The organism is Bradyrhizobium rifense, assembly GCF_008123425.1.
Classification (GTDB): domain Bacteria; phylum Pseudomonadota; class Alphaproteobacteria; order Rhizobiales; family Xanthobacteraceae; genus Bradyrhizobium; species Bradyrhizobium rifense.
This window is the reverse complement of record NZ_VSSS01000051.1, coordinates 226,798-281,185: the sequence shown is the minus strand read 5'-3', so window position 1 is coordinate 281,185 and position 54,388 is coordinate 226,798. Positions and strand designations below refer to the sequence as shown.

The 54,388-nt window shown below is 63.9% G+C and carries 58 protein-coding genes, 1 tRNA gene and 1 pseudogene (1 of these 60 cut by a window edge); 34 read left to right on the top strand and 26 right to left on the bottom strand.

What is annotated here, in order from left to right; translation table 11 throughout:
- Positions 1–246 precede the first annotated feature (246 nt).
- Positions 247–1,047: a CarD family transcriptional regulator gene (locus tag FXB40_RS32125; RefSeq protein WP_187437292.1), complete on the top strand. Its 801-nt coding sequence runs from the start codon at positions 247–249 to the stop codon at positions 1,045–1,047.
- 85 nt (positions 1,048–1,132) lie between these two features.
- On the opposite strand, the gene FXB40_RS32120 is transcribed toward FXB40_RS32125, so the two are convergent.
- Both FXB40_RS32120 and FXB40_RS49470 read right to left on the bottom strand, forming a co-directional pair.
- Positions 1,133–2,524 carry an adenylate/guanylate cyclase domain-containing protein gene (locus tag FXB40_RS32120; RefSeq protein ID WP_246208086.1) on the bottom strand — a complete coding sequence of 464 codons (1,392 nt, stop codon included), beginning with the start codon at positions 2,522–2,524 and terminating at the stop codon, positions 1,133–1,135.
- A 120-nt stretch (positions 2,525–2,644) separates the two neighbouring features.
- Positions 2,645–2,775 (bottom strand): annotated as a pseudogene (locus tag FXB40_RS49470) (two-component system response regulator); the annotation flags it as partial.
- Positions 2,776–2,898: 123 nt separating this feature from the next.
- Between FXB40_RS49470 and FXB40_RS32110 the strand changes: the two are divergent.
- Positions 2,899–3,504, top strand: coding sequence for a hypothetical protein (locus FXB40_RS32110; RefSeq protein ID WP_187437290.1), 606 nt, complete (start codon positions 2,899–2,901; stop codon positions 3,502–3,504).
- Here the strand turns inward: FXB40_RS32110 and FXB40_RS32105 are convergent.
- Entirely contained in the window at positions 3,453–4,175 is a 723-nt protein-coding gene (locus tag FXB40_RS32105) for a hypothetical protein (protein WP_246208079.1), read from the bottom strand. The genes FXB40_RS32110 and FXB40_RS32105 overlap by 52 nt on opposite strands.
- A 125-nt stretch (positions 4,176–4,300) precedes the next feature.
- Between FXB40_RS32105 and FXB40_RS32100 the strand changes: the two genes are divergently transcribed.
- Together FXB40_RS32100 and FXB40_RS32095 are read left to right on the top strand one after the other, a co-directional pair.
- A complete protein-coding gene (locus FXB40_RS32100) occupies positions 4,301–5,191 on the top strand; it encodes a LysR substrate-binding domain-containing protein (RefSeq protein ID WP_246208077.1) in 891 nt (296 codons plus the stop codon).
- Positions 5,192–5,337: 146 nt separating this feature from the next.
- On the top strand, positions 5,338–5,586 hold the full coding sequence (locus FXB40_RS32095; RefSeq protein WP_148776103.1) for a hypothetical protein: 249 nt from the start codon (positions 5,338–5,340) through the stop codon (positions 5,584–5,586).
- A 128-nt stretch (positions 5,587–5,714) separates the two neighbouring features.
- Here FXB40_RS32095 and FXB40_RS32090 read toward each other — a convergent pair whose 3' ends face one another.
- The 7 genes from FXB40_RS32090 to cyoA are packed head-to-tail and all read right to left on the bottom strand — an operon-like array spanning position 5,715 to position 12,616.
- Positions 5,715–6,248, bottom strand: a complete 534-nt coding sequence (locus FXB40_RS32090; protein ID WP_148776102.1) for a response regulator transcription factor — start codon at positions 6,246–6,248, stop codon at positions 5,715–5,717.
- Positions 6,238–7,623 carry an ATP-binding protein gene (locus tag FXB40_RS32085; protein ID WP_187437289.1) on the bottom strand — a complete coding sequence of 462 codons (1,386 nt, stop codon included), beginning with the start codon at positions 7,621–7,623 and terminating at the stop codon, positions 6,238–6,240. Before FXB40_RS32085 ends, FXB40_RS32090 begins: the two co-directional genes overlap by 11 nt.
- Positions 7,595–8,443, bottom strand: coding sequence for an SURF1 family protein (locus tag FXB40_RS32080; RefSeq protein ID WP_148776100.1), 849 nt, complete (start codon positions 8,441–8,443; stop codon positions 7,595–7,597). The genes FXB40_RS32085 and FXB40_RS32080 overlap by 29 nt, the downstream gene beginning before the upstream one ends.
- Entirely contained in the window at positions 8,440–8,820 is a 381-nt protein-coding gene (gene cyoD / locus FXB40_RS32075; RefSeq protein WP_148776099.1) for a cytochrome o ubiquinol oxidase subunit IV, read from the bottom strand. The genes FXB40_RS32080 and cyoD overlap by 4 nt, the downstream gene beginning before the upstream one ends.
- Positions 8,817–9,446 (bottom strand): cytochrome o ubiquinol oxidase subunit III, encoded by a 630-nt coding sequence (gene cyoC / locus FXB40_RS32070; protein WP_148776098.1) that lies wholly within the window; start codon positions 9,444–9,446, stop codon positions 8,817–8,819. The genes cyoD and cyoC overlap by 4 nt, the downstream gene beginning before the upstream one ends.
- Complete coding sequence (cyoB, locus tag FXB40_RS32065; RefSeq protein ID WP_148776097.1) at positions 9,447–11,444, bottom strand: cytochrome o ubiquinol oxidase subunit I; 1,998 nt, start codon at positions 11,442–11,444, stop codon at positions 9,447–9,449.
- Between the two features lie 8 nt (positions 11,445–11,452).
- Positions 11,453–12,616 carry a ubiquinol oxidase subunit II gene (gene cyoA / locus FXB40_RS32060; protein WP_148776096.1) on the bottom strand — a complete coding sequence of 388 codons (1,164 nt, stop codon included), beginning with the start codon at positions 12,614–12,616 and terminating at the stop codon, positions 11,453–11,455.
- 181 nt (positions 12,617–12,797) lie between these two features.
- Here cyoA and FXB40_RS32055 point away from each other — a divergent pair, with 181 nt between their 5' ends.
- Both FXB40_RS32055 and FXB40_RS32050 read left to right on the top strand, forming a co-directional pair.
- Entirely contained in the window at positions 12,798–14,135 is a 1,338-nt protein-coding gene (locus FXB40_RS32055; RefSeq protein ID WP_148776095.1) for an MFS transporter, read from the top strand.
- A 55-nt stretch (positions 14,136–14,190) separates the two neighbouring features.
- Entirely contained in the window at positions 14,191–14,592 is a 402-nt protein-coding gene (locus FXB40_RS32050) for a c-type cytochrome (RefSeq protein WP_148776094.1), read from the top strand.
- 10 nt (positions 14,593–14,602) lie between these two features.
- On the opposite strand, the gene FXB40_RS32045 is transcribed toward FXB40_RS32050, so the two are convergent.
- Positions 14,603–15,994 carry a M48 family metalloprotease gene (locus tag FXB40_RS32045; RefSeq protein ID WP_148776093.1) on the bottom strand — a complete coding sequence of 464 codons (1,392 nt, stop codon included), beginning with the start codon at positions 15,992–15,994 and terminating at the stop codon, positions 14,603–14,605.
- Positions 15,995–16,127: 133 nt separating this feature from the next.
- Positions 16,128–16,928: a thermonuclease family protein gene (locus tag FXB40_RS32040; protein ID WP_148776092.1), complete on the bottom strand. Its 801-nt coding sequence runs from the start codon at positions 16,926–16,928 to the stop codon at positions 16,128–16,130.
- Between the two features lie 300 nt (positions 16,929–17,228).
- On the opposite strand from FXB40_RS32040, the gene FXB40_RS32035 reads away from it, so the two are divergent.
- The 3 genes from FXB40_RS32035 (at position 17,229) to FXB40_RS32025 (ending at position 20,107) form a co-directional block, all read left to right on the top strand.
- Positions 17,229–18,434: an ABC transporter substrate-binding protein gene (locus tag FXB40_RS32035; RefSeq protein ID WP_148776091.1), complete on the top strand. Its 1,206-nt coding sequence runs from the start codon at positions 17,229–17,231 to the stop codon at positions 18,432–18,434.
- Between the two features lie 135 nt (positions 18,435–18,569).
- Complete coding sequence (locus FXB40_RS32030) at positions 18,570–19,358, top strand: enoyl-CoA hydratase (protein ID WP_148776090.1); 789 nt, start codon at positions 18,570–18,572, stop codon at positions 19,356–19,358.
- A 2-nt stretch (positions 19,359–19,360) separates the two neighbouring features.
- Positions 19,361–20,107, top strand: a complete 747-nt coding sequence (locus FXB40_RS32025; RefSeq protein ID WP_187437288.1) for a VOC family protein — start codon at positions 19,361–19,363, stop codon at positions 20,105–20,107.
- Positions 20,108–20,235: 128 nt separating this feature from the next.
- On the opposite strand, the gene FXB40_RS32020 is transcribed toward FXB40_RS32025, so the two are convergent.
- From FXB40_RS32020 to FXB40_RS32010, 3 genes are read right to left on the bottom strand one after another with little or no spacing between them, the layout of a single operon-like run.
- Positions 20,236–21,048 (bottom strand): enoyl-CoA hydratase/isomerase family protein, encoded by an 813-nt coding sequence (locus FXB40_RS32020; protein ID WP_148776088.1) that lies wholly within the window; start codon positions 21,046–21,048, stop codon positions 20,236–20,238.
- A 15-nt stretch (positions 21,049–21,063) separates the two neighbouring features.
- On the bottom strand, positions 21,064–22,224 hold the full coding sequence (locus FXB40_RS32015) for an acyl-CoA dehydrogenase family protein (protein WP_148776087.1): 1,161 nt from the start codon (positions 22,222–22,224) through the stop codon (positions 21,064–21,066).
- A gap of 16 nt (positions 22,225–22,240) precedes the next feature.
- Entirely contained in the window at positions 22,241–23,305 is a 1,065-nt protein-coding gene (locus FXB40_RS32010; protein ID WP_148776086.1) for an acyl-CoA dehydrogenase family protein, read from the bottom strand.
- Between the two features lie 248 nt (positions 23,306–23,553).
- Here FXB40_RS32010 and FXB40_RS32005 point away from each other — a divergent pair, with 248 nt between their 5' ends.
- Positions 23,554–24,339, top strand: a complete 786-nt coding sequence (locus FXB40_RS32005; protein WP_148776085.1) for an SDR family NAD(P)-dependent oxidoreductase — start codon at positions 23,554–23,556, stop codon at positions 24,337–24,339.
- A 129-nt stretch (positions 24,340–24,468) separates the two neighbouring features.
- Here FXB40_RS32005 and FXB40_RS32000 read toward each other — a convergent pair whose 3' ends face one another.
- Positions 24,469–24,741 (bottom strand): GlsB/YeaQ/YmgE family stress response membrane protein, encoded by a 273-nt coding sequence (locus FXB40_RS32000; RefSeq protein WP_187437287.1) that lies wholly within the window; start codon positions 24,739–24,741, stop codon positions 24,469–24,471.
- Positions 24,742–24,769: 28 nt separating this feature from the next.
- Positions 24,770–25,369, bottom strand: a complete 600-nt coding sequence (locus FXB40_RS31995) for a YidB family protein (protein ID WP_148776084.1) — start codon at positions 25,367–25,369, stop codon at positions 24,770–24,772.
- A 143-nt stretch (positions 25,370–25,512) separates the two neighbouring features.
- Here FXB40_RS31995 and FXB40_RS31990 point away from each other — a divergent pair, with 143 nt between their 5' ends.
- Positions 25,513–26,520 (top strand): 2-dehydropantoate 2-reductase, encoded by a 1,008-nt coding sequence (locus tag FXB40_RS31990; protein WP_148776083.1) that lies wholly within the window; start codon positions 25,513–25,515, stop codon positions 26,518–26,520.
- Between the two features lie 17 nt (positions 26,521–26,537).
- The gene (locus FXB40_RS31985; RefSeq protein WP_148776082.1) at positions 26,538–26,753 is read left to right on the top strand and encodes a hypothetical protein; all 216 of its coding nucleotides are present in this window, start codon (positions 26,538–26,540) and stop codon (positions 26,751–26,753) included.
- A 12-nt stretch (positions 26,754–26,765) separates the two neighbouring features.
- Here the strand turns inward: FXB40_RS31985 and FXB40_RS48250 are convergent, their stop codons facing one another.
- Positions 26,766–27,374 carry a hypothetical protein gene (locus FXB40_RS48250; RefSeq protein WP_187437286.1) on the bottom strand — a complete coding sequence of 203 codons (609 nt, stop codon included), beginning with the start codon at positions 27,372–27,374 and terminating at the stop codon, positions 26,766–26,768.
- Positions 27,375–27,583: 209 nt separating this feature from the next.
- Here FXB40_RS48250 and FXB40_RS31975 point away from each other — a divergent pair, with 209 nt between their 5' ends.
- From FXB40_RS31975 to FXB40_RS31945, 7 genes are all read left to right on the top strand, one after another.
- Complete coding sequence (locus tag FXB40_RS31975) at positions 27,584–28,603, top strand: alpha/beta hydrolase family protein (RefSeq protein ID WP_187437285.1); 1,020 nt, start codon at positions 27,584–27,586, stop codon at positions 28,601–28,603.
- A gap of 126 nt (positions 28,604–28,729) precedes the next feature.
- A complete protein-coding gene (locus FXB40_RS31970) occupies positions 28,730–30,247 on the top strand; it encodes an AMP-binding protein (RefSeq protein ID WP_148776080.1) in 1,518 nt (505 codons plus the stop codon).
- A 24-nt stretch (positions 30,248–30,271) separates the two neighbouring features.
- Positions 30,272–30,910 carry an RraA family protein gene (locus tag FXB40_RS31965; RefSeq protein ID WP_148776079.1) on the top strand — a complete coding sequence of 213 codons (639 nt, stop codon included), beginning with the start codon at positions 30,272–30,274 and terminating at the stop codon, positions 30,908–30,910.
- A gap of 583 nt (positions 30,911–31,493) precedes the next feature.
- On the top strand, positions 31,494–31,973 hold the full coding sequence (locus FXB40_RS31960; RefSeq protein ID WP_148776078.1) for a hypothetical protein: 480 nt from the start codon (positions 31,494–31,496) through the stop codon (positions 31,971–31,973).
- A gap of 21 nt (positions 31,974–31,994) precedes the next feature.
- Entirely contained in the window at positions 31,995–32,366 is a 372-nt protein-coding gene (locus FXB40_RS31955) for a cupin domain-containing protein (protein WP_148776077.1), read from the top strand.
- 48 nt (positions 32,367–32,414) lie between these two features.
- Positions 32,415–33,371 (top strand): tripartite tricarboxylate transporter substrate-binding protein, encoded by a 957-nt coding sequence (locus tag FXB40_RS31950; RefSeq protein WP_148776076.1) that lies wholly within the window; start codon positions 32,415–32,417, stop codon positions 33,369–33,371.
- A 103-nt stretch (positions 33,372–33,474) separates the two neighbouring features.
- Positions 33,475–33,551, top strand: a tRNA-Arg gene (locus tag FXB40_RS31945).
- Positions 33,552–33,713: 162 nt separating this feature from the next.
- On the opposite strand, the gene FXB40_RS50550 is transcribed toward FXB40_RS31945, so the two are convergent.
- On the bottom strand, positions 33,714–34,328 hold the full coding sequence (locus FXB40_RS50550) for a CGNR zinc finger domain-containing protein (RefSeq protein ID WP_148776074.1): 615 nt from the start codon (positions 34,326–34,328) through the stop codon (positions 33,714–33,716).
- Positions 34,329–34,348: 20 nt separating this feature from the next.
- Between FXB40_RS50550 and FXB40_RS31935 the strand changes: the two genes are divergently transcribed.
- The 3 genes from FXB40_RS31935 (at position 34,349) to FXB40_RS31930 (ending at position 35,801) form a co-directional block, all read left to right on the top strand.
- Positions 34,349–35,068: an AzlC family ABC transporter permease gene (locus FXB40_RS31935; protein WP_148776073.1), complete on the top strand. Its 720-nt coding sequence runs from the start codon at positions 34,349–34,351 to the stop codon at positions 35,066–35,068.
- Positions 35,058–35,360, top strand: coding sequence for an AzlD domain-containing protein (locus tag FXB40_RS50545; RefSeq protein WP_430648168.1), 303 nt, complete (start codon positions 35,058–35,060; stop codon positions 35,358–35,360). Before FXB40_RS31935 ends, FXB40_RS50545 begins: the two co-directional genes overlap by 11 nt.
- Positions 35,361–35,573: 213 nt before the next feature.
- Positions 35,574–35,801, top strand: a complete 228-nt coding sequence (locus FXB40_RS31930; RefSeq protein WP_148776071.1) for a hypothetical protein — start codon at positions 35,574–35,576, stop codon at positions 35,799–35,801.
- Here the strand turns inward: FXB40_RS31930 and FXB40_RS31925 are convergent.
- Positions 35,792–36,385, bottom strand: a complete 594-nt coding sequence (locus FXB40_RS31925; RefSeq protein WP_148776070.1) for a helix-turn-helix domain-containing protein — start codon at positions 36,383–36,385, stop codon at positions 35,792–35,794. The genes FXB40_RS31930 and FXB40_RS31925 overlap by 10 nt on opposite strands.
- A 205-nt stretch (positions 36,386–36,590) precedes the next feature.
- Here FXB40_RS31925 and FXB40_RS31920 point away from each other — a divergent pair, with 205 nt between their 5' ends.
- The 10 genes from FXB40_RS31920 to FXB40_RS31875 all read left to right on the top strand — a co-directional run bounded on the left by FXB40_RS31920 (position 36,591) and on the right by FXB40_RS31875 (position 47,937).
- The gene (locus tag FXB40_RS31920) at positions 36,591–37,823 is read left to right on the top strand and encodes a dienelactone hydrolase family protein (protein WP_148776068.1); all 1,233 of its coding nucleotides are present in this window, start codon (positions 36,591–36,593) and stop codon (positions 37,821–37,823) included.
- A gap of 84 nt (positions 37,824–37,907) precedes the next feature.
- Complete coding sequence (locus FXB40_RS31915; RefSeq protein WP_148776067.1) at positions 37,908–39,446, top strand: ABC transporter substrate-binding protein; 1,539 nt, start codon at positions 37,908–37,910, stop codon at positions 39,444–39,446.
- Between the two features lie 30 nt (positions 39,447–39,476).
- A complete protein-coding gene (locus tag FXB40_RS31910; protein ID WP_148776066.1) occupies positions 39,477–40,484 on the top strand; it encodes an ABC transporter permease in 1,008 nt (335 codons plus the stop codon).
- Positions 40,477–41,364, top strand: coding sequence for an ABC transporter permease (locus FXB40_RS31905; RefSeq protein WP_148776065.1), 888 nt, complete (start codon positions 40,477–40,479; stop codon positions 41,362–41,364). The genes FXB40_RS31910 and FXB40_RS31905 overlap by 8 nt, the downstream gene beginning before the upstream one ends.
- On the top strand, positions 41,361–42,236 hold the full coding sequence (locus FXB40_RS31900) for an ABC transporter ATP-binding protein (protein ID WP_148776064.1): 876 nt from the start codon (positions 41,361–41,363) through the stop codon (positions 42,234–42,236). The genes FXB40_RS31905 and FXB40_RS31900 overlap by 4 nt, the downstream gene beginning before the upstream one ends.
- A complete protein-coding gene (locus tag FXB40_RS31895; RefSeq protein ID WP_148776063.1) occupies positions 42,233–43,087 on the top strand; it encodes an ATP-binding cassette domain-containing protein in 855 nt (284 codons plus the stop codon). Before FXB40_RS31900 ends, FXB40_RS31895 begins: the two co-directional genes overlap by 4 nt.
- Positions 43,084–43,803 carry an SDR family oxidoreductase gene (locus FXB40_RS31890; RefSeq protein ID WP_148776062.1) on the top strand — a complete coding sequence of 240 codons (720 nt, stop codon included), beginning with the start codon at positions 43,084–43,086 and terminating at the stop codon, positions 43,801–43,803. The genes FXB40_RS31895 and FXB40_RS31890 overlap by 4 nt, the downstream gene beginning before the upstream one ends.
- A gap of 46 nt (positions 43,804–43,849) precedes the next feature.
- Positions 43,850–44,452 carry a VOC family protein gene (locus FXB40_RS31885; protein WP_148776061.1) on the top strand — a complete coding sequence of 201 codons (603 nt, stop codon included), beginning with the start codon at positions 43,850–43,852 and terminating at the stop codon, positions 44,450–44,452.
- Between the two features lie 235 nt (positions 44,453–44,687).
- Entirely contained in the window at positions 44,688–46,694 is a 2,007-nt protein-coding gene (locus FXB40_RS31880) for an SPFH domain-containing protein (protein ID WP_148776060.1), read from the top strand.
- Between the two features lie 103 nt (positions 46,695–46,797).
- Positions 46,798–47,937 carry an amidohydrolase/deacetylase family metallohydrolase gene (locus FXB40_RS31875; protein ID WP_148776059.1) on the top strand — a complete coding sequence of 380 codons (1,140 nt, stop codon included), beginning with the start codon at positions 46,798–46,800 and terminating at the stop codon, positions 47,935–47,937.
- Between the two features lie 39 nt (positions 47,938–47,976).
- Here the strand turns inward: FXB40_RS31875 and FXB40_RS31870 are convergent, their stop codons facing one another.
- From FXB40_RS31870 to FXB40_RS31855, 4 genes are all read right to left on the bottom strand, one after another.
- Positions 47,977–49,587: an ABC transporter substrate-binding protein gene (locus FXB40_RS31870; RefSeq protein ID WP_148776058.1), complete on the bottom strand. Its 1,611-nt coding sequence runs from the start codon at positions 49,585–49,587 to the stop codon at positions 47,977–47,979.
- A 165-nt stretch (positions 49,588–49,752) separates the two neighbouring features.
- Entirely contained in the window at positions 49,753–50,358 is a 606-nt protein-coding gene (locus FXB40_RS31865) for a TlpA disulfide reductase family protein (RefSeq protein WP_148776057.1), read from the bottom strand.
- A complete protein-coding gene (locus FXB40_RS31860) occupies positions 50,351–50,812 on the bottom strand; it encodes a DsrE family protein (protein WP_148776056.1) in 462 nt (153 codons plus the stop codon). Before FXB40_RS31860 ends, FXB40_RS31865 begins: the two co-directional genes overlap by 8 nt.
- A gap of 19 nt (positions 50,813–50,831) precedes the next feature.
- Positions 50,832–51,260 (bottom strand): DoxX family protein, encoded by a 429-nt coding sequence (locus tag FXB40_RS31855; RefSeq protein WP_148776055.1) that lies wholly within the window; start codon positions 51,258–51,260, stop codon positions 50,832–50,834.
- 102 nt (positions 51,261–51,362) lie between these two features.
- Here FXB40_RS31855 and FXB40_RS31850 point away from each other — a divergent pair, with 102 nt between their 5' ends.
- Complete coding sequence (locus FXB40_RS31850) at positions 51,363–52,247, top strand: LysR family transcriptional regulator (RefSeq protein WP_148776054.1); 885 nt, start codon at positions 51,363–51,365, stop codon at positions 52,245–52,247.
- Positions 52,248–52,286: 39 nt separating this feature from the next.
- Here the strand turns inward: FXB40_RS31850 and FXB40_RS31845 are convergent, their stop codons facing one another.
- Positions 52,287–53,012: an alpha/beta fold hydrolase gene (locus FXB40_RS31845; protein WP_148776053.1), complete on the bottom strand. Its 726-nt coding sequence runs from the start codon at positions 53,010–53,012 to the stop codon at positions 52,287–52,289.
- 158 nt (positions 53,013–53,170) lie between these two features.
- On the opposite strand from FXB40_RS31845, the gene FXB40_RS31840 reads away from it, so the two are divergent.
- Positions 53,171–54,151 (top strand): helix-turn-helix domain-containing protein, encoded by a 981-nt coding sequence (locus FXB40_RS31840; protein WP_148776052.1) that lies wholly within the window; start codon positions 53,171–53,173, stop codon positions 54,149–54,151.
- 6 nt (positions 54,152–54,157) lie between these two features.
- On the opposite strand, the gene FXB40_RS31835 is transcribed toward FXB40_RS31840, so the two are convergent.
- On the bottom strand, positions 54,158–54,388 hold the end of the coding sequence (locus FXB40_RS31835) for an acyl-CoA dehydrogenase family protein (protein ID WP_148776051.1). 915 nt of this gene lie beyond the right edge of the window; only the last 231 of its 1,146 coding nucleotides appear in the window; its start codon lies beyond the right edge, outside the window; it ends in the stop codon at positions 54,158–54,160.

Below are 54,388 nucleotides of genomic sequence, written 5' to 3'. Positions count from 1 at the left end.
TTAAGCTGAACCCCCGATCAGCCCAGTTGGCCCCGTTGGGTTCCCGTGAAACCAAATGTCGAACAGGGGCGTGGCAGTTTCCGCGCGCAGGCTGTGTCACAGAAAACGCGTAAAAAGAGTACTTCAGCGAGGGCTTCCCATAAGGAGGCCAAAAAAGTCGCCGCGGCCAGCCGTAGCGCATCCAAGGGTCGGGCCGCTGCCAAGGCGCCGCCGGCTGCAAAGTCCTCGAAGAACAAAAGAAGCGCAATGCCTAACAAGACTGCCAAACCGGCCGCGAAAGCGACCGTTGCAAAGCCTGCTGCTGCCAAGGCTCCCGCTGCCAAGCCTGTTGCTCCGAAGGCTCCTGTTGCTGCCGCCCCCGCCAAGGCCCCCGTTGCTGCTGCCAAGCCGGTCGTGAAGGCCGCTGCACCCGCGCCGAAGGTCGAGGAAAAGAAGGTCGTGACCCAGCGTCAGGGCTTCAAGGCCAATGAATTCGTCGTCTATCCCGCTCACGGCGTCGGCCAGATCCTGGCCATCGAGGAGCAGGAGATCGCCGGCGCGAAGCTCGAGCTGTTCGTCATCAACTTTATCAAGGACAAGATGACGCTGCGCGTTCCGACCGCCAAGGTCGCCAACGTCGGCATGCGCAAGCTGTCCGAGCCCGCGCTGGTCAAGAAGGCGCTCGAGACCCTCAAGGGCCGCGCCCGCGTCAAGCGCACCATGTGGTCCCGCCGCGCCCAGGAATACGAAGCGAAGATCAACTCGGGCGACATCGTCGCGATCGCGGAAGTCGTGCGCGACCTCTATCGCTCGGAGTCGCAGCCGGAGCAGTCCTACTCTGAACGTCAGCTCTATGAAGCCGCGCTCGATCGTCTCTCCCGCGAGATCGCGGTGGTGCAGCACTCGACCGAGACCGAAGCGGTCAAGGAGATCGAGGCCCAGCTCGCCAAGAGCCCGCGCCGCAACGCCAAGGCGGAAGCCGCCGAAGGCGAGGGCGATACGGATGCCGACGGCGATACCGACGAGACCGATGGCGACGGCACCACGGTCGCCGACGAGGCCGCGTAAGCGGCTCGTCTAGGCAAGAGATCAAAAGCCCGGCCGCTTGGCCGGGCTTTTTTGTTTGTGATGCAAGCGGCGCTCGAGCCTTGCCCTACGGCACCGCGCGCGGCTGGGTCCAGATCGCGATCGGCCGCTCGAGCCCGCGGATCGCTTGAGGATCCAGGGCGATCAACGATGCAAATGTCTCGGCTGTGCTGCCGAGCTCCAGCTTGGCGCGGCTGACGAGATCATGGCTTGCCACCAGCGCGCAGTCGAGCGTGCGCGTCAGTGCTTCGAGGCGGCTTGCGGCGTTGACGGTCGCGCCGATCACGGCGAATTCCAGACAGGTGTGCCCGATGTCGCCGAGTACGACCGGCCCGTAATGCAGGCCAAAGCTGACGTGCATCGGCGGCTCACCGGATGCTCTTCGCCGCGCGCTCCACCCGTCCGCCGCCGCAATCATGGCCTGGGCGCAGCGCAGCGCGTTGCTTGCGTCGTGCGTGCCGGCGAAGGGCGTGCCGAATGTCGCCATCAATCCGTCACCCAGATATTTGTCCAACGTGCCGTCGTGACGGAAAACCTCCTGCTCCATCAATCCGTGGAATTCGCGCAACGTCCGTACCACCTCCTCCGGGGGACGCACATCGGCAAAGGCGGTGAAGCCGACGATGTCGACGAACAGCACCGCGACGTCCTGTGTACGCACCTGCTTCAGTGGCTCGTCGTGCTTCGACAATTCGGTCACGACATTGGGCGAGAAGTAGCGCGCAAGATTGCCGCGTTCCCGTTCCACCGCGGCATGCCGGATCAGCAGATCGTTGCTGCGGCGAACCGCGAGCGCCAGCGTCACGGCGACGATCATGAAGACGACGATTTCCTGGATGCGGAGGCCGAATCCGATCGCGGCGGGCGAGATCAGCGCGAACAGCCTGTGATCGCTACCCACCGCGTCCGCAATGCGGGCGGTCAGTGCGGGATCGCGATCAGGTTGCCACCACACCCAGGCCAGGCCGATCACCCAGAGCGCTGCGGTCCATATTCCGACCGCAACCACGGTTCGCCAGGAATAGGCCAGCGTGGCGGTCGAGAGCAGCACGAAGAAGTAGATGAAGTTGCCGAAATGGTATTGCATCGGCACCGGCCAGTGTGTCGTGCCGAAGGGGTTCGGGACGACGATGACGAATGTGAGCAGCGCCAGGTCGCAGAACAAAAGCGCTAATTCCGACCGCGACACGCCGACCCGCCCAACCCTGACCTGGGCCCAGCCGATCAGTGCGAACAGGCCGAGCAGCGCCACGTAGTAAAGCTGCTCCCATGCCGGGTTGATGGCCGGCAGCAGACAGGCGATGACGCCGAGCGCGACATAGCGCGCCCGTACGGCTAGTTGCAGGCCCTCCTGCTTGCCGGCTTCGAGTGCCGCCTGTGCAAACTGAACGGTTTCGGTCTCACGCTGGCTGCGGGCACGCGATGGCGCGGCAGGCGAGACGAGGCGCTCGACGAGCATTGTCACGGGGCGGTCTCCTCGCTTGGGCTGTTGCAGCACAGCGGCGGCCGTTGGCCGCCGCATTCGACAGTCTAGTGATGCACAGCCGCGAGGTCATCAGCTGAGGTGAGTGTGTTTCCCCCGCGCGTCGAGCGCGACTTGGGTGTTGCCTTCGGCCTTAAAGCCGCTTCGATGTCGTCGATGTTCGAAGGCTTTGCCAGATAGTGGCAGGTTCCTGACTTGATAGCTTCGATGGCGGTGGAGATGCTCGATCATTGGTCCCGGTGAACCCGAAGCCGGTTCGCAGGCACTGATGAAAGCAATGGACAACGCAGCTTTCACAGATGGCCAAGCCGATCTCCCGCGTCCTTCAGTCCTGCCTCCTCCTGTGTTGCATGACCTTTCCTGCTGCACCTGCCGAGCGCATCGTATTCAAATATGAAAATGCCGCCGATCTGCGCGGCCTCGTCAATGTGTTGACGGCCTTCCGCGCCGCTTGCCTTGCCGAGCCCGTGACATCGGGCCTGCCCACCCAGCTTGTCCCCGACGGCTATCGCATCGTCACCCGCGCCGTCCACATGTGGGGCAAGGAAGACGGATCGTTTCCGGATACGGCCATCCTGTCGAAGACCGGCGAGGAGGACAGTGATGTTGCCGGCGGCTACCCCATCATCGATTTCACGCTTCCGACTGCAAAACTGCCCGACGGTGCATGCAGCGTCAGCTGGAAGCGGCGTTGGAGGCAGGACTATCCCGACGGCGCCAGTCGCCTGAGCCTCGACATGGCAGCGTCCCTTTCGGCGCGCGTGTCTTACTATCTGGATGCGACGCTGCTCTCGAAGCCCAACGACACCTTCGCCGTCGCCGACAGCTATAGCGACCTGACGACGTGGCGGACGGAATGCAAGGCAACCAGGCTTTGCCGCTTTGACGTTAATGCGCGCTTCGATCAGCAGGGTATTGACGTCACGATCATGTTGCGGGGAGAGGTGGAGAAGTAGTCATTTCCTGACCAACGGAATCTGCAAATTGGTCGGCCGGTTCTGCTCCGTATCGAAGCCGCGGCCGTCGATTTGCGCGCGCCCCAGAACAACAGGTCGCCCCTGAGATAGACGAGGTCGTACTCCATGAAGTTCGTGGCCTCGGCGAGGCCGAAGGGAGCGAAGGTCTTGCCGAAGATGCTCTGGGGCACGCCTACGGCCCAGGGCGCGTATCCGGCGGACGCGACCTTATTGAGCACATCGGCAAATCCCTGGGCCAGCGGCGTGACCTCATAGGTCTCGTCCGCGACGAAGTCGACCTTCTGCGCGCCCGGAGCGATGGGATGCGCACCCCTCCACAGCATATGGCCGCCAATCCTGATCCGCGCGAGCGGCACGGCGCTGTAGGGATCGGCCGAGTTGACGATTTCGAGCTCGAAACGGTCGGAGGGGAGATATTTGAAAGACCGCTTGAGATAGAATGGCTTGAGCGTGCCATCGGCGTTCTTCGCTGCGCTCGGGCGCACCTCCGGCGCGATGCTTTCCCAGTCGCCGAGCAACGCCTGCTTCAATCCTGTCACGTCCAGTTCCATGCTGTTTGCCTTCGCTTGCGTGTTGGAGGATTGCGCAGCCGCTTCGCCAGATCCCGCCAGCGCGAGGATCAGCAGCGCCGTTTGAATGCCCTTGAGCATGTGAAGCTCGCTCCCGTGCGCCCCTGCCTGCCAAGCAGACCTCGATCACGCCGGCTATACGGGCCGCTGGTCGCCTGGAAAAAGACTTTGTAAGCTGGCCCCATGCCTGCGAGATATGGGAGATCATGATGGAGCTTCGGCATCTCCGCTACTTCGTTGCCGTTGCCGACGCGGGCAGCTTGACTGTTGCGGCCGAGCAGAAGCTGCACACGTCGCAGCCGTCGCTCAGCCGGCAGATCCGCGATCTCGAGCAGGAGGTCGGCGTTCCCTTGATGAATCGCAGCGCCCAAGGCATCGCGCTGACGGCGGCCGGCAAGGCCTTTCTCGAGCACGCCAGAATGGCGCTGCTTCAGGCGGAAGCTGCCAAGGAAGCAGCGCTCCGCGCCGCGCAGCCGCCGCAGCCCGCGTTCGCGCTGGGTTTTCTGTCGGGCGCCGAGATCGACCTGCTGCCCGAAGTGGAGCGCGTTCTGCGCGGCGCGTTTCCCGGCATCGATATCCGCCTGTCGAGCGATTACTCGCCCTCGCTCGCCAAGGCTCTGATGCGGCGAAAGCTCGATGCCGCTTTCATCCGGCCGGAGGAGCATATGGAAGATCTGGCTTGCCGGCGCGTGCGAACCGACCCGTTGGTCTTCGTCTTTCCAAGGGATCATCGCCTGGCTTCGCGGACCCATGTGGCGCCGGAGGAGGTTGCAGAAGAGACGTTCTATCTTCCGTCGAAATCTGCGCCGGCGGTCCGCCGTATCGTTCTGGAATATTTCAACCGGGCCGGCATCGACCTCAAGCCTGACCGCGAAGTCCACAACGTCGTCCATGCGATCTCGATGATCGCATCGACGCGCGGCGTCATGATGCTGCCGGCCTACACGAAGCGATATTTGCCGGAGACGATCACGACCCGGCCGGTGCAGGGAGAGGCCCCCGTGATCGACCTCGTCGTCGCCTATCACAAGGCGAACAAGTCGCCGATCCTGAAGCTGCTTCTCTCGGAGGTCGGCAAGCTCGCGTCGTCGCCCTGAATTTTTGCGACGCGTCAAAAGAAGGCGCGCATTTCACTTTGTAGTGACGGAGACGGTTGTAATTATCGTGTGAAGCTCAGGTTGTGCTATGGCCTGTAACGCTACAGGGAGGGGGAGAATCTAAGAAAATCTCAAGGGAGCCAACCATGACAAGAAAACTATTCGTCGCTCTTGCAATCCTTTCTCTCTCGGCTTCTGCCGCTTCGGCAGCGCATCGTCATCACCACGCCCTGAATGCACAGGCTGGCGTTCCGGATCCTGCTTCTCCGCCTCCAACGGGTTGGACGGGTGGTCCGAACAGCAGCGATCACGCCACCTATCTCAAAAATTTGCACGATTCCGGCTACAACCCGAAGAACGATTTCGACGCCAACGGGCACATCGCGGGCCAGTAGCTATTGCTTGAACAGCGAAGGCGGAAGCGCGACCACAGGCTTGCATTCCTCGTGGATAGAAGGCGGCGCGCTTCCGCTGCCGCGTATGGGCGAGATTGTCGTCGGCCGATCTGCCCGGCGAGAGCGGCTTATTTCACCGGCCGCTTCTCGAGCTTCCGTGCCAGCGTGCGCCGGTGCATCCCCAATCGCCGCGCCGCTTCCGAAATATTAAAGTCCGTCTCGATCAGCGTCTGGTGGATGCGCTCCCATTCGAGCGTCTTGATCGAGGTCGGCCGCACGTCCAGCGCGACCTCGGCATTGCCTTCGGCCTTGTTGAAGGCGGCTTCGATGTCGTCGGTGTTGGAGGGTTTTGCGAGGTAGTGGCAGGCGCCGAGCTTGATGGCCTCGACGGCGGTCGAGATGCTGGCGAAGCCCGTCAGCACCACGATCAGCATCTCCTCGTCATGGGTATGCAGCAGCTCGACACAGGCAAGGCCAGAGGCGCCACCGAGCTTGAGGTCGACCACGGCATAGCCAAAGGATCGGTCCTCCAGAACCGTCCGGACCTCGTCGATCGAGGCGGCAAGCACGACCTCGTAGCCGCGGCGCTCGAACGAACGCTTCAGCGTGCGCGCAAAACCATCGTCGTCCTCGACGACGATGAGCGAACGGTCAGGCGTCAAAGCTGCCTCCGATTGCGAGCGTGGCGAGTGGCAGCGTCAGGCGGACGGTGGCGCCGCGCTTCCTGTGGTTCTCGGCGGTCACGCTGCCTCCCAGCTTGCGCACCACGTTCACCACCAGGAACAAGCCAAGGCCGCCGCCGGCGCGGCCCTTGCTCGACTGATAGGGCTTTCCGAGCTGCGCCAGCATTTCCGGCGCGAAGCCCGGGCCGCGATCGCTGATCGACAGCACCAGATTGTCGCCCTCGCGTTCGGCGACCAGCTCGACCCACTCGCGCGAGACTTCATAGGCGTTGTCGAGCACGTTGAAGATCACCTGCTTCAGCGCGATGTCCGAGACGATCGCGACGTCCTCGCCAAAGGTGTTGACGAAATACAGTGTGCGCGCCGAGCGGGCGTCGCGCCATTCCTCGACCAGCGCGGTGACGAAGGCGGTCACCGTTGTCGGCGAGGATCCCTCGCCGCGGGCTTCGCCGGCCGACACCAGAATGCCCGTCACGATGGTCTTGCAGCGCTGCAACGAGGTTTCCATCTCGGTGAGGTCCTCGGCGAGCTCCTGATCGGCGGCGAGATCCGGCATGCGGCGCCAGTCGCTGAGGATGACCGAGAGCGAGGCGAGCGGCGTGCCGAGCTCATGTGCCGCGCCGGAGGCGAGCAGGCCCATGCGGACGATGTGGTCCTGCTCGGCGGCGTGCTGGCGCAGCGCCGCCAGATGCGCATCGCGTTCGCGCAAATTCCTGTTGATGCGGGTGACGAACACGACCAGCAGCACGGCGTTGAGGATGAAGCCCAGCAGCATGCCGGTGACGGTGAGCGTATAGGTTTCGCTCAGCGGATTCGGCGGCAGGTTGAGCGGCCGGTAGGCCATCGTCAGCCACACGAAGCTCGCACAGCTCAGCGCTACCAGCGACCAGGTCGAGCGGGCATCGAGCAGCACCGCACCGAGCGTGACCTGGAGCAGGAACAGCGAGGTGAAGGGATTGGTGGCACCGCCGCTGAGGTAAAGCTGCGCGGTCAGCGCGGCGACATCCAGCATCAGCGCGACCAAGAGCTCGTTGTTGGTGATCGCGGCGCGATGGCGCACCCAGACCAGGCTCGAGACATTGAGCAGCACCAGCGCGCCGATCACCGCGCCCATGCGGGTGAGGGGCAGGGGAATGCCGAGCCAGAAATGCACGCCGCCGATGGTGACGATCTGGCCGACCACCGCGGTCCAGCGCAGCTGGATCAGCAGCGCCATGTTCTTGCGGTTGGTCTCGTCGTCGGTGGGGGCAGCGCCGACGAGCTCGCTGCGCGCGTCCGCCTGCGATTGCAGCGTGACCGCCAGCTCGCCGTAAGTGTTCCCGTCGTCAGGTCGATTCGACGATCGTTCCAGCATCTGATCCCGTCCTGCGGGTGGAGGCATTCGAGCCGCCGGCCGTTTCGTGGACGAAACGTTTGCGGCGGAACAGCCCGCCACCGAATGTGACGAAAAGTCTACCGGCCAGCATGAAAGCCAGGGCAAACCACGTCAGCGCGTAGATCAGGTGGTTATTGGGAAAGCGGATCACGGTCAATCCGCCGATTGGACCGCTGCCGGATTGTGATCCGGCGTCGACGTCGACGAAGAAGGGCGCGAAATTCTGGAGGTCGCGCGCGGCCGCGATCGCGGCGACATCGCGCGAATACCAGCGGTTGTGCTGGGGCACGTTGTCCCTGAGGAAGCCGCCCTTCGGCTCTGTGATGCGCAGGAGCCCGGTGACCTCGATCTGGCTGTCCGGATTGCCGGCCTCGCGCGTCGAAGGGTCGCGCCGCTCGGACGGCACGAAGCCGCGATTGATCAGGACAAGCGTGCCATCGGCGCGCTGGAGCGGCGTCAGCACCCAATAGCCGGGGCCTTCCTCGGTGACGGCCTGAACCAGCGTCTCACGGTCGTGCAGGAAACGGCCGGAGACGCTGACATGCCGGTATTCGTCGGTTGCGGCCGAGACTGCGGGCCAAGCCGCGCGCGAGGGGATCGGCTGTGCTGGAGCATGAACGCGCTGCTCGACGCGGTCGATCAAGGCGAGCTTCCAGGCGCGGCGCTCGACCTGCCAGACGCCGAGGGCGATCAGGACAACGAATGCGGTGAGCGAGAGAACCGTGAGCCACAGGGACGGACGCGCAGCCCTTGCGGGGCTGCGCGGTTCGTTGTCCTCGGGGCTCACGAGATCGCTCACTTCATTCCCGTCATCTCGTGGATCGGCATCATGTTGCTGTTGAGGTGGTTCATCACCCACAGCGAACCGGACAGCGCGATCACCACCATGACGATGGTGAAGATCAGCGCCATCATGCTCCAGCCGTTCTCGGACTTGGGGCTCATGTGCAGGAAGTAGATCATGTGCACGATGATCTGCACGACGGCGAAGGCCATGATGACCAGCGCGGTGATCTGCTTGCTCGGCAGCGTGCCGCTCATCACCAGCCAGAACGGGATCGCGGTGAGCACCACCGAGAGCACGAAGCCGAGCATGTAGCCCGAGAACGTGCTGTGGGCGTGGCCGTCGTCGTGGTGATGGTCGTGCGCGTGGGCGGCGTGGGTGTCGGTGTTCATCGCAGAACTCCCAGGAGATAGACGAAGGTGAAGACGCCGATCCAGACCACGTCGAGGAAGTGCCAGAACATCGACAGGCACATCAGGCGACGGCGGTTGGCCTCGATCAGGCCGAAACGCCAGACCTGCACCATCAGGGTCACCAGCCAGATCAGGCCGCAGGAGACGTGCAGGCCGTGGGTGCCGACCAGGGTGAAGAACGAGGACAGGAAGGCGCTGCGCTGCGGCGTCGCGCCTTCATGGATCATGTGGGCGAACTCGGTGAGCTCGATGCTGATGAAGGCGATGCCGAACAGGCCGGTGATCGCAAGCCACATCTGGGTCTGGGCGATCTTGTTCTGCTGCATCGTCAGCATCGCAAAACCATAGGTGATCGACGACAGCAGCAGCATCGAGGTGTTGACCGCGACCAGGTTGAGGTCGAACAGATCCTTCGGCGCGGGCCCGGCGGCGTAGTTGGCGCCGAGCACGCCGAAGGCGGCGAACAGCATCGCGAAGATGAGGCAGTCGCTCATCAGGTAGATCCAGAAGCCGAGCGAGGTGCTGTAGCCTTCGGGATGCGGGTGTTCGTCGGCGACGTAGAAGACCGGCTCGCCGGTTTGCGAGGGATTGACAGCGACAGTCATTTACTTGGCTCCGGCGAGCAGTTTGGTGCGCGCGTCCTCGGTCCGGATGACGTCGTCAGCCGGAATGTCGAAGTCGCGGTGATAGTTGAAGGTGTGACCGATCCCGACGACGAGCATCGCGATGAAGCTCGCAGCTGCCAGCCACCAGATGTACCAGATCAGGCCGAATCCCATCGCGGTAGCGAGGCCGGCGAGGATGACGCCGGTGCCGGTGCTGCTGGGCATGTGGATCGGCTTGAACCCGATGAGCGGACGCTGGTAGCCGCGCTTCTTCATGTCCCACCACGCGTCATTGTCGTGAACGACGGGGGTGAAAGCGAAGTTGTAGTCGGGCGGGGGCGAGGAGGTCGCCCATTCCAGCGTGCGCGCATCCCAGGGATCGCCGGTGACGTCCTTGAGCTGCTCGCGCTTGAGGAAGGAGACCGCGAACTGCATCAGCATCGAGAGAATGCCGAGGAAGACGAGGCCGGCGCCGATCGCGGCGATGACGAACCAGATCTGAAGCGAGGGATCGTCGAACACACGCAGGCGGCGGGTCACGCCCATCAGGCCGAGCACATAGAGCGGCATGAAGGCCATGTAGAAGCCGGTGACCCAGAACCAGAACGACAGCTTGCCCCAGAACGGATCGAGCTTGAAGCCGAACGCCTTCGGGAACCAGTAGTTGATGCCGGCGAAAGCGCCGAACACCACGCCGCCGATGATCACGTTGTGGAAGTGCGCGATCAGGAACAGGCTGTTGTGCAGCACGAAGTCGGCCGGCGGCACCGCGAGCAGCACGCCGGTCATGCCGCCGAGCACGAAGGTCAGCATGAAGGCGATCGTCCACAGCATCGGCAGCTCGAAGCGGATGCGGCCGCGATACATCGTGAACAGCCAGTTGAACATCTTCGCGCCCGTCGGGATCGAGATGATCATCGTGGTAATGCCGAAGAACGAGTTGACACTGGCGCCCGAGCCCATCGTGAAGAAGTGGTGCAGCCAGACCAGATACGACAGGATGGTGATGACCACCGTGGCGTAGACCATCGAGGTGTAGCCGAACAGCCGCTTGCCGGAGAACGTCGAGGTCACTTCCGAGAAGATGCCGAAGGCGGGGAGAACCAGGATGTAGACCTCGGGATGGCCCCAGATCCAGATCAGGTTCACGTACATCATCGGGCTGCCGCCGAAATCGTTCGTGAAAAAGTTGGTGCCGACGTAGCGATCGAGCGAGAGCAGCGCGAGCACGACGGTCAGGACGGGGAAGGAGGCGACGATCAGGATGTTGGTGCAGAGCGCGGTCCAGGTGAACACCGGCATCTTCATCATGGTCATGCCGGGGCAGCGCAGCTTGACGATGGTGCAGATCAGGTTGATGCCGGACAATGTCGTTCCGACGCCGGCGATCTGCAGCGCCCAGATGTAATAGTCGACGCCGACATCAGGACTGTAGCCGATGTTCGACAGCGGCGGATAAGCCAGCCAGCCGGTGCGGGCGAACTCGCCGATGAACAGCGAGGCCATCACCAGCACCGCGCCGCCGACCGTCATCCAGAAGCTGAAATTGTTCAGGAACGGGAACGACACGTCGCGCGCGCCGATCTGCAGTGGCACGACGTAGTTCATCAGGCCGGTGACCAGCGGCATCGCCACGAAGAAGATCATGATCACGCCGTGGGCGGTGAAGACCTGGTCGTAGTGATGGGCCGGAAGGAAGCCTTCGGAGCCGCCGAACGCGAGCGCCTGTTGCGCGCGCATCATGAGCGCGTCCGCGAAGCCGCGCAGCAGCATCACGATGCCGAGGATCATGTACATGATGCCGATGCGCTTGTGGTCGACGGTGGTGAACCACTCGCGCCACAGATAGCCCCAGAGGCGGAAATAGGTGACGCCGGCGAACAGCGCGCCGCCGCCGAGCGCGACCATCACGAAGGTGCCGACCAGGATCGGCTCGTGCAGCGGCAGCGAATCGAGGCCGAGACGGCCGAAGATGAGCTTGAGAAGATCAGGAGACATGCGAGCTCTCAGGAATCTGACTTGGGACGTTGTCCGAGGAGGAACGACGAGGACTTCAGCGGCGTGAAGGTCGGCCGCTTCAGGCCGGCGCCGATAAGTGGCGCGGTGTCGAGCGGCGCCTTGATCGCGGCCGTCGTCACGACGCCTTGCGGCGCATCCGGCGTGCAGGTGCCGGCGACGAAGGTCGGCTCGGGCCCGAGCACGGTGCCGCGGCGGGCGTATTTGTCGTAGGCCAGCGGCAGGGTGTTGTTCAGGCCCTCATGGCCGAGACCGCCCTTGGCGTCGATCGCCATCATCTCGCTCTGGCACATCTTGCCGGTCTCAACGCACATGTTGAGGATCAGGCGATAGAGATCGGCATCGACCGTGCCCCAGCGGCGCACCGGCTCGTTCTCGCTCGGCTTTTCGAGTTGGAGATATTCGGCGCGGCCGAGTGAGCCGCCGGCCGATTTGGCCTGCGCGATCCAGGCGTCAAAGCCCTTGTCGTCGAGGCCGTGGAAGGTGAAGTGCATGCCGGAGAAACCGGCGCCGCTGTAGTTCGCCGAAAAACCCTTGTAGGCGCCGGCATGGTTGATCACGGCGTGGAGCGACGTCTCCATGCCCGGCATCGCGTAGATCTGGCCGGCGAGTGCGGGGATGTAGAACGAGTTCATCACCGAAGACGCGGTGATGTGGAAGTTGATCGGGCGGTCAACCGGCGCGGCGAGCTCGTTGACGGTGGCGATGCCGTAGTCGGGGTAGATAAAGAGCCATTTCCAGTCGAGCGCGACGACATCCACGTCGAGTGGAGCCTTGGACTGGTCCACGGCGCGTTCCGCATGGATGCGGCCGATGTTGCGATAGGGGTCGAGCAGATGCGTGCCCATCCAAGTCAGCGCGCCCAGGCAGACGATGATCAGAAGCGGCGCCGACCAGATCACCAGCTCGAGCTTGGTCGAGTGATCCCAATCCGGCTCGTAGCGGGCCGAAGTGTTGGACTGGCGGTAGCGCCATGCGAACAGCACCGTCAGCGCCATCACGGGGACGACAATCAGGAGCATCAGGACGGTGGAGATGATGACGAGGTCGCGCTGTTGCGCCGCGATATCGCCGGCTGGCGCCAGCACGACGTAGTTGCAGCCGCTGAGCGCAACTGCCAGGGGTAGCAGCGCCAGGATCTTGAGACGGGACACGGGCCGAGCCTTTGGGAATGAGTTTCTTTTGCGGGGCCAATGGGTAGCTGCGGCGCAGCAATCCGGACATTGGACAATTTGTCCAATGTTGCAGTGCGGAATGTTGCGCCAAACAGGGCCGGATTGCCCGGCGCCCCGCCGGGCGGTCGGCTTTGGTTTTCAGGACGTTAAGGGCGCACGCATGGCGACGGCACAGACCCCCGCAATGGCAGACCTCCACTCGGGCGAGCACGGCCACGACCTGGCCAGTCCCGGCGAGATCGCCATCGGCGTCATCATCGGCCGCACCTCGGAATTCTTCGACTTCTTCGTCTACGCGATCGCCTCGGTGATCGTGTTTCCACGCCTGGTGTTCCCTTTCACGAGCGAACTGACCGGCACCCTCTATTCCTTCATGATTTTCGCGCTGGCCTTCATCGCCCGGCCGATCGGAACCGTCATTTTCATGACGGTCGACCGGGAGTACGGCAAGACGGCCAAGCTGGTCTCGGCGCTGTTCCTGCTCGGCACCGCCACCGTGGCGCTCGCGTTCCTGCCCGGCTATCACGACATCGGCGTCGCCGCGATCTGGCTGCTGGCGCTGGCGCGTATTGCGCAGGGTCTGGCCTGGGGTGGTGCCTGGGACGGCATGGCCTCGCTGCTGGCGCTGAACGCGCCGGCCTCCAAGCGCGGCTGGTACGCGATGGTGCCGCAGCTCGGCGCCCCGCTCGGGCTGATCGTGGCGAGCGCGCTGTTCGCCTATTTCGCCGGCAACCTCTCGGCCGACGATTTCTTCGACTGGGGCTGGCGCTATCCGTTCTTCGTCGCCTTCGCCATCAACGTCGTGGCGCTGTTCGCGCGCCTGCGCATGGTGACGACCGAGGAATACGCCTCGCTGTTCGAGACCCGCGAACTGCAGCCCTCGCGCATCTCCGATACGGTCGCGCGCGAAGGCCACAACATCATGCTCGGTGCGTTCGCGCCGCTTGCAAGCTTCGCGCTGTTCCACATGGTCACGGTGTTTCCGCTGTCCTGGGTATTCCTGTTCACCCGCGAAAGCCCGGTGCGATTTCTGATCATCGAGATCGTCGCCGCCGTGTTCGGCGTTGCCGCGATCGTGGCCTCCGGCGTCATTGCCGACCGGGTCGGCCGCAAATCGCTGCTGATGGGATCGGCGATCGCGATCGCGATCTACAGCGGCTTCGCCCCGCAGCTGCTCGATGCCGGCGCGTTCGGCGAGACCATCTACATGGTGATCGGCTTCATCCTGCTCGGCCTCTCCTTCGGCCAGTCCTCGGGCGCGATCGCCTCGAACTTCAAGCAGATGTACCGCTACACGGCGTCGGCGCTGACCTCGGACATGGCCTGGCTGTTCGGCGCCGGATTCGCTCCGCTGGTCGCGCTGCTGCTCGCCACCAATCTCGGCGTCATCGCCTCGGGTGCCTATCTGCTCTCCGGCGCGTTCTGGACCCTGCTCGCGCTCTGGCTCAGCGGCCAGCGCGAGGTGGGTGACATGGACGCGGGCGAATCGTCGAACTGACGGGAATAAAACTCGGGCCGGACGATCCTGTTTGCTGCCGCAAACAGGAGATCACATGAACGTCCGGTCGAATTCCGTCCTTCCGCGAAACACGACAAGCCCGGCTCTCGCGACAATCGCGATTGCGCTTCTGTGCGCAGCCGGCCCCGCCGGCGCCACCGGCAATGCCGCGCGCGGCCAGACGCTCTACAAGGGCTGCGCCGACTGCCACTCGATCACCGAGAACAATGTCGGCCCGATGCACAAGGGCGTGGTTGGGCGCAAGGCGGGCAGCGTTCCCGGTTACGACTACTCGCCCGATCTGAAGAACTCGGGGATCGTCTGGACCGAGGACAATCTCGACAAATGGCTGGCCGGACCGCAGGCCATGGTCCCGGAAACCAAGATGTTCTTCGATGTGCCGGACGCGCAAGACCGCGCGGATATTATCGCGTTCTTGAAGGAGAAGGCGAAGTAGCGACGGCGTCTCAGTCCGTCACGATCTTCACGCGATCACGCACCTTCACCTGTGCGGTGCGATCGAGGCCGTTCAGCACGCGAAATCGTTCGGCCGGGTGATCGACGCCGGCCATGCGGTGGGACAGCGATTCCACGGTGTCGCCGGGCTGCACGGTGATGACCTTGATACGCAGCGGACGCGCGGCCTGGATCTCCTCGAGGGTCAGGCGGCGGAACGAATTGACGGTCTCGCGCGCATTGCGCTCGCTCTCGGTCGATTTCTGCCGCGTGGCGAAGATGAAGCGATAGACGTCGCTGCCGAAGCGCAGCGCATAGACCTTGAACTGCCACTGGTCGCCCTTGGCGGTGGCAGACGCGGCCGGAAAGCCGTTGATGGTGATGTCCTCGGTGGACGCTTTCTCGACGCCTTCCATCCAGCCGGAATTGAGGTAGTCGCCGAGCGACTGCTCGGCCGGCACACGCACAACGTCGAAGCGCATCGCCTGCGCGCCGCCCTCGCGCACGCCGATCACTGCCTGGGCGGTGTTGTCGAGTGTGAAATTATCCGGCGCCTGGAAGGTGAAGCCGAGTTTGGGATGCAGGAAACGCCGGCCGCGGACAAAGCCTTCGCTGGGGTCCTCGCCATAGACGAGGTTGTCGATCGCGGCGAGATAGCTCTCGCGGTCGCGCTCGCCGCCTTCCGGGGCAACGTATTGCCGCGCGATGGTCTGCGCATTCTGCACGCGCTCGGGCGTGGCCGGATGCGACGAGGTGAAATCCTGCGCGCGCGGATCGAGTGAACTTTTGCCGGCCTTCAGCTCGGCATTGCGCTCCATCGCGGAGAGAAAGCGTGCGGCACCATACGGGTCGAAATGTGCCTTGGCGGAGATGCCGACGCCGATGCCGTCAGCCTCGAATTCCTGATTGCGCGAAAAGCTCGCCATGGTCAGCTTGGTCTTGGCGAGCGCGAGCGCGGTGAGATCGGGGTCGGTGCTCATGTCGGTGACGACACGGGTGACGATGGCGGCCTGGCGCGCCTGGTCCTCGCGCATCGCGGCGTGCTTGGACAGCACATGCGCCATCTCATGGCTGAGCACGGAGGACAATTCGGACGTGTCACTGGCCAGCGCGAGCAGGCCGCGGGTGACATAGAGCTGGCCGTTCGGCAGCGCGAAAGCGTTCACCGCGCCGGAATTGAGAATGGTGACCTTGTAGCCTTGGTCAGGGCGATCTGAGGCGGCAACGAGGCGGTCGACGGTCTTGCTGACCAGCGATTCGAGCCTGGGGTCGTCGTAGGTGCCGCCATAGCTCGCCAGGATGCGCTCGTGCTCTTTCTCGGTGGCGGGGGTCTGGGCGACGGCCGGCTTCGGCTTGGGCAACGCGACGGTCGGCGGGGCTGCCGCGGTCTGGAACCGGCCCATATCGCCGCAACCGGCGAGCGTTGTGCCCAGAACAAGGCAAAACGCGGCCGACGCAGCCCAACGGCGGCGTCCTTCGCCCTTTTTGTGCTGTTCTAGCACCCCATTCACGTCGTTTAATCCGTGCCCGGCCCTTTTAAGGCCTTACCCCAATAGGCTCGTTTGCGCCCAGCAATTCAACCTGTCCCAAGAGACGCACATCGATACGCGGCCCAGTAGTCCCCTCAACCCAGCCTCGGATACGAATGCGACGATTTTCCAAGGACTTAAGGGTCATTCCGGCGCTTTCAAACGCCGACAGCGTGCGCTTTGAAATAGTCGCCGCAAAGCCGCGTGTCCAGCTTCGTCCGAAGTTGAGGTAGCTCATTGCCCCAGCTTGCCGGACCGACAGGACTTTGCCCTCGACCACCATAAAGCGCCCGATCCCGGCCAAAATATCGTCCGGACTTTCCGCGTTTTTTATGGCCGACGGGTCAGCCCATGTGCCCTTTTTTTGGCGCCTCGCTTCGGCCTCTGACGACATCAGGGCGGTGGCGCACGCCTTGTCCGTGATCTCGGCCGAGACGAGGGCGTCGCCTTGGGCGAGCAGCATGGCCTGTACCGAGGTGTCGCTATCGCCGATGAACAGCAGCGCGCCCTGGCGACCATAGCGGTCGGGCGTGTCGTCAGTGCTGCGCAGCGTCACGTCGCGGCCGACGAGCAACGAGGTCAGTGCCTCCTTGGTCGATGCGGTGGCTTCGATCCCGGTCAGGCGGATCTCGCGGCCATCGTCGAGACGTACGCTGCGCGCATCGACGATTCCCGCAACGCGGCCTTCGCCCTGTGCTTCGAATTGGCACGGCGTCGCAAACGCACAGTGACCCGCGGTGAGAAGAAATGCGGCGATGAGGTGAAGCCGTTGCGTCACGAGACCCGGAGAGGTTGCGTTACGCGCCAATCATAACTCAGGCGTAGCGTGTCGCGAAGAGGCCTCCATACACTCCGTCATTGCGAGGAGCGAAGCGACGAAGCAATCTAGACTGCCTCCGCGGAAAGATTCTGGATTGCTTCGCTGCGCTCGCAATGACGTGGAAACATCTCGCCGCGACCCACCATTCCGCTTTGCGGAAAATGCGCGGCAATCGTGCTCTCGTGACGCACCTGCGCTTGCTGCGCTCTCGCGCATGCGGCATGATTGCGGCAACACCAATAATCAAGCCGCCATTCAGAGACAGGCGATCAAGGGAGGTCTTTTTCAATGAAGCATATTTTGTCGGGCATTTTTGCCGCCGCGCTGGCGCTCAGCGCGAGTGCTGCGCAGGCCCAGGACAAGCCACCCCTGAAGATCGGCGGCATTCTCGACATGTCGAGCCTCTATGCCGACATCACCGGCCCCGGCAGCGAGACCGCGGCGAAGATGGCCGTGGAAGATTTCGGCGGCGAGGTGCTCGGCCGCAAGATCCAGGTGCTGGCCGCCGACCATCAGAACAAGGCCGACCTCTCCGCCAACATCGCCCGCGACATGCTCGACAATCAGGGCGTCGAGATGATCTACGACGTCGCGGCGTCCGCGACCGCGCTTGCCGCCGGCGAGATCGCGAAGGCGCGCAACAAGATCATCATGTTCAACGGCCCGGGCTCGATCCGTCTCACCAACGAGGCCTGCGGCCCCTACACCGTGCACTACGTGTTCGACACCTACGGTCAGGCCAATGTGACCGGCCTTGCTGCCGTGAAGTCGGGCCTCGACACTTGGTTCTTCCTCACCGCCGACTACGCTTTCGGCCAGGATCTGGAGAAGGACACCAGCGCCGTCGTGACCAAGACCGGCGGTAAGGTGCTCGGTGCTGTCCGTCATCCGCTCAACACGTCTGACTTCTCGTCGTTCCTGCTCCAGGCGCAGGCGTCCAAGGCCAAGGTGATCGGGCTTGCGAATGCCGGCGGTGATACCGTCAACGCCATCAAGCAGGCGGCCGAGTTCGGCATCACCAAGGGTGGCCAGAAGGTCTCGCCGCTGCTCGCGTTCGTCTCCGATATCGACTCGATCGGGCTCGAGACCGCACAAGGCCTGCTGCTGGCTGAAGCCTTCTACTGGGACCTCAACGACGACACCCGCGCGTGGTCGAAACGATTCATGGAGCGCATGAAGCGGATGCCGACCTCGGCACAGGCCGGCGTCTATTCCTCTGTCATGCACTATCTGAAAGCCGTGAAAGCAGCCGGTACGACCGACTCGGCCGCGGTCATGAAGGTGATGAAGGAGACGCCGATCAACGACTTCTTCGCCAAGAACGGCAAGATTCGCGAGGACGGCCGCATGGTGCACGACATGTACCTGTTCGAGGTCAAGAAGCCGTCGGAGTCGAAGGGGCGCTGGGACGATTACAAGTTGCTGGCGACCGTGCCGGGCAGCGAAGCGTTCCAGTCGCTGGAGCAGTCGCGCTGCCCGCTGGTGAAAAAGTAAGCTTCGTCATTGTGAGCGAAGCGAAGCAATCCAGAAATGTTCCGCAAGGACGGTCTGGATTGCTTCGTCGCTTCGCTCCTCGCAATGACGAGTGTGGCGAGAGACTGAGCAAAACAACAACAAGGGAGACGTCCCATGAACGACATGGTCCTGCAAAAGCTCGAAGGCGGACTGCTCACCATCACCATGAACCGTCCCGAGCGGAAGAACGCGCTCAATCCCGAGATGGTCGCAGGTCTGGTCGAGGCGGCGCGGCGCGCGGCCGATGATCCCGAGGTGCGGGCAGTGCTGTTCAAGGGTGCGGGCGGCTCGTTCTGCGTCGGCGGTGACGTCAAGTCGATGGCGGCCGGCCGCGCGCCGCTGCCGTTCGAAGTGAAAATGGCGAACCTCCGCCGCGGCATGGAGGTCTCGCGCATCCTGCATCAGATGCCAAAACCCGTGGTGGCGCAGCTCGATGGCGCCGCGGCCGGTGCCGGTCTTTCGATGGCGCTGTCTTGCGACCTGCGCCTTGCGAGCGAGTCCTGCAAAATTACAACGGCCTTCGCTAAGGTCGGCTTCTCCGGTGATTACGGCGGCACCTATTTTCTCACCCAGCTGCTCGGCAGCGCGCGGGCGCGCGAGCTCTATTTGACGTCACCCGTGCTGACGGCGAAGGAAGCGCATGCGATCGGCATGGTGACGAGGGTCGTGCCCGATGCCGAGATCGACGCTGCCGCGCACGAGCTGGCGCTATCGCTGGCGCAGGGGCCGTCCATCGCGCTCGGCTACATCAAGCGCAACATCAACAATGCCGAGCAACTGCCGCTGGAAGATTGCTTCGATGGTGAGGCCATCCACCACACCCGCTGCAGCGACACCGAGGATCACAAGGAAGCCGCGAAGGCTTTCGTCGAGAAGCGCAAGCCGGCCTTCAGGGGCGCATGACGATGGCGCCCTATATGCGGTTGCGGCAGATTTGTCTCGTCGCACCGCAGCTCGCGCCTGTCATCTCCGATATCGTCGAGATCATGGGCCTCGCCGTCTGCTACCGCGACGGCAATGTCGCCAAATACGGCCTGGAGAACGCGCTGCTCCCGGTCGACACGATCATGCTCGAGGTCGTCGCGCCCTTCAAGAACGGCACCACGGCCGGTCGCTTCATCGAGAAGACCGGTGGCCGCGGCGGCTATATGGCGATCTTCTGCTGCAATGATCCGGACGAGCGCGGCCGCAATGCCAACGCGCTTGGCGTGCGCACCGCCAATGTCATCGATCACGCGCCCTATCACGGCGTCCAGCTCCACCCCCGCGACTGCCGCGCCGCCTTCATCGAGTTCAATCACACCGAAGGCAGCGACGATATTCTGGGGCCGTATCCGCCGGCCGGGCCGGACTGGCAGAAGTTCGTCCGCAAGGACGTGACGCAGGCGCTGACGGCGGTAGAAATGCAGAGTCCGGATCCGCAGGGGCTGGCGCAGCATTGGGGGAAGATTATCGGCGTCGCGGCTGACGGCTCTGAATTGAAGCTGCCCAACACGACTTTCCGCTTCGTGAAGGGTGCGAGCGAAATCATGAGTGTGCTGGAGTTTCGGGTGGTTGATGCCGCGCACGTGCTGCATGTGGCGAGGTCGAAGGGGCTTGCCGTGGCGGGGAACGAGTTTCTGCTGGGCGGCGTGACGTTCAGGGTGAGTTGATTCCCTCGTAGTGATCCGTCACCCTGAGGTGCTCGCCTCTTCGGCGAGCCTAGAAGGGCGGCGGCCACCGGCGAGGCCGCTCATCCTTTGTCGAAGCGTCAGAGTGACACGGCGAAACGCCGCCGCGCTCACCTTCCCTTAAAATTCGCCACGCGCCGCTCTTCGGTCGCCTTCACGCCTTCCTTGAAATCTTCCGTCGCGCGCAGGCGGGTCTGCTCGGCGAGCTCGTGATTGGTCGCGGCCATGACGCGATCGGCCAATCCGGCGCGCATCGTGGCGCGGGTGGAGACGAGGCCGAGCGGGGAGCATTCGGCGATCTCGCCGGCGAGCTTCATCGCCTCCGCCTTCACCTGATCCTGCGGCACCAGCACATTGGCGAGGCCCCATTTGACCGCTTCTTCGCCGGTGACGCGGCGGCTGGTGTAGAACATCAGCTCGGCGTTGTTCTTGCCGATCAGCTCGGGCAGTGTCGTCGTCAGGCCGAAGCCGGGATGGAAGCCGAGCTTGGTGAAGTTCGCCGAGAAGCGGGCTTCGGGGCAGGTGACGCGGAAATCCGCCGACACTGCAAGGCCCAGGCCGCCGCCGATGGCCGCGCCCTGCACGGCGGCGACGATCGGCTTCTTGGCGCGGAAGATGCGCACGGCCTGGATGTAGAGATGGTTGATCGGCCCGAGATTGTCGGCCGGATCGCCCTTCTTCTCGGCCTCGCGCGCCTCCTGCGCCTGCCGCGCCGGATCGCCGAAATTGGCGCCGGCGCAGAACGCCTTGCCCTGTGCTGCGAGCACGGAGCTGCGGATCTCGATGTCGCGATCGAACTCGTCGAGCGCATCCGCGATCTGGTTGATCAGCGAGATGTCGAAGAAGTTGAGCGGCGGCCTGCGGATCTCGATGGTGCCGACGTGCCCAACTTTCTCGACGCCGATATCTTTGTAGGTGCTCATGATGTCCTCGAAAAGTTAGCGCAAGCCCAATCCGCGGGCGATGATGCCGCGCAGCACTTCGGTGGTGCCGCCCTGGATGGTGAGTTTCGGTGCGGTCTTGATCGCGAAGTCGAGCTGCCGCTCCAGCGTCTCGCGATTGGTCGCGGTCTCCTCGACGAAGGCCGCGAGATCGCGCACGCGATGCGGAAGCTGCTGCTCCCAGACCGTGCCGATGTCCTTGACGATGGACGCCTCCACCACCGGCTCCTTGCCGGCGTGCAGCATGCCGGCGACCGAGACCGACATGCGCCGCATGGTGTGGAGCTGCGCGACGAGGCGGCCGATGCCTTCGGCGCTGCGCGTATCCGGATTGGGACCGACCGCGCGGACCAGCTCGGTCAGCACGTAATAGGTCTCGAGGAAGCGCTCGGGACCGGAACGCTCATAGGCGAGCTCTGACGTCGCCTGCTTCCAGGCGCCGTCGACTTCGCCGAGCACGTGATCCTCTGGCACGAAGAAGTCGGTGAAGACGACCTCGTTGAACTCGTACTGGCCGGTGATCTGGCCGATCGGGTTCACCTTGATGCCCGGCTGCTTCATCTTGACCAGGAATTGCGTCAGGCCATGACGGCGGTTTTCCCTGGTCGGCGGCGAGGTCCGGAAGATCGCGATCATGTAGTCGGCGATATGCGCCGACGAGGTCCAGATCTTGGTGCCGTTGATGAGATAGCCGCCCTCGGTCTTGGTCGCGCGCGTCTTCGCGGCGAACAGGTCCGAGCCGGAGTTCGGCTCGCTCATGCCGATCGCAAAGCAGATCTCGCCGCGGCAGATGCGCGGCAGGATGTCCATCTTGATGTTTTCAGGCGCGTATTTGAGCAGCACCGGCCCGCTCTGGCGGTCGGCGACGAAGAAACGCCGCGTCGGCGCGTTGGCGACGCGCATCTCCTCGGTCACCACGTAGCGCTCGAGGAAGGAGCGCTCCTGGCCGCCATACTTTTTCGGCCAGGTCATCCCCAGCCAGCCCTTGGCGCCGACCCGGCGGGAGAATTCCGGCGCGTCGGTGTCCTCGCGGTTGGGCTTGTGCGGATCGAAGGTGCCCGCGGCGATTTCCTCGGCGAGGAAGGCGCGCACTTCCTTGCGCAGTTGCTCGCACTTCTCAGGCAGGCGGATCGGATCGAAACGAAGAGCAGCGGTCATGTGTTTCGTCTCCCGATCAACGCGAAGCCACGAGCGGCCACAATTCGTCGGCGCCGCGCCTGGCGACGAGCTTGCCGAGCTCGACGGCCCAGTGGCTTTCAGAGCCAAAGTCGTCGCGCCAGGCCAGCGCCCGCAGCGAATAGCGATGCAGGATATGCTCGATGGTGAACCCGATCGCACCATGGACCTGATGCGCAATGCCGCCGCCTTTTTCTGCGGCTTCAGCGCAGCGGATCTTTGCCGAGGCGGCTTCGAGGTAGACCTCATCATTGAATGACGTGGCGTTCGCGATGGCATCGGCGGCCGAGGTTGCAGCCGCGAGTGCCGCTGCGGATTCGCCGGCGAGGCGTGCGAGATTGTGCTGCACGGCTTGGAATTTCGAAATCTTCTTCTCGAAGGCGACGCGCTCATTGGAGTAGCGCACGGAGATGTCGAGCATGGATTCCAGCGCACCCGCGATCTGGAGGCTGCGCGCGACGCCGCCCATCAGCATCAGATTGGTCTGGTCAACGCCCTTCGGTGCGGCCTTGAGGGTGACAGGCTGAACCTCGGCGAGCGTGACGGTATCGCTGTGGTCGTAGCCGACATTAAGCCCGGATTCGATCCGGCTCTTGCTTGCATCGACCAGCGCAATCGAGACGCCATCCTTGCCATGCGCCAGCACTGCGAAATGTTGAGCCGCTTTCGCAAACGGCACGCCGCGGCAGCGGCCCGAGAGCGCGCCGTCGGCATCGAGCGTGATGCGATCCCTCGGGCTTGCCGGCAGCACGGTCATCTCACCTTCGGGCGAGGCGATCTTCGCCTGCGCGAGCAACCAGCCTGCGAGCATTGTTTCGGCCAGGGGAACCGCGACCGCGAAACGGCCTGCGGCGTTCAGCAAGGCAAAACCGTCGGCAAGGCTTGCGCCGGGGCCGCCGAGATCGTCGGGCACCCAGGACAAAGGCAAACCGGCTTCGCTCAGCGCCTGCCACAGCGGTGCCTGCCACGAATCCTTCTTGTCGTTGTTGATGGTTTGCGGATCGGCGAGATCGGCGAAGATCTTCTCCGCGGTCTCGACGACGATATTGTCACTCTCCGCCACAGCGTTCCCCGTGTTTTACCATTGGCGCGTCCTGCCCGGTGGGTGTGGCGCGCGGTCTCTTCTTGCGCCCGATGATCCGAAAAAGCCATGGCCCTGACAAGCGTTGATCGCAGGCCCATCTGCGACTCCGGCATGGGGCGAGACCCGGTCTGGACTAATTCCGCTTAGCGGAGTTTGCTCGATTTGCAGGGCGCGGCAAACTCGCTAAACAAGGCGCCAGCAACTCGATAACGGGGAAGGAAATCCGGATGGCAAAAGACAGCTTGTGCGCAATCGTGACGGGGTCCGCATCCGGACTTGGTGCGGCGACCGCGGAAATTCTCGCGCGGAGCGGGGCGCGGCTCGTCATCAACTATTCGTCGAGTCAGAAGGAAGCCGAGGCCACGGCAGAGCTCTGCCGCAAGGCGGGCGCTGCGGAAGTGCTGGTCGCACAGGGTGACGTCTCGAAGGATGACGATTGCCGCAAGATCGTCGCGGCCGCGAGCGGCTGGGGCCGGCTCGACATTCTCGTCAACAATGCCGGCATCACCAAGCACGTCGTCCATGCCGATCTCGACGGATTGTCGGCTGAAGATTTCCAGCGCCTTTACGGCGTCAACACCATCGGCCCGTTCCAGATGGTGCGCGCGGCGCGCAGTCTGCTCGAGGCCGGGTCGAAGGCATCGGGGCGGGCGTCCGCTGTGGTCAACGTGTCCTCGGTCGCCGGCATCAGCGGCGTCGGTTCGTCGATCGCCTATGCCGCCAGCAAGGGCGCGCTCAACACCATGACGTTGTCGCTGTCGCGCGCGCTCGCGCCGCTGATCCGCGTCAACACGGTATGCCCCGGCTATATCGATACGCCGTGGTTCACCAAGGGCCGTGGCGAAGCCGGCGCCAAGCAGGTGCGCGACAGCGTGGTGGCGAAGGTGCCGCTCAAGGTCGCCTCATCCGCCGAGGACATCGCGCAACTGGTCTGCTTCCTGGCGATGCCGGCCTCCAGCAACATGACCGGCGAGGTCGTGCGCATGGATGCGGGGATGCATTTGATTACCTAACTCGTCATTGCGAGCGAAGCGAAGCAATCCAGAAATGTCTCCACGGAGACAGTCTGGATTGCTTCGTCGCAAGAGCTCCTCGCAATGACGACGTGGAGGCAGCGTGCCTCTATTCGGCGGGCTGCTTCGTCACCCCTTGATCACGCCGCTCGCCACCAACCGGTGCCAGATGAACAGCACCACCACGGCGCCGATCGTGGCCATGATGAATCCCGCGCCTTGATCGGGACCGTAATGGCCGATGGCCTGGCCGATGAAGGTCGCGAGAAACGCACCGACGATGCCGAGGATGGTGGTGAGGATGAAGCCGCTCGGGTTGTTCGGTCCCGGCGCCAGCCAGCGCGCGATGAGGCCGGCGATGAAACCGACGACGATGATCCACAAGATGCCGCCCATGCTCATGTCAGTGCTCCCCTCGGTTTGACTAAAATCAGACTCTGTCCGAGATCTCGTTTTCGGTCGGCAGCCGTCCGTCCGGCGTCAAATGGTCGATCACTTGCGGCAGATACTGGCTGAGGCCGGAGAGCAGCTCGTCGCGCGATAGCCCGCTCTGGGCCGACAGGCTCTGGATCTGGTCGGCGCCGAGTGCGTTGGCGAGATCGCCGGGGGCGATCGGCTTGTTCTCGCCCTTGCCGACCCAGGTGTTCGCGGTCTCGCCGTGGCCGCCCTGCTGGAGCTGGTTGAGGAGATCGCCGAGGCCGCCGCTCAGCACGCTGCCAGCCGCACCACCTGCGAGCAGGCCGCCGAGGCCGCCCTTGAGGACATCACCGAGGCCGCCACCGCCGCCAAGCGCGCCACCCAGACCTCCGCCCGCACCCGCATTCACCGGCGGCGGCACAGAGGTCGGCGCCGTCTGCGGCGCGGCGCCCGGCTGGCCTGCCGTCATATGCTTGAATGCTTTCCAGGCGAGCAGACCAAGGATCGCCATGGTCATCGGCGACATGCCGCCGCTGGACGAGGATTGCGAACTCGGCACGCTCGGGCCGCGCGGGCCGTTCTGCATGCCGTTGAGGACGTCGAGTAAACCCATGGCGTTCTCCTGCCGGTAACAAGCCCCTTCGAAAACATATGAGGCTCTCATGACGGTTACAAGGCGATTGCGCCGCAACCGGACGATGGGCAGCCGGCCTCCTCTCTGCTATCGAGGACGGGGCATTTTAGGAGCGGCGCCGAGTGAATACGGATCGACCGATCGTGGTGGCCGGCGCCGGCGCCATCGGCTGTTTTGTCGGAGGCCAGCTGGCGGCCGCCGACCGTCGGGTCGCACTGCTGGTGCGGCCGCGGGTGAAGACCGAGATCGAGCGGTTCGGCCTGCGGCTGACGGATTTCGGCGGCTCCGAGAAGAGGCTGGATGCGGGCCGGCTCGCGCTGTCGGAAGATCCCGCCATCTTCCGCAGCGCCGGCATCGTGCTGGTCACGGTCAAGAGCGCCGACACGGCCGATGTCGCGGACCAGATCGCGCAGCACGCGCCTCAGGATGCCGTCATCGTGTCGTTGCAGAACGGCGTCGGCAATGTCGCCGTGCTGCAAGAGCGGCTCGGCGCCCGGCGCGTGCTCGCCGGTATGGTCCCCTTCAATGTGGTCGCAATGGGTGAAGGACGTTTCCACCGTTCGACCTCCGGCGACATCACTGTCGGCGAAGATGCTGACAGCACGGCGGCGGCGCTCTCGGTGCCAGGGCTTAATTTGCGCGCAAGCCGCGACATCGCCGGCGTGCAATGGGGCAAGCTGATCATCAATCTGAACAACGCGCTGAGCGCGCTGTCTGACATGCCGCTCGCCGCGCAACTGGCGAACCGCGACTGGCGAAGACTGTTCGCCGACCAGATGGCGGAAGGTCTGGCCGCGCTAAGGGCCGCCGGCATCACGCCGGCCTCGGCAACGCCAATCCCGCCGAACTGGACGCCGACCTTGCTGAGATTGCCCGACATGATCTTCAACGCGATCCTGGGGCGGACGATGAAGATCGATCCCGAGGCGCGCTCCTCGATGTGGCAGGATCTGAAGCAGGGTCGCAAGACCGAGATCGACTATCTCCAGGGCGCGGTCATTGCGCTGGCCGAGCAGAACAATGTCAATGCGCCGCTGATGCGCCGCATTGTTGCGCTGATCAAGCAGGCGGAGACGGCCGGCAAAGGCCCGCCCGGGCTTTCGCCGCAGCAGATCCGCGGTGTGGCTTGAGCGCGAGGAGGAGCGGGATGGAACGCTGTTTGATGATCGGGCTGGCGCTGGCCGCGCTCTGCGGCACGTCGACGCTGGCACACGCCCGGCCGCCGACCGTCATGAATTCTCCCGGCTACGATGCGCGATTGCAGGAGAGCCGCAAGGCGTTGGGCAATTCGCAGGCGGTAACGACGCCATCGGATGCTCCGGCGACCAAGCCGAAGCGCAGCAAAAAGAAGCCCGCAAACTAATGGTGTCTTCGCTCAGCCCTTCTTCGCCGGCTTGCTCGGCGTTGGGCTGAACAGCTTCTTAAAATCGCTCAAGCTTTCCGACAGCCGCGGCCATTCGCAGGAGAACGAGCCCTTGGTACAGGGCGCGCTCTTCTGTCGCAACGCCTTCGGCCGTTCCACGGGCACGGGCACACGCTCGACCTCGGTTCGCAGTGCGACCTGCTGAAGCTGCTGCACCTGTTGTTCCTGCTGCTCGCGCTGCTGCCGTGCCGTGGCTTGGGCCGCTTCATTGCTGCGGCGCTGATTGGCGAGATAGGCGGTGTAGGATTCGTCGATCTTCTTCTGCTCTTCCGGCGTCGGGTTCGGCCCGGCGATGTCGAACGTGCGATCCTGGAGGAAGTCGTAATAGCTGTAGCCGCCCCCCGCCTTGCGCCGGCCGGCGAATTTTGCGTTGCAGTCTGCAAGCGCTGAGGTCTTTTCGGCTTTGGTCGCGGCTTTTTCGGCAGCGTCGGCGCATTCCTCGAAGTCGACAGGCGCGCGCTTCCACCATTGCGCGTGGGCATGCGACGACGTCAGCAGAAAAACTCCTGCTGCGGCAATGAGAAGCGGCGCCGCACGACGCGATGCAACTACGTCCGACATTCTACGAGGGCATTCCTTGCAAAACTCAACCCGAACTGAGTCGGGCCTGATTTTTGCTCCATTATCGCCGCCTTGTCACCCGTGGAACCCGGGAATTTCATGGCTGGGATGCTGACATTTTTTGCTTGACGTGGCTTGGGAGTCACAGCCGCGCGGCACAGGATGCGTTTAGAGTTTTACCGGTTCGAATGTGAGGGGAAATATTCGTCATGAGAGCGCTGATCTGTCTCGCCGCAATCGCGTTGGCGCTGGTTTGCGGCCGCGCACTCGCCGCAGAGGACGATGCCCCCAACAACAAGCCGGTGAAGGTCGTGGCCGATGCGCGGCTGCCGGTCGGCGGCCAGGGAACCTTGCCGCTCTATCTTTCCAGCGACTGGTCGATGCCGCTGCCGGCGATCTCGCGCGCGATCATCGTGCTGCACGGACGTCTGCGCAATGCCGACGAATATTACATCTCGGCCCACACCGCGCAGGTCGCAGCCGGTGACGACGGCAAGAGCGCGCTCATGATCGTGCCGCAGTTTCTGGCAGAGGTCGATATCGAAGCGCACAAGCTGCCCGCCGATACGCTGCGCTGGTCGCTGGTGGGATGGGAGGGCGGCGATGCCGCGCTTGGGCCGAATCCCGTCTCCTCCTTCGAGGCGCTCGACGCGATCCTGGCAAAACTCTCCGACCGGCGCGTCTTCCCGAACCTGAAACAGGTCGTGGTCGCCGGCCATTCCGGCGGCGGCCAGGTCGCGCAGCGCTACGCCATCGCCGGCAAGGGCGAGGCGATGCTGTCGCGTCAGCACATCGACATCCGCTATGTCGTCGCCAATCCCTCGTCTTATGCCTATTTCAGCAAAGAGCGGCCCGTGGCGGCGATTGCCGCGTCCTGCGCGGGCTACGACAATTGGAAATACGGCATGGACGGGCGGCCGCCTTATCTTGCGGACGTAACGCCGGCGGCGCTGGAGCAACGTTATGTCGAGCGCGACGTGATCTATCTGCTCGGCACGCTCGACACCAAGCCCGCGGCGGACAAGAGTTGCATGGGCGAGGCGCAGGGCCCAAGTCGCTACGCCCGCGGCCACGCCTATGCGGACGCGATGGCGAAACGCAATCAGGGCACGCCCAATCACCGGGTGTGGGACGTCGCCGGTGTCGGCCATGACGGCGACAAGATGTTGACCTCGAAATGCGGCCTTGCGGCACTGTTCGATAGTCCGGGCTGCGGCGCGGAGCGCTGATGCGAGCGCTTTGAAGGCTTGTGCCTTGAAGGCGTGCGCCTTGAAGGTCCAGCTACGGCTGTTACACTTCGTCCCGCGGGTGCCTCATTCGGAGGCGACGCCAAGAAGACGAAGTGGAAACGCCTGATGCTACTGCCCCTGTCCGATGTGCCGCGCTGGTATGCGCAACGCAAACCCGAAGGCACCATCGCCGTCCAGCATGGGCAGGATCAACTGACATGGGACCAGCTCGAGCGCGGCGCCAACCGGCGCGCGCGGGCCTTTGCAGCGAAGGGCGTCAAGCCCGGCGATTTCGTCGCGATCGGATTGCCCAACGGCAATGCGTTCTTCGAGACCACCTTTGCCGTGTGGAAATGCGGTGCGACGCCGACCTCGCTGTCGTGGCGGCTGCCGCGCGGTGAAGCTGCGGCCGTGCTCGAGATTTTGAAGCCCGCGCTGGTGGTCGGCGGCGAGGCCGACTGGAATGCGCAGAACCGGTTGCCGGCGGATTTCGTGCCGGAAGGATTTTCCGACGAGCAGATCGATCCGCCGGTGGCGCGCTACTGGAAGGCCATGACCAGCGGCGGCTCGACCGGCCGTCCCAAGGTGATCCTCGATCACCATCCCGCGGTCGTTGACACGGTCGCACCGCCGCCGCTCAACATGCCTTTCGGCGCCTCGCTGCTGAATCCGGGTCCGCTCTACCACAATGCACCGTTCATCGTGTCGCATTATGCGCTGTTCTACGGCGGCAAGCTCACCGGCCTCGTCAAGTTCGACGCCGAGGAGACGCTGCGGCAGATCGAGCGCGAGCGCGTGCAATGGGTCAATTTCGTGCCGACCATGATGCATCGGATCTGGGCGCTGCCGGAGAACGTCCGCAACGCTTACGACGTGTCGAGCCTGCAGACCGTGTTCCACATGGCGGCCCCGATGCCGCCCTGGCTGAAGGAGAACTGGATCGCATGGCTCGGGCCGGAGCGGGTTTGGGAGCTCTATGGCGGCACCGAGCGGCAGGGTTCCTGCATCATTACCGGCACGGAATGGCTGGCGCACAAGGGCTCGGTCGGCAAGATCGGCGAGACGGCGAAGCTCCGCGTCATCGGCGAGGACGGCAACGACGTTGGGCCCGGGGAGACCGGCGAGATCTACTTCCTCAACAATGACGGCAAGGACGCCACCTATCACTATCTCGGCGCCGAGCCGAAGCGTCGCGCCGACGGCTGGGAATCGCTCGGCGATATCGGCAGGCTGGATGCCGAAGGCTATCTCTATCTCGGCGACCGCCTCGCCGACATGGTGCTGCGCGGCGGCGCCAACATCTATCCCGCCGAGGTCGAGGCCGCGGTGTCCGAATGTCCCGGCGTGCGGTCCTGCGTGGTGGTGGGGTTGCCGGATCCGGAATTGGGCCAGCGTGTGCATGCCATCATCGAGCCGGAGGCGAACGCGGACGGTCAGGCGATTGCGGACGGCATGGCGGACTTCCTGAAAGACAGGCTCAGCCGCTACAAGCATCCCGAGAGTTTCGAGATCGTCAGCATGCCGCCGCGCGACGATTCCGGAAAAGTTCGCCGCACGTTGTTGCGCGACGAGCGCGCGGCATGGATGAAGGAGGGCCGTGCCTTCCGTATCATGCCTGCGAAGGCGCGGGCGCACGCCGAATAAGACATCACAGAAGGACTGATTTCCATGACGATCACCATCGCCGCAAACAGCGTGCCGAAGCCGCCGGCCGATATCATCGAGGGCTTCAGGAATGCGCCGACCTCGATCATCTCAGACAATCTCGGCCGGCTGCCGGGTGCGGTCGGGCTCAAACCCTATCATCGCAGCGGCAGGCTGATCGGTGCGGCCTTCACGGTGCGCACCCGGCCCGGCGACAATCTCACCATCCACCGCGCGCTTGAGCTGGTCGGTCCCGGCGATGTCATCGTGGTCGATGGCGGCGGCGACGAGACCCGGGCGCTGGTCGGCGAGATCATGAAAAACATCGCGCAGTGGCGCAAGGCGGAAGGCTACGTCATCGACGGCGCGATCCGCGATGTCGCAGCCTTCGCCGGCGACGACTTTCCCTGCTTCGCCCGCGCCGTGATCCATCGCGGCCCCTACAAGAATGGTCCCGGTGAGATCAACGTGCCTGTTACGATCGGCGGCAGCGTGATCTCGCCCGGCGACATCGTGGTCGGCGACGAGGACGGCGTGGTGTCGTTTCCCGCCGCGGGTGCGGCGGCGCTGCTGGAGGCGGTGCGTCTCCAGATCAAGCGCGAGGACGACACGCTGAAGGCTATCCGCGAGGGGCGTTACCAGGGATCTTACGGCAAGTCATGATCGAGGCGCCGCTCAGGCAAAGCAATGGTTGAGGCAATTGCAATCAGAGGCTGATTGTTGCTATTTGGGTAGTGATTTCGCGATCTTTGTTTTGGTCAAAGCGTTCTCATAATCCTTATGCTGAGGTTGCTTCGAGTGGTGAGGAATTGCGCTCTTATCCTGTCTGGCATTCTCTTCCTTTTGGTCTCTGCAAACGGCGAGGTTGGTCCGCTGGGGGGGCCGCGTTACGGCCGCGCGTCAACGCCATCTTTCAATGGTCATGAGGTCATCAGCAATCGTCCCGCGCAGCCGATAGTCACCGTCGCTTCGGACGACGGAGGCCGGCGAATGACGGAGGAGGCGTACGCAAAAGCAAATGGTCTCTCCCCGGACGTGGTCGGAAACCGTTTTGCGGCAAGTGGAGTCTTACGATGCCCTGGTGGAGCTAATAGTGCTCAAGTGACTGGAACGCGCGACGTGATCACGACGGCGGCTCACGCGTTTCGGGACCACTGCAAACCACATACCTCACCCGACAAGTGCATATTCGAGTATTATTTGGGAGAGGAGAGGCGGACCCGTTCCTTTGTCGGCGAGCTTATGGATGGGTACATGCGCTGATGGTGGGTCGAGAGCAGTTGTCGGCGACTGGGCAGTCGCAAAGCTCGAATTTCCCGCAGAGGTGACGCCTTACGAGATCTATGAACAACCCGAAATTCTGGTCGAGCTGGAGCGTGTCCTGGCGGTCGTCGGTTATGATATCGAAGCTACAGGAAAGAGGGACAGGTACGGGCCGTTCAACAAGACAATGCAGGAATGCCAAGTACGCGACGTAAGGGACTGGTCGATATTTGAAACGAACTGCGAGTTCACAGTTGGGGCCTCAGGTAGCGCCCTGTTTCGTCTGTTGGGCAGTCGGATGACCCTGTTCGGCGTTCTCAGTGGAGACTATCACGATGAGGAATATTGCCCACGAGGTAGCTGCGAGTTCAAGAGTCGGACATGGTCGAGCGTGTACGTGACCTTGAAAGGTGAGTTCAAGGACCGGCTCTTGGCCACCGTGCGCCTGTCTACAGCAAAATAGAGTGCAGAAGGGGAGATCGGCGTGAGCCAAAAAGAAGAATTCCACAATCTCGACAATGCTGCCGACGGGCTGTTTCGCGAGCTGGCGGCGGGAGTAACCACGCGCATCTTCTCCGGCGAGCAGGCCATGCTGTCGGTGGTGACGCTGGCGCCGCACGCGCAAGGTACGCTGCATCACCATCCCGAGGAGCAATGGGGCGTGTTGCTCGACGGCTCCGCGATCCGAGTCCAGGGCGGGGAGGAGATTGCCGTGAAGAAGGGCGACTTCTGGCGGACGCCCGGCAACGTGCCGCACACCATGCGCGCCGGCCCCGACGGCGCCCGCGTGCTAGACATCTTCAGTCCGCCACGGCCAGAATACAAAAAAGCAGGGTCGGGCTTCGGGACGACCTAGGCGCCAAAGAGCAAAAGCCAGGCGCACAACAAATAAAGGGAGGAAACGATGACGATCACACGACGGGCGCTGCTGGCAGCGCCCGCTATTCTCGCACTCACGCCAGCGTCGGCGCAGGCCGGCAAGATCACCCTCGTCGTGCCGTTTCCGCCGGGCGGATCGACGGATGCGATGGCGCGGCTGCTCCAGAGCAATCTGCAGACAAAACTCAACCGCATCGTCGTGGTCGAGAACAAGTCGGGCGCGGCGGGCGCGCTCGGCGCGGCGCAAGTCGCCAAGAGCCCGGCGGACGGCTCGTCGTTTCTCGTCACCTTCGATTCCCACGCGGTGATCCCGTCGATTCTCGACAAGCCACCGGTCGATGTCGAACGCGAGCTGGTGCCGGTGTTCCTGGTCGGCACCGCGCCTTACGTGATCGCCGCCGGCGCCGGTCGTCCCTACAAGAGTTTTGCCGACGTGGTCGCTGCCTGCAAGGCGACGCCCGGCGCGGTGAAATACGCCTCGGTCGGCATCGGCACGCTCGGCCATCTCGCGATGACTGTGCTCGGCAACAAGGCCGGTGTCGAGATCACCCACGTGCCCTATCGCGGCGGCGGCCCGGCCATGAACGACGTGCTCGGCGGCCATGTCGATCTCATCGCGGGATCGGCGGCGCTGGTCGCGGCCCAGCTCGGCACCAATCTGCTGCGTCCGATCCTGCAGCTCGGCCGCGAACGGCTGTCGGCGCTGCCGGACACGCCGACCGCGATCGAGGCCGGCTTTCCGGACTTCGAGACGCTCGCCTGGTGGGGCATCTTCGCGCCCGCAGGCACGCCGCCTGACATCGTCTCCGCCATGGCGACGGCTTCCAAGGAGATCCTGAGCGAGCCCGCGACCGCCGCCCAGCTCAAGGACACCCAGCAGATGACGCTGCTGCTCGAGGACGGGTCCGCATTCAAGAGCTTCTTCGACAAGCAGGTCGCCTATTGGGGCAAGGTGGTCAAGGACAACAATATCAAGGCCTGATGAGGCCGGCGGCTCTCCTATTCGCCAAGACGAGGGCTTCCGGTCCTGCCACTGCTTTGATATGTAAACCTCCAGGCAACCCGCCCTCACCGGCGGGTTCCGCGGTCCCGTAGCTCAGCCGGATAGAGCGGCGGTTTCCTAAACCGTAGGTCGCATGTTCGAGTCATGCCGGGATCGCCATTCGTCCCCATTCGCCCTCGCTCAGGTCAATATCCTGGGGATGCTCTATTCGATCCGTGCTTGCGTAGCCGGCGATGAAGCGGGAGGGGTCCTCGTGATCAAGTCGTTCGGAACGCCGGTGGCTCGTGATCGGCATCCTAACGTAATTTCATCCGGTAATTCCTATGGGGAGCGCACCGGTCGGCGCTTCGAATAGGCTCGTCGTGCGCGCTCCCGGTTGCCGCAGACCTCGCTGGAACACCAGGCTCGTGAATGGTTTGGACTCTCATCGACGAAAAACCAGCCGCAGCCCTGCGCTTGGCAACAACCCAATCGAGCTGCGTCCTTCGATGAAAGAAGTGCCGTCAGTGACCAGAGGACTGGCCATAGCGGCTCCTCAGGATCAGCGCCCCGCAAATCGTGAACGTATCCCGCTCCATCCCTAACCAGTCCCGGCTGCGCCGGCAACGCTGCGAGCAATCGGTTAAACGGCGCAAGGCGCACGGATTTTCCGCCACACAACGCATCCGCGGCCTCCCATATTTCGCCTCGCAAGGCGCGCGCTTCTCGCATGATGGCTTCTACTGCTGCTGGTTTTCGCGCGCCCAACACTCTCAGCCTTGCGACCGCTTTTGAAGCCAACGTACCGCGCGTATTGCTCCACGAAAGAAACGCTGCGTAGTCGGGAATCAATTCCTGTGGGGCATCGGAGGTGCGCCAGTCCATCGTATTGGCGAAGTCGAGGCAGACGCGACCTCCAAAGAACTGTGTCGCTGCACGTGCAGGATCCCTTGACATAACATACTCCACGCAATCTAATGGTTATGACCATGAGAATTGCAAATTCGTCCTCATCCAGTTGCACCACTGCTGCTTTCCGGCAGGGGTTTTTCGCGGCTCTTCCCTTTATTGCCAGTAATGGAATAGCAGGTATAGCCATGGGAGTTGCCTATCGAAGCCTGGAACTTGGCTTCGTGCCGGCTGTGCTGTTCAGTCTGGTCGTATACTCCGCCACGGCCCAGGCGGTAACACTGGGACTGTGGGCATTGCCGCCTCCAGTCGCTGCATTGATGTTTGCATGCGTAGCGACGAACGCCCGTTATCTGGTGATGGGAGCACAGCTCCGTCAGCTATTTCCGGATATTTCCCGGCGCGTAATGCTTCCGATCCTGTTCCTGCTCGCTGACGCATCGTGGCTAATGACGGTGGCCGAGGCTGAACGAGGACGACGCGATGCCGGCTATCTGCTCGGGTGCAGCTTGCCCATGGCTATCGGCTGGATCGGCGGCACAGCGCTTGGCTATGCGTTGCCGCTAAGGCCGCACGGACCGTTTGCGATTGCGGCCGCGTTCCTGCCATTCGCATTCGTCGCTGCCCTTCTACCCACGCAGTGGCGCGGCCGGAAGAGCCTGCTGCCGTGGACGGTGTCAGCGGCAGTAGGGATTGCCGTGGCCAGCAAGCTTGACCAGAGCTGGGCGATGTTGATCGGCGGTGGTGCAGGCATGTTCGTCAACCTGCTGTGTGGCGATGATGCTTGAGTGGCAGATTATCGCCGCGGTGTTCGCGGTCGGAGCAGCGAGTTACGCAATGCGCTCTGGAGGCTATCTTGCGGCAGGCGTTCTCCCGCAAACCGGCGTCTCGCCGAGGCTCTTGCGTTACGCGCCCGGCAACCTGTTTGTCGCGTTCGTTGCTGCAGGTATTGTCGAGGGCGGATGGCCAAGCCTCTTCAGCTGCCTCGGCGCCGTGACAACAATGCTAGTCACGAAGCGCGAGTGGGCAGCCTTGGGGGTTGGATTCTCCTTGGCTGCATTGATCGCGGCCCTGCGGTGATCGCAGGTTTGTACTGGAGAGCGGCGCCAACGTAAATGCCGCGATGGGTCGTGAAAACTGAGGCCGGGTAGGCTCTGCGCGACTCCAACGGTTAAACTTCGGAAAAAATGTCCCGGGCGGACTGAAGTTTCGGACTGGCGGCTTCGCGACGAGATTGAAGCCAGCTCTGTCGCGATGAGACGTAACGCTGTTTTCAAGCCGAGGAGAGGCAGGATGGCAAAGTCAGGCGAGAAACGAGGCAAGGCGGCAGCCAAGAAGACGACAAAGAAGACAGCGAAGAAACGCGCCAAAGCAGCGGCACCGACGCATGCGGTGCATAATGCCGTGTTCAGGAGTCTGGCGTCACGCAGCAACCAGCATAGCGCGGCGCCGGTCTGTTACCAGCAATTAGCCTCAGCGCATCGCGCATCCCACGCAAAAGTCGCGCAGGCTCAGGGCTGATGCCGCCGCGTGATCGCGACCTGGGCGGCCTGCGTGTAGAGGCTCGACACCAGTTCGAGATGGGAGCCCGTGGCCTCCGACTTTTCGGCCCAGCCGTCCAGCGCTTCCAGCATCGGCGGGAGCGTTGCGGCGCGCAAGGCCGCATAGGCTTCAGTGACGTCGTGGCCCCGCTCGGTCGCGCGGTAGCGCGTCTCCTTGCGCGACGACGAGCCCTCGGTCTCGATCAGGCCGGCCTTCACCAGCTTGCGGGTTGCGTATTGCAGATTGGGGACGTCGACGCGGTTGAGCAACTGGCCGATCTCCGAGAGCCGCTTCGGCTCGTCGCCCATGCGCACCACGTTGAGCACGGCGACGTCGTCGCCGGTCAGCGGCACATCGCAGACGGCGGCAAGGCACGCAGCCTTCCAGCGGTAATAGGCCTGCGCCAGCCGCTCCAGCCTGAACTCGAACTCTGAAAGGCGCCGCTCGGTCTCGGTGCGCGCCAGGTGCCATGAGCCTGTCCGTTCGGCGGCGGCCGGCCGCTGCTTGTCTCTCGCGGCCGTGCCTGTTCGTCGCGCGGCCGCCTTCTGCGTCTTCCTCAACATCGTCTCCTGATTCCCGCCCTCGCTCACGGCCTGGGCAGGCTGTGCTCAATCTATGCTATTTACAAGTTCGATTCTTACATTAAAAATTCAATTAAGAAAGCATGATGAAAAGGCAGCCGCCTTCGCCTCGTGCCGGACGCGTCAGACAGACGCGCCGAAATGGGAGAGGGCTCGAAGGGCTCAACGACGAGAGGGGACGATCACGATGGCCGGACAGTGGATCGACATCGCTGCCAAGGATGGCGGCACGTTCAAGGGGTATCTCGCGCTCCCCGCCTCGGGCTCCGGTCCCGGCATCCTGCTGTTGCAGGAGATTTTTGGCGTCAACAAATCGATGCGCGAGGTTGCCGACCATTATGCCGAGGAAGGCTATGTGGTGCTGGCGCCCGACCTGTTCTGGCGTATGGAGCCTGGCATCGAGCTCGGCTACACCGAGGCCGATTTCGGCAAGGCGATGGGCTATTACCAGCGCTTCGATGCCAATCAGTCGATCAAGGATGCCGCCGACGCGCTGAAGGTGCTGCGCGCGCGCCCCGAGTGCAAGGGCAAGGTCGGCGCGCTCGGCTTCTGTCTCGGCGGCAAGCTCGCTTATCTCGTCGCCGCGCGCACCGACGTCGACTGCGCCGTCAGCTATTACGGCGTCGGCATCGAGGCCGATCTCGGCGAGGCCGGCGACGTCAAATGTCCGGTGGTCTTCCATTTCGCCGAGCTCGACCGGTTTGCGCCGCCGGAGGCGCGTGCGCAGGTCGAGGCGGCGTTCAAGGGCCGGCCCGAGATCGAGTTCTATCTCTATCCCGGCTGCGACCACGCCTTCGCCGCACCGGAACGCGCCAGCTTCAACAAGCCCGCGACCCTTATGGCGCATACGCGCTCGATCGCGGCGTTTCGGAAGGCGCTGGGCCCGCACTACGATCTCTCGGCGCTGTGGGACAGGCACACCGAGCTCGAGTTCGCGACGCGTTCGGCCGAGCAGACCATGACGACCATGGTTGCCGAGCCCTATGTCAACCACATCCCGACCATGACCGGCGGCGTCGGCTATCGCGACCTGCTGCGGTTCTACAAGAACCACTTCATTCCGAAGACACCGCAGGACACCAAGCTGGTGCCGATCTCGCGCACCATCGGCTCCGACCGCATCGTCGACGAGATGCTGTTCTGCTTCACGCACGACATCGAGATCGACTGGATGCTGCCCGGCGTGCCGCCGACCGGTAAATATGTCGAGATCCCGCTGGTGGCGATCGTGCGCTTTCGCGGCGACAAGCTCTACAACGAGCACATCTATTGGGACCAAGCGTCCGTGCTGGTGCAGATCGGGCTCCTGGATCCGAAGAAGTTACCTGTCGCCGGCGTCGAGACCGCGAAGAAACTGGTCGATGAATCGCTGCCGTCCAACACGCTGATGGCGCGCTGGTCCGAGAGCGCCGGGAAATAACCAGGCCTGATCGATGGCGCCGCTCGCGGCGCCGTTTTCGCAACTGCTCGCAATCTCGCGCTCATCGTGTTGGGGGTCATGAACATGTCGTCGCTCTCTCGTCGCTCGCTTCTCCAGTTCGCCGGCGGCGCCGCCGCGCTGCCGCTCGTCTCTGGTCTTAACGGTGGTGCGCTCGCCGCTACGCCGGGCACGCTGACCATTGCCTACAATGTCAATTTGCCGTCGTTCGATCCGACCGTCGGCCTCTCGGCCGTCAACCCGACCATCCAGTCGATCTATCAGGCGGTGTTCGATCCCTTCATCGGCCAGGCGCCCGATCTGTCGTTCAAGCCGGGTATTCTGACGAAATGGGGCTGGAACGAGGATCGCAGCAAGATCACGCTGGACGTGCGGAAGGGCGCAACCTGGCATGACGGCTCGCCGGTGACGCCGGAAGATGTGGTGTGGTCGCTCACCCGCGCCGCGGATCCGAAGGGCGGCAATCCCATCCAGTTCGTCTGGTCCAAGGTCGGCAATTACAAGATCGACGGCAACACCATCACCGGTGACGTGCTGGAGTTCGAGCCGACGCTGTTCAAATGGATGGCGTTCCTCACGGGCTATATCCTGCCCAAGTCTTATTACGAGAAAGTCGGCGCGGAAGGGTTCGAGAAGGCGCCGATCGGATCGGGCCCCTACAAGGTCGACGCCTTCGAGCGCAACGCGTTCCTCAGGCTGAAGGCGCATTCCGGCTATTGGGGCCCCAAGCCCGCCTTCGAGACCGTGGTGTTCAAATTCATCACCGATTCCACCAGCCGCGTCGCGGAGATGGAATCCGGTGGCTCCGATCTCACTTTCGAGATTCCCTACGAGGAGTTCGACCGGTTGAAGGCCAAGCCGGGCCTTGCCGGCCAGACCAAGCCGGTCTCCGACATCGCGATGATCTTCCTCACCGATATCGATCCGATGCTCGACCGCAATGTGCGTCTCGCGGCAAATCACGCCATCGACAAGAAGTCGATCGTCGACCGGCTGCTCAAGGGTTACGGTGTGCCGATCGCGACGCTGGAGGCCCCGGGCTATGCGGCCTTCGATCCTTCGATCAAGGTCGCCTACGATCCGGAGCTTGCCAAGAGCCTGCTCGCCAAGAGTGGTTACTCGCCCGAGAAGCCGGTCAAGTTCACGATCCAGACCACGCGCGGCTTCAAGCCGAAAGACTACGAGATGATCCAGGCGATCGTCGGCATGTGGCGCAAGGTCGGCATCGATGCTACGATCGAGGTCTACGAGATCGCAAAGCATTTCGAGCTGCGTGCGCGCCACGCACTGGCTCCGGCCGCCTTCTACAATTGGGGCAATGCGATCGGCGATCCCTCGACCTCGACCGGCTTTGCGATGTTCGGGCCCTCGCCGCACTGCGCCTGGAAGGGCAAGGACCTCGTCGAGCGCATCGGGCCGCTGTGGGGCGAGAAGGACGAAGCCAAGCGCATCGCCGGTTATAAGGCGGTCGACAAATACATCGCCGAGGAAGGCGAGGTGATCCCGCTGTTCCAGTATGTGCAGCCGATCATCCACAAGAAGGGCCTCAAGGTCGTGTCGCAGTCCAACGGCATGATCCTTCCGCAGCTCGTCACGCCGGCTTAGGCCGCGGTTTCAGGGAAGGGCGACACCAGGATGCGATGGGGCGAGCTGATCAGGCGACTCGTCCTCGTGCCGCCCACGCTGTTCGGTGTGGCGGTGATCGTCTTCGTGCTCCTGCGCGTCGTGCCCGGCGATCCCATCGCCATGATGATCCCGCCCGGCGCCTCCGAGGCCGATATCGGCCGGCTGCGCGCGCTCTACGGCCTCGACCAGCCAATCCTCCAGCAATTTGCGACCTGGCTCGGCCAGGTCGCAAGCGGCGATTTCGGCCGCTCCATCAGCGTGCGGCAGCGCGTGCTCGAATTGTTGCTGGCGCGGCTGCCGGCCACGATCGAGCTTGCGCTGCTCGCAACGATGATTGCCGTTGTGCTCGGCGTGGTCGCAGCGCTCGCCGGTATTTTGCTGCGCGGCCGGCGCGCCGAATGGATCGTCGATGGCGGCATCGGCATGCTGCTCGCGATTCCGGATTTCCTCTGGGCGCTGATCCTGCTGCTGCTGTTCGGTGTGCTCATCCCGCTGCTGCCGATCTCCGGCCGGATCGATCCGGAGATCGACCTCAACCTGCGAAGCAATTTCTACCTGATCGAGAGCGTTCTAGCCGGCCGCTTCGACATCGCCTTCGCGCTCCTGCACCACATGATCCTGCCTGCGGTAGCGCTGGCGCTGCCGTTTGCGGCCCTGGTGGCGCGCTTGCTGAAGGCGTCGCTGGCGGAGGCGGAGGACCAGGATTATGCGCAAATCGCGCGCGCCCGCGGCTATTCGCGCCCGAACATCCTGCTGCATGAGGTGTTTCCCAACGCGTTGATCCCGACGGTCGCGCTCGGCGGCGTCCAGGTGACGCTGCTGCTCGGCGGCACCGTGCTGGTCGAGCGCATCTTCTCCTATGAAGGCATCGGCAACATGGCGATCGACGCGGTGATCAACCGCGACTTTCCGCTGATCCAGGGCCTGGTGCTGACCTTTGCGGTGCTGTTCATCGCGCTCAATCTCGTCGTCGATCTCGTGGTCACCATGCTGGATCCGAGGCTGCGCTATGGCTGACATCGCAGTCACCTCCATCGCCACGCCGCCGTCGCGTCTGCTTGCAGGTCTGAAGCGGGGCGGTCCGCGTCTCTGGCTCGGCGCAGCACTGGTCGCCCTGTTGGTGCTGGCTGCCATCTTTGCACCCCTGCTCGCGCCGCACGATCCGCTCGAGCAGGACCTGATGTCGGCACAATTGCCGCCGGCCTGGATGACCGGCGGCGAGCCCGCCTATCTTCTCGGCACCGACAGCCTCGGCCGCTGTGTGCTGTCGCGCCTGATCTATTCGGCGCGGACCGCGGTGATGGTCGCACTGATCGCGGCAACGCTCGCCGCGGCGATCGGCGTCGCGCTCGGTCTGCTTGCGGGGAGTTTTGGCGGCTGGGTCGACCAGTTCATCTCCCGGCTGATCGACGTCTGGATGGCGTTTCCGCCCGTGCTGCTGTCGATCGTGCTGGCCGCGGTGATCGGCGCCGGCCTCACCTCGGTGATCGCGGCGATCGTGGTGGTCGACTGGACGCGTTTCGCCCGCGTGATCCGCGCCGAGACCATGGTGCAGCTCACGCGCGATTATGCCGCCGCGGCGCGGGTGATCGGCTTGAGCCGGGTGAAGCTGCTGCGGCTGGAGATATTGCCCAATCTTGTTCCGCTGCTTGTGACGCTCCTCGCCGTCGAGATGGGCATTGCGATCCTGGTCGAGGTCATCCTGTCCTTTGTCGGCATCTCGGTGGCCGGCGATACGCCGACCTGGGGCAGCATGATCGCCGAGGGTCGCCAGATCGTCTATCAGGCGCCGTGGATCATGGCGCTTCCGATCGTCTGCATCATCACCAGCGTGATCGGCCTCAATCTCTTCGGTGACGGCCTGCGCCACGCGCTCGATCCGGTACAACGCTCATGACGGCGACGTTCACTGTCGAAGGGCTGAAGGTCGCGATCGGCGCCGCGAATGTGCTGCGCGGCGTCAGCCTCGAAGTGCAGCCCGGTGAGGTCCGCGGGCTGGTTGGTGAATCCGGCGCCGGCAAGTCCATGCTCGGCCGCGCCGTGCTCGGACTGTTGCCGGCGAACGCGGCCGTTACCGCAGGCCGCATCGCCTTCGAGGGCCGCGATCTCCTGGCCATGGCCGAGGCCGAGCGCCGCCGCCTGCTCGGTCGCCGCATCGCGCTGATCCCGCAGGACCCGATGACCTCGCTCAATCCGGTCAAACGCATCGGAGCGCAGATCGGCAATTTGCTGCGGCATCATCTCGACCTGTCGAAGCGCACGGCGCTGGCGCGCGCCGCCGAGCTTCTGACCGAGGTCGCGATCCGCGAGCCCGAACGGGTGCTCGCGCTCTATCCGCACGAAATCTCCGGCGGCATGCGCCAGCGCGTGCTGATCGCGATGGCTTTTGCCTGCGACCCCGCCCTCGTCATTGCCGACGAGCCGACCACGGCCCTCGACGTTACCGTGCAGCGTCAGGTGCTTCAGCTCGTCGAGCGGCTGCGCTTGCGCCATGGCAGCGCCGTGCTGTTCGTGACCCACGATCTCGGCGTGGTCGCAAAGATCTGCCGCAGCATGACCGTGCTGCATGCCGGCCGCGTGCTAGAGGAGGGCGAGACAGCCAACGTGCTGACGCGACCGCGCCATGCCTATACCCGCGCGCTGCTCGCCGCGACGCCGCGCGCCGACCGGCCGGCCGAAGCGCTACGCCCGGTGCCGCCAGCCCTGATCGAGCAATTGTGGTCGGAGGCGCACCGGCTCGATGACGTTGCAGCGGTGGACGCAGCATGAGCGACATCCTGCTCAGTACCGGCAATCTCGGCTTTGGCTATCCGCAGCGCAACGGTCTGTTCGGCAAGCCGACCTTGCGAGAGGTGATCAAGGGCGTCGATCTCGCCGTGCCGCGCGGCTCGGTGCTGGGTCTCGTCGGGGAATCCGGCTCCGGCAAGACCACGCTCGGCCGCCTGCTGGTGCGGCTGTTGAAGCCGACCTCCGGCGGCATCCAGTTCGACGGTGTCGAGATCGGCCAGCTCGATGAAGCTGCGCTGCGCCCCCTGCGGGCACGCATCCAGATGATTTTTCAGGATCCGCAATCCTCACTCAATCCGCGGCTGCGGCTCGGCACGACGCTGACGCGTCCGCTCGGCGTGCATGGGCGGCTGAAAGGCAAACGCGACCAGCGCGAGCGCGCGGCGGCGCTGCTCAATCTGGTCGGACTGCCGGGCGAATTCGCCGACCGCTATCCGCACGAATTGTCCGGCGGGCAGCGCCAGCGCGCCGGCATTGCGCGGGCGCTTGCGCTCGAGCCCGATTTCATCGTCGCCGACGAGATCGTGTCGGGCCTCGACGTTTCGACCCAGGCGCACATCCTGCTGCTGCTGAAGGAGCTGCGCGCGCGGCTCGGTCTCACCATGGTCTTCATCAGCCACGACCTCTCGGTGGTGCGCGTGCTCTGCGACGACGTCGCGATCCTGCATCATGGCGAGGTGGTTGAATTCGGCCCCGTCGCGCGGGTGTTCGGCGCGCCGCAGCATGCCTATACGCAGCAATTGCTTGCCGCCATCCCGTTGCCTGATGTCGAGCCGGGCTGGCTCGACGAAGCCGCGGTCGCTACTCCGCAACAGCAAGGATCAGCCGCATGACCGAGACAATCAAGGGTTCCGTCATCCTCGTCACCGGTGCCGCCGGTGCGATCGCGCAAGCACTTATCGCCGAGCTCAAGGCGCGCGGGGCGGCGAAAATCTACGCCGCTGCGCGCGATGCTTCCGCTCTCGCCGCCTCTGACGGCGTCGTGCCGGTCAAGATGGATGTCACAAGCGATGACGATGTCGCGAAGGCAGCAGGCGCTCTCGGCGACGTCACGCTGCTGATCAACAATGCCGGAATCAACCACAACACCGGCTTCATGGCCGCGCCCGATCTTGTGATCGCACGTGAGGAGATCGAGATCAATTATCTCGCGCCCCTGCGGGTGACGAAGGCCTTCGCACCGACGCTGATCAAGAACAAGGGGGCGGTGCTCAACATCCTCACCATCCTGGCGCGCGTCAACCTGCCGTTCATGGGATCCTATTGCGCCTCCAAGGCGGCGGGTCTCAGCCTGACGCAAGGCTTGCGCGGTGATCTCGGCCCGAAAGGCGTGCGTGTCGCCGCCGCGCTTCCCGGTGCGATCGACACCCGCATGACCGCGATGCTGACCATCCCGAAGATGACGACCGCGGATGCGGCAAAGGAAATCCTCGACGGTTTCGAGGCCGGCGAGGAGGAAATCTATGTCGGCGAGATGGCGCGTGGCCTTGCGCAGGGCCTCGCTCACGATCCCAAGGGTGTCGAGCGCCAGTTGGCGTCGCCGGGCTGAGTTTCAAATCGGATGTTGTGTTGCTGCGAACCAAAAGGAAGCGATCATGATCCCGTTGCGAGTACTGCTTGCCTCCGCCGCGCTGTCGCTCGGCGCCTCGATCCTGCCGGCTTCGGCGGATTCCATTCCCGGCCTGCGCGGCCACGATCACACCGGCATCACCGTGCCGGACGTGAAGGCGGCGACCGCCTTCTTCACCGACGTGCTCGGCTGCTCGCATGCGATGTCGTTTGGACCGTTCATGGACGACAAGGGCACGTTCATGCAGGACGTCGTCAATGTGAACCCGCGCGCCGTCATTGACGAGATCAGCATGGTCCGCTGCGGCTATGGCTCCAACATCGAGCTGTTCCAGTATCAGTCGCCCGACCAGGCCAAGACGCTGCCGAAGAACAGCGACATCGGCGGCCATCACATCGCGCTCTATGTCGACGACATCACAAAGGCCGCCGAGTATCTGCGGTCGAAGAACGTCAAGACCATGCAGGGCCCGATCCCGGTGAACGAAGGGCCGGCGGCCGGCCAATCCATTCTCTACTTCCTGACGCCGTGGGGAATGCAGATGGAGCTGATCAGCTATCCCAAGGGCATGGCCTATGAGAAGAGCGCCAAGACCGTGCTGTGGTCGACGACCGAGCCGACGAAGTGACGCTCGTCATAGACGAATTCGCGACTCGGATTTTTCAGCCGCCGAGCGGATCCTGACGGTCTGCTCGGCCGCGCAAATTCGGTTCCCGTCAAGTCCCCAATAAAAAAAGATTGGCACTGCTCCGCGCGACGTCGTGCTTGCGGAGCAAGGGCCGTATTCACATCTCCGCTCCCGCAATTCTGGGGTGTGGCCTTGGTTAACACGGCCGCCCAGTTGCGAATTGTGGAGAAGAGCTATGGACCTCAATGGTTTCAATGGCGCCTGGCTGATCCAGCCGGCGCTTTGGGCCGCGGCGGCGATCGCGCTCGTGATCCTGCCGCGCGCTTCGAAAATCTTTCGTTACATTCCGAACAATCAGGTTGGCATCGTCGAGAAGCTGTGGTCGACGAGCGGATCGATCGAGGGCGGATTCATCGCGCTGAACGGTGAAGCCGGTTACGAGCCGGACGTGCTGCGCGGCGGCCTGCACGTGTTCTTTCCGTTCATGTACCGGATCCACAAATCGGATCTCGTCACGGTCGGACAGGGCAAGATCGCCTATGTGTTCGCGCGGGACGGCGCGCCGCTCCTGCCATCGCAGGTGCTCGGTGCCAACGACACCGAGGACAGGGCGGATTTCCAGGACGTGCGGCGCTTCCTGCTCGGCGGTGGCCAGAAGGGGCCGCAGCGCAAGATCCTGCGCGAAGGCACCTATGCGATCAACACGACGCAGTTCGCGATCATCACCGACGAACGCGTCTACGGCCATGCCCTCAGCGGGCAGGAGCGCAGCGTGCTCGACGCCATGCAGCTGACGATCGCCGAGCGCTGGGGCTTTACGCCCGTCGTGCTCGCGGCCGATCACGATCTGGTCGGCGTCGTCACCGTGCATGACGGTCCGTCGCTGCCGTCAGGCGAGATCATCGCGCCCGAGGTCGGCACTGACCTCCGCGACGACGAGATCTTTCACAACAATTTCCAGGAGCCCGAGAAGTTCTTGGCGGCCGGCGGTTACCGCGGCCGGCAATTGCAGGTCATCGTCGAGGGCACCTGGTACATCAACCGCCTGTTCGCGACCGTCGAGGCGGTGCCGAAGACGGTAATCCCGGTCGGCAATGTCGGCGTCGTCATCTTCTATACCGGCCCGCATAGCGACGACGTGTCGGGTGAGCAATATCGCCACGGCGAGCTGGTTCTCAACGGCGGCCGCGGCGTCTGGAAGGATCCGCTGCTGCCCGGCAAATACGCCTTCAACACCTATGCCGGCAAGATCGAGATCATCCCGACCGTCAACTTCATCCTGAAATGGGTGCGCGGTGAGGTCGGCGCGATGAAGCTCGATGAGAACCTGTCGGAGATCTCGCTGATCACCCGCGATGCGTTCGAGCCGACGCTGCCGCTCTCGGTGGTCATGCATATCGACTACAAGAAGGCGCCGATGATCATCCAGCGTTTCGGCGATGTGAAGAAGCTCGTCGAGCAGACGCTCGACCCGATGGTGAGCGCGTTCTTCAAGAACATCGCGCAGAAAATGACCCTGATCGAGCTGCTGCAGAACAGGGCACAGATCCAGGAGGAATCGGCAGCGCAAATGAAGGCAAAGTTCGAGAGCTATTCGCTCGACCTCCAGGAAGTCCTGATCGGCACGCCGCGGGCCGCGGCCGGCGACCACACCATCGAGAACATCCTGATCCAGCTCCGTTCTCGCCAGATCGCGCGCGAGCAGATCGAGACCTACCAGGAGCAGGAGAAGGCCGCCGTGCAGGAGCGCGCGCTCAACGAGGCCAAGGCGACGGCTGCGGCGCAGACGGCGCTGACGCAGTCGCTCATCCAGATCAAGGTGAACGAGAACGAGGGCGCCGCGGCGTTCGCTCGCGCGCAGAAGGATGCGGAGACCCGAAAAGTGACGGCGGCCGCGGTCGGCGAGCAGTCACGGCTCGAGGGCCAGGGTGAGGCCGATCGTGTGCTGGCGGTCGGTACTGCCAACGCTCAGTCGACGAAACTCTCGGTCGATGCATACGGCGGCCCGGAGTTCAGGCTGGCCGAGCAGAACTTTGCGAAGTTCGCGGAAGCCCTGACCAAGATCAACCAGCCCTTGGTGCCGCAATTCCTGATGTCCGGCGCGCAGGGGCAGGAAAGCAACAATGCGGGCCTGATCCCGACCGCGATGCTGAGCTCGATGTTCGGCCGCATGATGCCCGATGCGCTCGAGCGGCTGAAAGAGGAGGCGCCACGCGCGGATCGCAGGACGAACGGGCACTAAGCGAGTTGATTTGCGTCGCTGGTGTGAAAATTGCTAACAGAGGCGACCGGGCTGGAAGTATCCCTTCCAGCCCGGTCCATGTTTGCCTGATCCGGAGATGATGATGCCTTTCGATTTGATCCTGCGCGGCGGACGGGTCGTTGACCCCTCGCAGAAGCTCGACGCTGTGACCGATGTTGCCTTTGCCGGCGGCAAGGTGGCGGCGGTGGGCAGTGGGCTCAAGGCGGATCCGTCGACCCAAGTGCGCGACGTCTCGCAGTTCATCGTGACGCCGGGGCTGATTGATCTTCACACCCACGTCTATTGGGGCGGCACCTCGCTCGGCATCGATGCCGAGGAATTCTGCCGCGCCTCCGGCGTCACCACCTCGGTCGACACCGGCAGCGCCGGCCCCGGCAATTTCGCGGGCTTCCGCAAGCATGTGATCGAACCGAGCCAGGTCCGCATCCTCGCCTATCTCCACGTCTCCCATGCCGGCATTTTCGGCTTCTCGCACCGGATCATGGTCGGCGAGAGCGAGGAGTTGCGGCTGATGAATCCGATCGAAGCGGCCAAGGTCGCGGATGCCAATCGCGACCTCATCGTCGGCATCAAGGTGCGCGTCGGGCTGCACTCCTCGGGCACCTCGGGCGCAGTGCCGCTCGATATCGCGCTCCAGGTCGCCGACGAGGTCGGCATGCCCCTGATGGCGCATATCGATCATCCGCCCCCGACCTATGAAGAGGTGCTGGCCCGCCTGCGTCCCGACGACGTGCTGACCCATGCATTCCGCCCGTTCCCGAACACGCCCGCGACCGCGCAGGGCACGGTGAAGAAGGCGGTGCTGGATGCGCGCGAGCGCGGCGTGCTGTTCGATATCGGCCACGGCAAGGGCTCGTTCGCGTTCAAGACCGCGCGCGCGATGCTCGCCAACGGCTTCTATCCGGACACCATCTCATCCGACATCCATCAGCTCTGCATCGACGGCCCGGCCTTCGACCAGGTGACGACCATGTCGAAATTCCTCTGCATGGGCATGTCGCTGTCGGACGTGATCGCGGCCTCGACCGAGAACGCCGCGATGGCGCTGCGGCGGCCCGAGCTCGGCAGCCTCAAGCCGGGCAGCGTCGGCGACGCCACACTGATCTCGGTGAAGCAAGGCCAGTTCGACTATGAGGACGTCGTCGGCGAGCACCTGATCGGCGATCGCAAGATCGTCTCCGAAGGCGTCGTCATCGGCGGCCGCTGGTGGCATCCGAATTAGGGCTTTGCCTCTCGCCGCTTGTGGGGAGAGGTCGGAAGCCTATTCGTTCTTGTCCACATTCCAGAACATCGGCGTCGCCGGGCCGTCGATCACGCCGGTGAGCGATTTGCGCCATGCACTCGGCGCCTGGAACTGGCCGAGCGGGACGTAGATCACCTGATCGTAGGCTTCTTTCTGCACGTCGAAGGCGATCTTCTTCCGCTCTTCCGGTGAGGCGGCGCGGGCAAAGGCGTCGCGCAGCTCTTCGAGCTTGGGGTCCTCGGACCAGCCGAACCAGCCGCCCTCCTTGCCCTTGCCGACCATCGCGCCATTGACGAGCGGGTTCATCGAATCGGCGGCGCCCTGGTATGTGAAGAACATGTTCCAGCCGCCTTCCTTCGGCGGCTTCTGGTTGGTGCGGCGGGTGACCACGGTCTGCCAGTCCATCGCCTGAAGATCGACCTTGAAGCCGGCCTCGCGCAGGAGCTGTGCGACCACGATCGGCTGCGCTTTCAGCAGGATCTGGTCGCCTGGCGCGAGGATCACCACGGGTGTGCCGTCGTAACCGGCCTCGGCCAGCGCCTTCTTGGCGTCCGCCATGCCGTTGCCCTTGATCAGGGTCTCGCCGCCGGCGTCGCTGGCCAGCGGCGTATCGCAGATGAAGAATGCGCCGCAGAGCTTGTAGTATTTGGGATTGCCGATCTGGGCGTCGAGCACGTCCTTCTGGTTGATCGCGAGCAGCGCGGCGCGGCGAATCTTCACATTGTCGAATGGCGGATGCAGGAAGTTCATCCGGCCGAACGATTGGAAGCCGAACTTGTTCAGGATGGTCACGTTGACATCCGGATTGGACTCGAGCGCGGGCAGCATGTCGAACGGCGGCGTTTCGACGAAATCGACATCACCCGATTGCAGCGCGTTGAGCGCGGTCTGCGCGTCCGGCATTGTCAGCCACTCGACACGGTCGACCTTGACCACCTTGCCGCCCGATGTCCATTCGGCCGGCTCCTTGCGCGGCACATAGTCGGTGTTTTTCTCATAAACGGCTTTCACGCCGGGCTGGAATTCGCCCGCCACGAATTTGAACGGGCCGGAGCCGATCTGCTCGGGAATCTGCTTGGTGATCGGGGTCTCCGCAAGCCGCTTGGGCATCATGAAGGCGCAGATCGACGATGGCTTGGCGATCGTCTCCAGGACCAGGCCATAGGGCTCCTTCAGCTTGAGGACGATCGTCTTGGCGTCCGCGGCTTCGATGCCGGCCGTGAAATCCATCAGCTTGCGCGCCATGCCGTCGACGCTGGTGCCCCAGCGCTTCAGCGAGGCGACGCAATCCTCCGCCGTCACCGGCGCGCCGTCATGCCACTTCAGGCCGTCGCGCAGGGTGAAGGTGTAGGTCAGCCTGTCCGCGGACACCGTCCAGTCGGCCATCTGCGGCTGCACCTTGAAGCTGGAATCGATGCCGAGCAGCGTATCGTAGACCATATAGCCATGGTCGCGGGTGATGATGGCCGTCGTGAAGCCGGGGTCGGTGACGCGAAGGTCCGACTGCATCACCGCAGTCAGGGTCTTCTTTCCGGTCGCAGCCGATGCAGCCGACGTCCAGGCAGCGGTAAGTGCCGATGGTACAACAGCCGCAAGCTGAAGCAGTTTCCGTCGCGAGACGTGAACCATTCGCAATTCTCCCGATGCAAGCGAGACCAGACGGCGGCTGCCGATGGCGGGCAGCGTATGGTTTGCCGCCGTACCTTGCAATGACGGTTGTCGCGCAAATCCGACTTCGTTTGCGGTCGAGCAGGGGCAATCGGAACCGCTGGCGCGACGGCAGGCTGCCTCGGTCTAGGCTTGCTCGCGATAGAATTGCAGCAGGCGTGCGCCTGCCGGCGAGAGCCATTCGGCCGCGCCGGTGATGTAGCCCTCGACGCGGTTGCTCGCTCCGACCAGATAGGTGATGGGCATGCCGATGAGCGTGAAGACCGAGGTAGATGCTTCCGCCGCCGCGTCATGCGCATCGACGTAGCAGGCGAGGTTCTGTACGGCGAGACCGCCGAGGAACGCGCGGATTTTTCGCAGGTCCTTGGTGTCGGTGCAGATTGCGACGACATCCAGTTGGTTGCGTTGCGATCCGGCGAGGCTTGCGAGCACGGGCAGATCGAGCCGGCAGGCCGCGCACCACGTCGCCCAGAAATTGACGAGCGTGATGCGTCCCGGCTTCGCCGTCACCACAGCGTCCTTTCCATGCAGGTCCTGAAGCCGCAGTTGCGGCATCGCGGCGCGGGGCCGCACCAGCGTGAACTGGCTGCGGCCGGTCTCGAACACCGGCGGCCAGGCGGGATCGCCGCCCTGCGCGCGGCTCGCACGCGGGGAAACAAGAAGCGCCGGCGCGGCGATCAGGAGCGATCGCCGGGTCAGTGCTGCGGCGGCCTCGCGAGCTGTCTTACGCATGGATATAGGCAAAACCCTTGAGTTGCAGGTCGACGACGCGTCCGATGCCGAAGGGGACGAGGCTCGCGCCCGATATCAGCGGAATCGAGACCTGCTCCTTGGCTTCCGCGATCGCCTTCGACGATGCGCACATGCTGTAGGTAAGATTGGGCAGCGACTGCCGCAGCGTCGCCAGTGGCTCGATCAGCGGCGTCCTGTCGGCGCGAAACACGTCGATGCCCTTGCCATTGGCGACGACCTCGATCAGCAACCGTGCGCCTCTGTCGGCAAAATGCTTTGCGAGGTTGGCGGAGTAGCTGATCGCATGTCCCATCACGTAAGGCTCGTTGCTGTCGATCAGGATCACGACGCCGTCAGCGAGACGATCCTCCTTGGCCGCGGCTGAGCCGCCGGCCGCGAGAATCGATGCGCCGGCGAGCAGGCCCCTGCGGGACCATCCATTGGCAGAGATCATGGCGGCGCTGTCCCGCCGGTCAGAATTGCCGCGGCGCGATCGGCGCCTTGCGGCCGCGTCCCCACAGCACGAACACGGCGAGTGCCAGCAGAACCAGATTGAGCGGCGTGACCGCGGCCTCGCCGCGCGAGACGTGGAACGTGATCGCAAACATCTGCAATACCGTGCAGCCGAGCGCAGCCAGCACCGTCAGCCGCGGCAGGATCCGTGTCAGGGCCGGCAGCAGGATGCCGATGCCGCCGGCGATGTCGATCAGGCCGATGATGCGGACGAAGGCTTCGGAGTGCTCGCCGGTCCAGGGCATCATCGCGGCCAGCTGCGGAATGGGCGTGAGCAGCTTGACCAGCCCCGCGGCGGCGAAGACGAAGAAGATGGCGCCTTGCGCGACCCACAGCCCGACGCGAAGGGGGCGGCCGGGCGTGGCGGTCTCAATGGCAGTGGTGGACATGGTGGTCTCCGAACATTTGAGGTTGCCACCATTTGATGGTTTCTCCATTTTTGATCATTATGTCTTCCGGGATGTGTTCATTTCCCCTATGTTGATGATCTCATGGATTCCCTGGTCAGCATGCGGGTGTTTTGCCTGGTCGCGGAGCTGAAGAGCTTTGCGGCCGCAGCCGAGCGCCTGCGCATCTCGCCCGCCATGGCGAGCAAGCACGTGATGCAGCTCGAGAAGCGGCTGGGCACGCGGCTCCTCAACCGGACCAGCCGGCGCGTCAGCCTGAGCGAGAGCGGTACGCTCTATTTCGAGCAGACGCGGCAGATGCTGGACTCGCTCGACGAGGTCGAAGCCGCCGTCAGCAAGGCGACAGTCGTTCCCCGCGGCACGCTGCGGCTGACGGCGCCGGTGTGGATGGCGAACACGATGTTCGCGAAGGTCCTGGCGGACTACCAAATCCGCTATCCGGACGTGCGGCTCGACATCGATCTTAGCGGTCGGCTGGTCAATCTGGTCGAAGAAGGGTTCGATCTCGCCTTGCGTGCGACGGCGGCGCCGGATGAAACCTTGATCGCACGCCCGATCACAACGGTCCCATTCCTCATGGTCGCCGCGCCCGCCTATCTCGATCGTGTCGGCCGAGCAAAGAGGCTGGCCGACCTCGCGGGGCAGTCCATGCTGCACTATGCGCTTTACCCAGGTGAGAACCTCTCGCTCAAACGGGACGGCGGCGTCGAAACGGTCAAATTGAATCCGGTCTTGCGCAGCGGCAACGAAACGCTGCTCCACATGGCTGCGCTGGAAGGCATGGGCCTTGCTTTTCTGCCGAAATGGCTGGTCGCCGATGACGTCGCCGCCGGACGTCTCGAGCAAGTCCTAGCCCAAGAGGCCATCTTCGAAGGCCGGCTGTTCGCAGTCTACCCCAGCCGCAAATATCTCTCTGCGAAGGTGAGAACCTTCATCGACTTCGTCGCGGCCGACAAGCGGATGAGATAGTTACAGCGACCGCGCGATCAACAGCGCGGGATGCGCAGGTCAGTCGCGCCCCGCCTCCATGATCGCCTTGGCGAGGCGGGCCGGATCAGAGAAGCACAGCTCGTGGCTTCCCGGCACCTGCACCAGGCGGAACAGGCCGAGCTTCTCCGACAGCCGCGGATGCCAGGAGTAGCTGTGCGGCAGCGCGGTGTCTTCCGTGCAGTTGATGTAGGATTTTGGCAGCTGCATCTCGGCTGGATTGGCCTTGAGCGCGATCTTGTCGGTGAAGGTCGCCAGTGGATGTGGATTGAGGATGTCATAAGCGCGCTGCGCCGTCTCGAGATCGGCATCGTTGATGAAGGCTTCACGCCAGATCGGGAACGGCAATACCACCGAGCCGTCGCCGCGCTCGGCCGCGATCGCATCGAACAGCCCGATATAGTGCGGCGGCACCATGTCGTTGAGCGACTCGCCGTTGTTGGGGACGAAGGCGTTCCAATAGACCAGCCGGCGGATGCGCTCGGGCGCGAGGTCGGCGACGCCCGTGATGATCATGCCGCCATAGGAATGGCCGAGCAGGACGACGTCCTTGAGATTGTTCTCGGCGAGATAGTCGGCGATCGACTGGATCGCTTCCTTCAGCCCCGTTGTCTTGGCGTCGCCCGGGCGGTTGCCCTTGATGGTCGGGAGGTAGACCTGATGGCCGGCGGCGCGGATCGGGGCGGCGACAGGCTCGAGCTCGGCACCGGTGTGCCAGGCGCCGTGGACGAGAACGTAGGTCGACATGTTGTGGCTCCTCCGCAGGATGTGGTTAGATCGGCATCAATTGGGTCCTTTGCGGCGCTCGCGAGGCGCGGCGGACAATTCTTGTTGTGCGAAGTGTGAACCGGCGGGCCATTTCCCGCTTGGCTGGGAGTGAACCGGATTGGTCTCGGAGTGAACCGATGCAGCAGGTCAATTCCACAAGCCGGCCGCGGCACGTCGTCTGGAACACCGCGGAGACGCGGCTGGACGAGCAGTTTTCCTATTACCGCGAGGCGATCTGCCAGGCCTTCATGAATTTGACGCCGGAATCGGCGACGACGTCACGCTTCCCGGCCAAGGTGGAGACGATCGGGCTCGGGGCCGGCGCGATCAACCGGGTGCTGTTTCCCGAGCACACCGTGAATCGTTCACGTGCCGACATCGCGGCGTCGCGCGAGAGCTGCTTCTATCTCAACTTCAAGCTCGCCGGGCGCTGCCGCATGCTCCAGGATGGCCGCGAGGTCAGCCTGTCGCAGGGCCAGGTCGGCATCGTCGACAGCGACCGCGAGGTGACTTTGTTGCACGATCGCGGTCCGACGCTGGAGGTCGCTTCGTTCTGGGTGCCGTCGCGTGCCTTGCGCGACCGGCTGCCGGCCTCGTTCGATTTCAGGGCCGAGCGCGTGTCCGACGATCCTCATGTCGGTCATCTCATCGTCGAGACCGCACGCTCCCTGAATGCCGGCGCATTGCGGATGGCGGAGGAGGACAGCGTTCGGCTGTTCGACGTGCTGCTCGACCTCGTTGCACTCAGCCTGTCGCGCCGCTCGCGGGCGCAGACGGCGGAAGCCGCAAGCTTCGCGGATGCCACCGTACTGGCGCTGCGCCGCGCCATTCACGAGCGGTTGCGCGAGCCGGGGTTGACGGTCGCGGCGGTCGCGGGCGCGGTCGGCATCAGCGAGCGCTATGTCCACAAGCTGTTCGAGCGCTCCGGCACGACGTTTTCGGACTATGTGATGGATCGCCGCCTCGTGGGCGCGGCGGCCGACCTGAAGGATCCGGCGCTGGGCGGCCGCGGGATCGGCGCCATCGCGTTCGACTGGGGCTTCTCGGACCTCTCTCACTTCACACGGCGGTTCAAACAGCGTTTCGGCTGCCGGCCACGGGATTGGCGTGCACGGTGAACGGCGCTACAGCGACCGTGCGATCAGCAGCTTCATGATCTCGTTGGTGCCGCCATAGATTTTCTGGATGCGGGAATCGATGAAGATGCGCGAGATCGGGTATTCCTGCATATAGCCGTAGCCGCCGAACAGCTGGAGGCACTCGTCGGCGGTCTGGACCTGCTTGTCCGAGCACCAGTATTTCGCCATCGACGCGGTAACGGTATCGAGATCCCCGGCGACCAGGCGCTCGATGCA

What these genes read in the sequence shown, in the direction of transcription:
- FXB40_RS32125 (WP_187437292.1), top strand. Translation starts at nt 247, where the DNA reads ATGCCTAACAAGACTGCCAAACCGGCCGCGAAAGCGACCGTTGCAAAG.
- FXB40_RS32120 (WP_246208086.1), bottom strand. Translation starts at nt 2,524, where the DNA reads ATGCTCGTCGAGCGCCTCGTCTCGCCTGCCGCGCCATCGCGTGCCCGC.
- FXB40_RS32110 (WP_187437290.1), top strand. Translation starts at nt 2,899, where the DNA reads ATGACCTTTCCTGCTGCACCTGCCGAGCGCATCGTATTCAAATATGAA.
- FXB40_RS32105 (WP_246208079.1), bottom strand. Translation starts at nt 4,175, where the DNA reads ATGCTCAAGGGCATTCAAACGGCGCTGCTGATCCTCGCGCTGGCGGGA.
- FXB40_RS32100 (WP_246208077.1), top strand. Translation starts at nt 4,301, where the DNA reads ATGATGGAGCTTCGGCATCTCCGCTACTTCGTTGCCGTTGCCGACGCG.
- FXB40_RS32095 (WP_148776103.1), top strand. Translation starts at nt 5,338, where the DNA reads ATGACAAGAAAACTATTCGTCGCTCTTGCAATCCTTTCTCTCTCGGCT.
- FXB40_RS32085 (WP_187437289.1), bottom strand. Translation starts at nt 7,623, where the DNA reads ATGCTGGAACGATCGTCGAATCGACCTGACGACGGGAACACTTACGGC.
- cyoD (WP_148776099.1), bottom strand. Translation starts at nt 8,820, where the DNA reads ATGAACACCGACACCCACGCCGCCCACGCGCACGACCATCACCACGAC.
- cyoC (WP_148776098.1), bottom strand. Translation starts at nt 9,446, where the DNA reads ATGACTGTCGCTGTCAATCCCTCGCAAACCGGCGAGCCGGTCTTCTAC.
- cyoB (WP_148776097.1), bottom strand. Translation starts at nt 11,444, where the DNA reads ATGTCTCCTGATCTTCTCAAGCTCATCTTCGGCCGTCTCGGCCTCGAT.
- FXB40_RS32055 (WP_148776095.1), top strand. Translation starts at nt 12,798, where the DNA reads ATGGCGACGGCACAGACCCCCGCAATGGCAGACCTCCACTCGGGCGAG.
- FXB40_RS32050 (WP_148776094.1), top strand. Translation starts at nt 14,191, where the DNA reads ATGAACGTCCGGTCGAATTCCGTCCTTCCGCGAAACACGACAAGCCCG.
- FXB40_RS32045 (WP_148776093.1), bottom strand. Translation starts at nt 15,994, where the DNA reads ATGGGCCGGTTCCAGACCGCGGCAGCCCCGCCGACCGTCGCGTTGCCC.
- FXB40_RS32035 (WP_148776091.1), top strand. Translation starts at nt 17,229, where the DNA reads ATGAAGCATATTTTGTCGGGCATTTTTGCCGCCGCGCTGGCGCTCAGC.
- FXB40_RS32030 (WP_148776090.1), top strand. Translation starts at nt 18,570, where the DNA reads ATGAACGACATGGTCCTGCAAAAGCTCGAAGGCGGACTGCTCACCATC.
- FXB40_RS32025 (WP_187437288.1), top strand. Translation starts at nt 19,361, where the DNA reads ATGGCGCCCTATATGCGGTTGCGGCAGATTTGTCTCGTCGCACCGCAG.
- FXB40_RS32020 (WP_148776088.1), bottom strand. Translation starts at nt 21,048, where the DNA reads ATGAGCACCTACAAAGATATCGGCGTCGAGAAAGTTGGGCACGTCGGC.
- FXB40_RS32015 (WP_148776087.1), bottom strand. Translation starts at nt 22,224, where the DNA reads ATGACCGCTGCTCTTCGTTTCGATCCGATCCGCCTGCCTGAGAAGTGC.
- FXB40_RS32005 (WP_148776085.1), top strand. Translation starts at nt 23,554, where the DNA reads ATGGCAAAAGACAGCTTGTGCGCAATCGTGACGGGGTCCGCATCCGGA.
- FXB40_RS32000 (WP_187437287.1), bottom strand. Translation starts at nt 24,741, where the DNA reads ATGAGCATGGGCGGCATCTTGTGGATCATCGTCGTCGGTTTCATCGCC.
- FXB40_RS31995 (WP_148776084.1), bottom strand. Translation starts at nt 25,369, where the DNA reads ATGGGTTTACTCGACGTCCTCAACGGCATGCAGAACGGCCCGCGCGGC.
- FXB40_RS31985 (WP_148776082.1), top strand. Translation starts at nt 26,538, where the DNA reads ATGGAACGCTGTTTGATGATCGGGCTGGCGCTGGCCGCGCTCTGCGGC.
- FXB40_RS48250 (WP_187437286.1), bottom strand. Translation starts at nt 27,374, where the DNA reads ATGTCGGACGTAGTTGCATCGCGTCGTGCGGCGCCGCTTCTCATTGCC.
- FXB40_RS31975 (WP_187437285.1), top strand. Translation starts at nt 27,584, where the DNA reads ATGAGAGCGCTGATCTGTCTCGCCGCAATCGCGTTGGCGCTGGTTTGC.
- FXB40_RS31970 (WP_148776080.1), top strand. Translation starts at nt 28,730, where the DNA reads ATGCTACTGCCCCTGTCCGATGTGCCGCGCTGGTATGCGCAACGCAAA.
- FXB40_RS31965 (WP_148776079.1), top strand. Translation starts at nt 30,272, where the DNA reads ATGACGATCACCATCGCCGCAAACAGCGTGCCGAAGCCGCCGGCCGAT.
- FXB40_RS31960 (WP_148776078.1), top strand. Translation starts at nt 31,494, where the DNA reads ATGGGTACATGCGCTGATGGTGGGTCGAGAGCAGTTGTCGGCGACTGG.
- FXB40_RS31950 (WP_148776076.1), top strand. Translation starts at nt 32,415, where the DNA reads ATGACGATCACACGACGGGCGCTGCTGGCAGCGCCCGCTATTCTCGCA.
- FXB40_RS50550 (WP_148776074.1), bottom strand. Translation starts at nt 34,328, where the DNA reads ATGTCAAGGGATCCTGCACGTGCAGCGACACAGTTCTTTGGAGGTCGC.
- FXB40_RS31935 (WP_148776073.1), top strand. Translation starts at nt 34,349, where the DNA reads ATGGTTATGACCATGAGAATTGCAAATTCGTCCTCATCCAGTTGCACC.
- FXB40_RS50545 (WP_430648168.1), top strand. Translation starts at nt 35,058, where the DNA reads ATGATGCTTGAGTGGCAGATTATCGCCGCGGTGTTCGCGGTCGGAGCA.
- FXB40_RS31930 (WP_148776071.1), top strand. Translation starts at nt 35,574, where the DNA reads ATGGCAAAGTCAGGCGAGAAACGAGGCAAGGCGGCAGCCAAGAAGACG.
- FXB40_RS31925 (WP_148776070.1), bottom strand. Translation starts at nt 36,385, where the DNA reads ATGTTGAGGAAGACGCAGAAGGCGGCCGCGCGACGAACAGGCACGGCC.
- FXB40_RS31920 (WP_148776068.1), top strand. Translation starts at nt 36,591, where the DNA reads ATGGCCGGACAGTGGATCGACATCGCTGCCAAGGATGGCGGCACGTTC.
- FXB40_RS31915 (WP_148776067.1), top strand. Translation starts at nt 37,908, where the DNA reads ATGTCGTCGCTCTCTCGTCGCTCGCTTCTCCAGTTCGCCGGCGGCGCC.
- FXB40_RS31910 (WP_148776066.1), top strand. Translation starts at nt 39,477, where the DNA reads ATGCGATGGGGCGAGCTGATCAGGCGACTCGTCCTCGTGCCGCCCACG.
- FXB40_RS31905 (WP_148776065.1), top strand. Translation starts at nt 40,477, where the DNA reads ATGGCTGACATCGCAGTCACCTCCATCGCCACGCCGCCGTCGCGTCTG.
- FXB40_RS31900 (WP_148776064.1), top strand. Translation starts at nt 41,361, where the DNA reads ATGACGGCGACGTTCACTGTCGAAGGGCTGAAGGTCGCGATCGGCGCC.
- FXB40_RS31895 (WP_148776063.1), top strand. Translation starts at nt 42,233, where the DNA reads ATGAGCGACATCCTGCTCAGTACCGGCAATCTCGGCTTTGGCTATCCG.
- FXB40_RS31890 (WP_148776062.1), top strand. Translation starts at nt 43,084, where the DNA reads ATGACCGAGACAATCAAGGGTTCCGTCATCCTCGTCACCGGTGCCGCC.
- FXB40_RS31885 (WP_148776061.1), top strand. Translation starts at nt 43,850, where the DNA reads ATGATCCCGTTGCGAGTACTGCTTGCCTCCGCCGCGCTGTCGCTCGGC.
- FXB40_RS31880 (WP_148776060.1), top strand. Translation starts at nt 44,688, where the DNA reads ATGGACCTCAATGGTTTCAATGGCGCCTGGCTGATCCAGCCGGCGCTT.
- FXB40_RS31875 (WP_148776059.1), top strand. Translation starts at nt 46,798, where the DNA reads ATGCCTTTCGATTTGATCCTGCGCGGCGGACGGGTCGTTGACCCCTCG.
- FXB40_RS31870 (WP_148776058.1), bottom strand. Translation starts at nt 49,587, where the DNA reads ATGGTTCACGTCTCGCGACGGAAACTGCTTCAGCTTGCGGCTGTTGTA.
- FXB40_RS31865 (WP_148776057.1), bottom strand. Translation starts at nt 50,358, where the DNA reads ATGCGTAAGACAGCTCGCGAGGCCGCCGCAGCACTGACCCGGCGATCG.
- FXB40_RS31860 (WP_148776056.1), bottom strand. Translation starts at nt 50,812, where the DNA reads ATGATCTCTGCCAATGGATGGTCCCGCAGGGGCCTGCTCGCCGGCGCA.
- FXB40_RS31855 (WP_148776055.1), bottom strand. Translation starts at nt 51,260, where the DNA reads ATGTCCACCACTGCCATTGAGACCGCCACGCCCGGCCGCCCCCTTCGC.
- FXB40_RS31850 (WP_148776054.1), top strand. Translation starts at nt 51,363, where the DNA reads ATGGATTCCCTGGTCAGCATGCGGGTGTTTTGCCTGGTCGCGGAGCTG.
- FXB40_RS31845 (WP_148776053.1), bottom strand. Translation starts at nt 53,012, where the DNA reads ATGTCGACCTACGTTCTCGTCCACGGCGCCTGGCACACCGGTGCCGAG.
- FXB40_RS31840 (WP_148776052.1), top strand. Translation starts at nt 53,171, where the DNA reads ATGCAGCAGGTCAATTCCACAAGCCGGCCGCGGCACGTCGTCTGGAAC.